The sequence below is a fragment of the Streptomyces sp. NPDC019890 genome (genome assembly GCF_044903445.1).
In the GTDB taxonomy this organism is placed as follows: domain Bacteria; phylum Actinomycetota; class Actinomycetes; order Streptomycetales; family Streptomycetaceae; genus Streptomyces.
Genome location: NZ_JBJDQK010000015.1, coordinates 89,542 through 139,405 on the forward strand (window position 1 = coordinate 89,542; position 49,864 = coordinate 139,405).

General features: G+C 70.8%; 38 protein-coding genes, 1 tRNA gene and 1 pseudogene. 9 read left to right on the forward strand and 31 right to left on the reverse strand.

Annotated features, from left to right (window positions below):
- Positions 1-113 precede the first annotated feature (113 nt).
- Entirely contained in the window at positions 114-764 is a 651-nt protein-coding gene (locus tag ACI2LP_RS30525; RefSeq protein WP_404727761.1) for a lipoprotein, read from the reverse strand.
- Positions 765-897: 133 nt separating this feature from the next.
- Positions 898-1,806, reverse strand: a complete 909-nt coding sequence (locus tag ACI2LP_RS30530) for an NADP-dependent oxidoreductase (RefSeq protein ID WP_404727762.1) — start codon at positions 1,804-1,806, stop codon at positions 898-900.
- Between the two features lie 126 nt (positions 1,807-1,932).
- Between ACI2LP_RS30530 and ACI2LP_RS30535 the strand changes: the two genes are divergently transcribed.
- Both ACI2LP_RS30535 and ACI2LP_RS30540 read left to right on the forward strand, forming a co-directional pair.
- Positions 1,933-3,201: a LuxR C-terminal-related transcriptional regulator gene (locus tag ACI2LP_RS30535; RefSeq protein ID WP_404727763.1), complete on the forward strand. Its 1,269-nt coding sequence runs from the start codon at positions 1,933-1,935 to the stop codon at positions 3,199-3,201.
- A gap of 46 nt (positions 3,202-3,247) precedes the next feature.
- Positions 3,248-4,945 carry a bifunctional 3'-5' exonuclease/DNA polymerase gene (locus ACI2LP_RS30540; RefSeq protein ID WP_404727764.1) on the forward strand — a complete coding sequence of 566 codons (1,698 nt, stop codon included), beginning with the start codon at positions 3,248-3,250 and terminating at the stop codon, positions 4,943-4,945.
- A 1-nt stretch (position 4,946) separates the two neighbouring features.
- On the opposite strand, the gene ACI2LP_RS30545 is transcribed toward ACI2LP_RS30540, so the two are convergent.
- From ACI2LP_RS30545 to tsaA, 5 genes and pseudogenes are all read right to left on the reverse strand, one after another.
- The gene (locus tag ACI2LP_RS30545) at positions 4,947-6,416 is read right to left on the reverse strand and encodes a hypothetical protein (protein ID WP_404727765.1); all 1,470 of its coding nucleotides are present in this window, start codon (positions 6,414-6,416) and stop codon (positions 4,947-4,949) included.
- Positions 6,417-6,771: 355 nt separating this feature from the next.
- A pseudogene (locus tag ACI2LP_RS30550) lies at positions 6,772-6,867 on the reverse strand (SigE family RNA polymerase sigma factor); the annotation flags it as partial.
- Between the two features lie 103 nt (positions 6,868-6,970).
- Positions 6,971-9,853, reverse strand: coding sequence for a BTAD domain-containing putative transcriptional regulator (locus ACI2LP_RS30555; protein ID WP_404727766.1), 2,883 nt, complete (start codon positions 9,851-9,853; stop codon positions 6,971-6,973).
- 178 nt (positions 9,854-10,031) lie between these two features.
- A complete protein-coding gene (locus ACI2LP_RS30560; RefSeq protein WP_404727767.1) occupies positions 10,032-10,490 on the reverse strand; it encodes a pyridoxamine 5'-phosphate oxidase family protein in 459 nt (152 codons plus the stop codon).
- Positions 10,490-10,906 (reverse strand): tRNA (N6-threonylcarbamoyladenosine(37)-N6)-methyltransferase TrmO, encoded by a 417-nt coding sequence (tsaA, locus tag ACI2LP_RS30565; protein ID WP_404727768.1) that lies wholly within the window; start codon positions 10,904-10,906, stop codon positions 10,490-10,492. Before tsaA ends, ACI2LP_RS30560 begins: the two co-directional genes overlap by 1 nt.
- A gap of 153 nt (positions 10,907-11,059) precedes the next feature.
- On the opposite strand from tsaA, the gene ACI2LP_RS30570 reads away from it, so the two are divergent.
- Positions 11,060-11,932, forward strand: a complete 873-nt coding sequence (locus ACI2LP_RS30570; RefSeq protein WP_404727769.1) for a sigma-70 family RNA polymerase sigma factor — start codon at positions 11,060-11,062, stop codon at positions 11,930-11,932.
- Positions 11,933-11,993: 61 nt separating this feature from the next.
- On the opposite strand, the gene ACI2LP_RS30575 is transcribed toward ACI2LP_RS30570, so the two are convergent.
- The 4 genes from ACI2LP_RS30575 to ACI2LP_RS30590 form a co-directional block, all read right to left on the reverse strand.
- Positions 11,994-12,338: a VOC family protein gene (locus ACI2LP_RS30575; RefSeq protein WP_404727770.1), complete on the reverse strand. Its 345-nt coding sequence runs from the start codon at positions 12,336-12,338 to the stop codon at positions 11,994-11,996.
- A gap of 122 nt (positions 12,339-12,460) precedes the next feature.
- A complete protein-coding gene (locus ACI2LP_RS30580; protein ID WP_404727771.1) occupies positions 12,461-14,302 on the reverse strand; it encodes a GMC family oxidoreductase N-terminal domain-containing protein in 1,842 nt (613 codons plus the stop codon).
- The gene (locus ACI2LP_RS30585; RefSeq protein ID WP_404727772.1) at positions 14,299-15,657 is read right to left on the reverse strand and encodes a hypothetical protein; all 1,359 of its coding nucleotides are present in this window, start codon (positions 15,655-15,657) and stop codon (positions 14,299-14,301) included. The genes ACI2LP_RS30580 and ACI2LP_RS30585 overlap by 4 nt, the downstream gene beginning before the upstream one ends.
- A 29-nt stretch (positions 15,658-15,686) precedes the next feature.
- Positions 15,687-16,373, reverse strand: a complete 687-nt coding sequence (locus ACI2LP_RS30590; RefSeq protein ID WP_404727773.1) for a FadR/GntR family transcriptional regulator — start codon at positions 16,371-16,373, stop codon at positions 15,687-15,689.
- Between the two features lie 343 nt (positions 16,374-16,716).
- Here ACI2LP_RS30590 and ACI2LP_RS30595 point away from each other — a divergent pair, with 343 nt between their 5' ends.
- Both ACI2LP_RS30595 and ACI2LP_RS30600 read left to right on the forward strand, forming a co-directional pair.
- The gene (locus ACI2LP_RS30595) at positions 16,717-17,469 is read left to right on the forward strand and encodes a hypothetical protein (RefSeq protein ID WP_404727774.1); all 753 of its coding nucleotides are present in this window, start codon (positions 16,717-16,719) and stop codon (positions 17,467-17,469) included.
- Positions 17,466-17,930 (forward strand): hypothetical protein, encoded by a 465-nt coding sequence (locus ACI2LP_RS30600; protein ID WP_404727775.1) that lies wholly within the window; start codon positions 17,466-17,468, stop codon positions 17,928-17,930. Before ACI2LP_RS30595 ends, ACI2LP_RS30600 begins: the two co-directional genes overlap by 4 nt.
- A 296-nt stretch (positions 17,931-18,226) precedes the next feature.
- On the opposite strand, the gene ACI2LP_RS30605 is transcribed toward ACI2LP_RS30600, so the two are convergent.
- From ACI2LP_RS30605 to ACI2LP_RS30655, 11 genes are all read right to left on the reverse strand, one after another.
- A tRNA-Thr gene (locus tag ACI2LP_RS30605) sits at positions 18,227-18,303 on the reverse strand.
- Positions 18,304-18,415: 112 nt separating this feature from the next.
- On the reverse strand, positions 18,416-19,963 hold the full coding sequence (locus ACI2LP_RS30610) for an alpha/beta hydrolase (RefSeq protein WP_404727776.1): 1,548 nt from the start codon (positions 19,961-19,963) through the stop codon (positions 18,416-18,418).
- A 108-nt stretch (positions 19,964-20,071) separates the two neighbouring features.
- Positions 20,072-21,277, reverse strand: a complete 1,206-nt coding sequence (locus tag ACI2LP_RS30615) for a DNA polymerase III subunit delta' (RefSeq protein ID WP_404727777.1) — start codon at positions 21,275-21,277, stop codon at positions 20,072-20,074.
- 137 nt (positions 21,278-21,414) lie between these two features.
- A complete protein-coding gene (gene tmk / locus ACI2LP_RS30620; RefSeq protein WP_404727778.1) occupies positions 21,415-24,534 on the reverse strand; it encodes a dTMP kinase in 3,120 nt (1,039 codons plus the stop codon).
- Between the two features lie 133 nt (positions 24,535-24,667).
- Positions 24,668-27,493 carry a type I DNA topoisomerase gene (topA, locus tag ACI2LP_RS30625; protein WP_404727779.1) on the reverse strand — a complete coding sequence of 942 codons (2,826 nt, stop codon included), beginning with the start codon at positions 27,491-27,493 and terminating at the stop codon, positions 24,668-24,670.
- 223 nt (positions 27,494-27,716) lie between these two features.
- Positions 27,717-27,914 (reverse strand): hypothetical protein, encoded by a 198-nt coding sequence (locus ACI2LP_RS30630; RefSeq protein WP_404727780.1) that lies wholly within the window; start codon positions 27,912-27,914, stop codon positions 27,717-27,719.
- Between the two features lie 305 nt (positions 27,915-28,219).
- Positions 28,220-29,737 carry a methyltransferase gene (locus tag ACI2LP_RS30635; RefSeq protein ID WP_404727781.1) on the reverse strand — a complete coding sequence of 506 codons (1,518 nt, stop codon included), beginning with the start codon at positions 29,735-29,737 and terminating at the stop codon, positions 28,220-28,222.
- A gap of 133 nt (positions 29,738-29,870) precedes the next feature.
- Positions 29,871-30,548: a small secreted protein gene (locus ACI2LP_RS30640; protein ID WP_404727782.1), complete on the reverse strand. Its 678-nt coding sequence runs from the start codon at positions 30,546-30,548 to the stop codon at positions 29,871-29,873.
- Positions 30,549-30,735: 187 nt separating this feature from the next.
- Positions 30,736-33,141, reverse strand: coding sequence for a sodium-translocating pyrophosphatase (locus ACI2LP_RS30645; protein WP_404727783.1), 2,406 nt, complete (start codon positions 33,139-33,141; stop codon positions 30,736-30,738).
- A gap of 283 nt (positions 33,142-33,424) precedes the next feature.
- On the reverse strand, positions 33,425-33,871 hold the full coding sequence (locus ACI2LP_RS30650; protein ID WP_404727784.1) for an ATP-binding protein: 447 nt from the start codon (positions 33,869-33,871) through the stop codon (positions 33,425-33,427).
- 91 nt (positions 33,872-33,962) lie between these two features.
- Positions 33,963-34,316, reverse strand: coding sequence for an STAS domain-containing protein (locus tag ACI2LP_RS30655; protein WP_215097290.1), 354 nt, complete (start codon positions 34,314-34,316; stop codon positions 33,963-33,965).
- Between the two features lie 78 nt (positions 34,317-34,394).
- On the opposite strand from ACI2LP_RS30655, the gene ACI2LP_RS30660 reads away from it, so the two are divergent.
- The gene (locus ACI2LP_RS30660) at positions 34,395-36,941 is read left to right on the forward strand and encodes a DEAD/DEAH box helicase (RefSeq protein ID WP_404727785.1); all 2,547 of its coding nucleotides are present in this window, start codon (positions 34,395-34,397) and stop codon (positions 36,939-36,941) included.
- A 42-nt stretch (positions 36,942-36,983) separates the two neighbouring features.
- Here ACI2LP_RS30660 and ACI2LP_RS30665 read toward each other — a convergent pair whose 3' ends face one another.
- From ACI2LP_RS30665 to ssd, 7 genes are all read right to left on the reverse strand, one after another.
- Entirely contained in the window at positions 36,984-37,409 is a 426-nt protein-coding gene (locus ACI2LP_RS30665; protein WP_404727786.1) for an Rv3654c family TadE-like protein, read from the reverse strand.
- A complete protein-coding gene (locus tag ACI2LP_RS30670) occupies positions 37,406-37,786 on the reverse strand; it encodes a TadE family type IV pilus minor pilin (RefSeq protein ID WP_404727787.1) in 381 nt (126 codons plus the stop codon). The genes ACI2LP_RS30665 and ACI2LP_RS30670 overlap by 4 nt, the downstream gene beginning before the upstream one ends.
- A gap of 37 nt (positions 37,787-37,823) precedes the next feature.
- Positions 37,824-38,009, reverse strand: a complete 186-nt coding sequence (locus ACI2LP_RS30675; RefSeq protein ID WP_404727800.1) for a DUF4244 domain-containing protein — start codon at positions 38,007-38,009, stop codon at positions 37,824-37,826.
- A gap of 67 nt (positions 38,010-38,076) precedes the next feature.
- A complete protein-coding gene (locus ACI2LP_RS30680; protein WP_404727788.1) occupies positions 38,077-38,847 on the reverse strand; it encodes a type II secretion system F family protein in 771 nt (256 codons plus the stop codon).
- Entirely contained in the window at positions 38,844-39,692 is an 849-nt protein-coding gene (locus ACI2LP_RS30685; RefSeq protein ID WP_404727789.1) for a type II secretion system F family protein, read from the reverse strand. Before ACI2LP_RS30685 ends, ACI2LP_RS30680 begins: the two co-directional genes overlap by 4 nt.
- Positions 39,692-40,840, reverse strand: coding sequence for a TadA family conjugal transfer-associated ATPase (locus ACI2LP_RS30690; protein ID WP_404727790.1), 1,149 nt, complete (start codon positions 40,838-40,840; stop codon positions 39,692-39,694). The genes ACI2LP_RS30685 and ACI2LP_RS30690 overlap by 1 nt, the downstream gene beginning before the upstream one ends.
- Positions 40,837-41,937 (reverse strand): septum site-determining protein Ssd, encoded by a 1,101-nt coding sequence (gene ssd, locus ACI2LP_RS30695; RefSeq protein ID WP_404727791.1) that lies wholly within the window; start codon positions 41,935-41,937, stop codon positions 40,837-40,839. The genes ACI2LP_RS30690 and ssd overlap by 4 nt, the downstream gene beginning before the upstream one ends.
- Positions 41,938-42,416: 479 nt before the next feature.
- Here ssd and ACI2LP_RS30700 point away from each other — a divergent pair, with 479 nt between their 5' ends.
- Entirely contained in the window at positions 42,417-43,292 is an 876-nt protein-coding gene (locus ACI2LP_RS30700) for an HAD family hydrolase (protein ID WP_404727792.1), read from the forward strand.
- Between the two features lie 357 nt (positions 43,293-43,649).
- Here ACI2LP_RS30700 and ACI2LP_RS30705 read toward each other — a convergent pair whose 3' ends face one another.
- A complete protein-coding gene (locus ACI2LP_RS30705) occupies positions 43,650-44,480 on the reverse strand; it encodes an oxidoreductase (protein ID WP_404727793.1) in 831 nt (276 codons plus the stop codon).
- A gap of 102 nt (positions 44,481-44,582) precedes the next feature.
- On the opposite strand from ACI2LP_RS30705, the gene ACI2LP_RS30710 reads away from it, so the two are divergent.
- Positions 44,583-45,578, forward strand: a complete 996-nt coding sequence (locus tag ACI2LP_RS30710) for an ATP-binding protein (protein WP_404727794.1) — start codon at positions 44,583-44,585, stop codon at positions 45,576-45,578.
- Here ACI2LP_RS30710 and ACI2LP_RS30715 read toward each other — a convergent pair.
- Positions 45,556-46,824, reverse strand: coding sequence for a hypothetical protein (locus ACI2LP_RS30715; RefSeq protein WP_404727795.1), 1,269 nt, complete (start codon positions 46,822-46,824; stop codon positions 45,556-45,558). The genes ACI2LP_RS30710 and ACI2LP_RS30715 overlap by 23 nt on opposite strands.
- 302 nt (positions 46,825-47,126) lie before the next feature.
- On the opposite strand from ACI2LP_RS30715, the gene ACI2LP_RS30720 reads away from it, so the two are divergent.
- Positions 47,127-49,568, forward strand: a complete 2,442-nt coding sequence (locus tag ACI2LP_RS30720; RefSeq protein ID WP_404727796.1) for a bifunctional SulP family inorganic anion transporter/carbonic anhydrase — start codon at positions 47,127-47,129, stop codon at positions 49,566-49,568.
- Positions 49,569-49,864 lie beyond the last annotated feature (296 nt).

Consider the following 49,864-nt stretch of genomic DNA (forward strand, 5'->3'; position numbering starts at 1 on the left):
CGGGGGGGCGGGGGGGGGGGGTGTGTCCCCCCCCCCCCCCCCCCCCGCGGGGGGTGGGGGGGCCCCCCCCCCCCCCGGGGGGGGGGGGCCCCCCCCACGACGCGCCCCCTGCGTCACACGTTGCGGACGCTCTTCTTCGCCAGTTCGTACGCCGGGAGCATCGCCTCGTGCTCCTCGGAGTCCAGTCCGCCCAGATGCACGACGACCACGCTCTTTCCCGTGGTGAAGGCGAGCGCCCGCTCCTTCTTGGGCTCGTCCAGGAACTCGTTGGTGTTGAGGTAGTTCACCTCGGCCGCCGCGTACTCGCCCGCCTTCGTCTGTGAGTACACGACCTTGGACCGGCTCTCCGCCTCCTCGGCGACAAAGGCTTCGAGCGCCTTGCGCGGGTCGTCGGCACCGGCGTCCCCGGTCCAGACGCGGATGAAGCCGATGTGCCCGGCGGGCTTCGCGTCGATCTCGCAGACGAGCGTCACGGGGCCCTGCTTGGTCAGCCCGAAGGTGGGGTCGTCCTTGACCGCCTTCGGATTCCAGTCGGCGGCGAGGTCGAACGAGACGGGCAGGGCGCACGGCGAGCCCGCGCCCCCGACCGTGCCGCCCTTGGCCGCGGCCGGCGTCTCGGTCTTCGCCGTGCCCTTCGCCCCGTCTTCCGTCCCGTCTTTCGCCGTGCCCTTCGCGGCGCCCGCCGACCGGTCCGGCTTCGGCTCCGACGAGCAACCGCTCAGCACCCCCATCAGCAGCGTCGCGGAGACCAGTCCCGCGCCCACAACGCGTCTTTGACCTCGACCTTGACCTCGTACCACGATTCCCCACCCCTGGTTCAGCTCGAACAACTCGCTCGATCCTAGAGAGGCCGACCGACAGGGAGATCGTGGGACCGGTGGTCGCGAAGGACACCCGCTACGGGGTGACCACCAGCTTCCCCCGCACATGGCCCGTCTCGCTCAGCGCCTGCGCCTTCGCCGCCTCGGCCAGCGGGAAGACCTCCACCACCGGAATCCGTAGCCGGCCGTCGGCCGCCAGTCGGGCATGGTCCGCGAGCGCGATCTCGGGCCGCTCCGTGCCGCCCCCCGAGAACGCCACCCCGTGCGCCTGCGCCTCCGGGTCCGCGATGGTGACGATCCGCTCGGTCGTTCCCCCGCGCAGTTCGATGGAGAGCGGCAGCACACCCTTGCCCGCCGCGTCGAACACGGCGTCCACACCCTGGGGAGCCACCGCGCGCACCCGCTCGGCAAGACCGTCTCCGTACGCCACCGGGGTCGCGCCCAGCTCCCGCAGATAGTCGTGACCGGCCGGAGAGGCCGTGCCGACGACCGTCACGCCCGCCGCCACCGCGAGCTGGGTGGCGGCCGCGCCGACCGCGCCCGCGGCACCGTGCAGCAGCAGGGTCTCGCCCGCCTGCACCCCGAGCAGGTCGAGCACCCGCTGGGCGGTCTCGGTCGCGACGGGCAGGGCCGCCGCCTCCGCCCAGTCGAGCCCGGCAGGCTTGGGGGCGAACGACTCGGCCAGGGCGTACTGGGCGTACGCCCCGGTGACGGTCCACCCCAGGACCTCGTCGCCGACGGCCGCGCCGGTCACACCCTCGCCGACCTCGTCGACGATCCCGGCGAACTCCAGACCCGGAGTCGCGGGCAGCGACGTCGGGAAGACCTCCTGCATCCAGCCGTAACGGATCTTGTAGTCAGCCGGGTTGACGCCCGCGGCCCTGACCCTCACCCGCACCTGTCCCGGTCCGGGGTGCGGCTCCGCGGCCTCGGTGAGGCGCAGCACCTCGGGTCCGCCGAACTCTTCGAAGACGATCGCTTCCATGTCTGGCTCCTTCCGCCGGGTTCAACCTTCGATCCCCGGCGAGCCATACCCGGCCCGCCTTTCGGACGGTTCGACCTGGCCGAAGGGACAGCCGCCCGCGCCGCCCGCGGTCGTACGCTGGCCGTCATGGAACTCACCGGATCCACGCCCGCCGGGCCCGTCCTGGCCGCCGCATACGAGGTGATCCGGCAGCCGCTGGGCGAAATCCTGCCCCGGTTGTCCGCGACCCTGCACGGGCTCGTCCCGCATCTGGCCGCGGCCGAGCTGTCCACGCACTGCGCGCACTCACCGTTCAAAACGCACGGCGACAGCGGTTCACCGGCCGGCCGGATCACCGCCGCCGACCTGCATCCGCTGGTCGCGTCGGTGCCCGCCGGACAGCCCTGGCAGGGCACGGTGCAGCTCGGCGGGACGGAGTACCCGGTACTCGCGGTGGCCAGCGACGCGACCGCGCGAGGGGCCCTGCTCGTGCTCGTACGGAGTGCGGACAGCGTCATCGCCGCAGCCGACACCGCCGTCGTACAGGCCATGTGGGACCTGGTGACCAGCCACTTCGACCGGCTCGCCACCGAAGCGGTGCCGGGCGCGCTGGCCCAGTCGCGGGCCTCGGCCGGCGAACGGGCCAGGGTGATCGCCGAGCTGACCGAGACTCATGCGACCGCGCTGTCGGGGCTGCTCGGAGTGTTGCGCAGCCGGGGTCTCGACGACAGCGCCGCCCGCGCCGCCGCCGTCGACCTCTCCGTCACCGCACTGGTGGAGCTGCGGACCGAACGGGAACGGGACCAGGCGGTCGCCGAGGAGCCCGCCGGTCAGGCCTTCGCCCGGCTCGCGGACTCGCTGCGGCCGATGCTGCGCTACAGCCCGGTCCGTCTCGAGCTGGGTGCGCCGGACACCGCCCGGCCGCTGGCCGCCGATGTGGCGCACGCGGCGCGCGCGGTCGCACGGGCCCTGCTGCTGACCGTCCTCGAACAGGACCGGCTCGGCCGGATCCATGTCGGATGGCATCTGACCGAGACCGAGCTGCGGGTGACGGTACGGGACGACGGCCCCGGCGAGCTCACCTCGTGCGCGCTCGGCGCGCACCGGGTCGGGGAGCGGCTCGACGCGCTGGGCGGGCGGCTGGACGTGGACGCGGTGCCGGGCTGGGGCACGACGATCACGGCGACGTTCCCGCTGGGGACGCCCCAGCCCATGCCGACCGATCCGCTCGGCTCGCTGGGGGCGCGTGAGCTGGAGGTGCTGACGCGTCTGGCCCGCGGACACCGCAACCGCGTGATCGCGCAGGAGCTGCACATCAGCGAGTCGACGGTGAAGTTCCATGTCGCGAACATCCTGGCCAAGCTGGGGGTAGCGTCCCGGGGCGAGGCATCGGCGCTGTTCCACGCCGTGGCGTAGCTGTCGGACCCGGCGGTTGTCAGTGGCGGCTGCCACACTCGAACCCATGGGCGAACGATGGGCTCTGGCGGCTGCGGAGGGCGACGGGGCGCGGCTCGTCCCCCTCGGCTCCGACGGGCTGCCCGCCGGGCCTATCCAGGAGGAGCCCGATCTGGTCGGGGCCGTCCGCTCCCGGCCGGACGTGGGCCGGTGGGTCTGGCGCTCCACCGCCGAGATCTATCCACGCCTGCTGGCGGCCGGCGTGCGCGTCGAGCGGTGTTACGACATCGAGGACGCGGAGCTGTTGCTGCTCGGCCACGAAGGACGCCTCGGGGAGCCCCGGTCGGCGGCGGCTGCCTGGGCCAGGCTGCGGAACAGCCCCGTACCGCCCGATCCGCCGCAGCGCGGGGCCGAACCGGGCTCGCAGTCCTCGCTCTTCGAGCCGCAGCCCGTGCCCGTACCGCTCGAGGCCCTGCTCGATGTCTACGCCGATCAGCAGCGAAGACACGACGCCGCCGAGCACCCCGGGCGGATGCGGCTGCTGACGGCCGCGGAGTCGGCGGGGATGCTGGTGGCCTCGGAGATGAACCGCGCGGGGCTGCCGTGGCGCGCGGACGTCCACCGCCAAGTGCTGCACGAGCTGCTGGGCGAGCGGTACGCGGGTGGGGGCGAGCCGCGCCGTCTCGCGGAGCTGGCGGACGAAGTGTCGGAGGCGTTCGGACGCCGGGTGCGCCCCGATCTGCCCGCGGACGTGGTGAAGGCGTTCGCCCAGGCCGGTATCAAGGTGAAGTCGACCCGCCGCTGGGAGCTGGAGGAGATCGACCACCCGGCGGTGAAGCCCCTGATCCAGTACAAGAAGCTGTACCGGATCTGGACGGCGCACGGCTGGAGCTGGCTCCAGGACTGGGTCCGGGACGGGCGCTTTTGGCCCGAGTATCTGCCCGGCGGCACGGTCTCGGGCCGCTGGACGACCAACGGCGGCGGGGCACTTCAGATACCGAAGGTGATCCGCCGCGCGGTGGTCGCGGACGAGGGCTGGCGTCTGGTGGTCGCCGACGCCGACCAGATGGAGCCGCGGGTGCTGGCCGCGATCTCGCGCGACCGGGGCCTGATGGAGGTCGCGGGCCACGAGGGCGATCTGTACAAGGCCCTGTCGGACCGGGCCTTCTCCGGCGACCGCGACCACGCCAAGGTCGCGCTGCTGGGCGCGATCTACGGCCAGACGTCGGGCGACGGCCTGAAGAACCTGGCGATGCTGCGGCGCAGATTCCCGCTAGCCGTCTCGTACGTGGACGAGGCGGCGCGGGCGGGCGAGGAAGGCCGTCTGGTACGCACCTGGCTGGGCCGCACCAGCCCGCGAGCGGCGGGGTCGGGCGAGGACGACGAGGCGGGCATCCCGCAGGAGGAACTCCCGCCCCAGGGAGAACTTCCGCCCCAGGAAGGCGGGTTCACGCCCGGCTACGCGTCGTCCAACGCCCGGGCGCGGGGCCGTTTCACCCGTAACTTCGTGGTGCAGGGCAGCGCGGCGGACTGGGCGCTGCTGCTTCTGGCCGCGCTGCGGCAGGCGACGGCGGGCATGCGCGCGGAGCTGGTCTTCTTCCAGCACGACGAGGTGATCGTGCACTGCCCGGCCGAGGAGGCGGACGAGGTCGCGCGGGCGATCCGCGCGGCCGGGGAGCTGGCCGGGCGGATCGCCTTCGGGGAGACTCCGGTGCGGTTTCCGTTCACGACGGCGGTTGTTGAGTGCTACGCCGACGCGAAGTGAGTCAGCCGGTGGGAAGCGTCTCCTCGGCCATCCTGAGGAAGACCGCGTTGTCCCACTCGGGGTCCAGCGCGATGGCCTTGAGCATGGGCACATTGACCGGAGGGCTGGTGCGCGTGGCGTCGGCGTCCGGTGCGGGTGCGTTGTAGGCGGTGACGGTCACCTCGCGGCCACCCGGCTGACTGGCCGTGACGATCCAGCGGATCACGCCCTTGCCGCCGCCCTTCACCTGCTCCTGCCGGATACTGAGACGCGGTTCCGTGCCTGTGTTCACCTTCTTCGCGTCGAGGCGGACCTGGATGATTCCGGGGCCCAGGCCATCGTGGTTGACGGTGATCTGCGACCAGCACCCGCTGCCGCACGCCTTGACGCGCCCTTCCTTCATCGCCCGGTGGGTTCCATTGAGGTTGTCCAGATGCCTGCGGGATTCCTCGTTGGGCAGGGTGGAGCCGCCGGTCTTCTCGTCGGGCGCTGCGGGCAATTCGTCGAGGGCGGGCTGCCACTTCGGGGACGACACCAGGGCCTGCAACTGCCCAACGGTGAGAGGCGGTGTGTCCCGGGTGGCCTCGGCGCCCTCCCGGGTCGTGGTGTTCCATGCGGAGACCTCGACCATGTGCCCCTGCGGGGAGAGATGGGTGGCGGTCCAGAATTTCAGATGGTTGCCGAGTCTTTCGTATTCCTCCTTGTACACCCTCACCTTGGAGCCGTCGGCCGTCTTGGTGGCGGTGCAGTAGGACACCGGGCGGCACGAGATGCGCTGCCGCGTGGTGAAGCCATGGGGGTCGACGCGGTACAGCTCGGCGGAGAGGAACGCCCTGCCCTTGCCGTCGTCATACACGAAGGATGCCCTCGGGCCGAGCTGATCGGCCGTGCCCCGGCCCTGCTCCTGGCTGAACGTGCCCTTTGGAAGAAGCCCCTTGAACGTGCCGAGCAGCTCGCCGCCCGAGATCCTTCCGGTGGGAGTGACGAAGGATGGATCGAGCGGGGGCTCGCCCTCGAGCGGATCGGGCAGCGGGAACTTCTTCAGCTCGTTGCGCCACTCGTTCGCGTTGAGCCGGTACAGGTCGTAGTTGAGGACCGGCACCTTGCGGGTGCCTGTGGCCAGCTTGGGATCGGGGGTGTTCCAGACGGTGGCCTCGACGAAGAAGCCTTCGGGCGTGATGATCTGCCACCGATCGGACTTGGTCTCGGTCGTGGTGTAGGGGGCCGCGTGACTCGCCACGCTCAGCATCCGACCGCCGTCCGACAGCGTGTCGGCGTGGCACTTCTGGTCCGCGGGCTCGCAGCCCGCCGCGCCCGCCCGCAGGTCCGCCCTGCCCATCCGGAACTCGACAAGACCCGCCCCCTTGCCGTCGTCGTACACGAACGACACATGCGCGTACTCCCCCGCCTTCCGCGGCAGCACCCGCTCCTGGCTGAACGTCCCCGTCGGGACCAGCTTCTTCCAGATCTCGAAGACCCGGCCGCTGTCCACCGAGGGTGCCTCCTTGGCGACCTCGGTACCGCGGAGTCGTCGAGCAGTCCGCCCGCGTAGGCACCCGAACCCATCAGCGCCAGGGCCACCACGGTCGCCGTGACCGCGAGGACGCGTCTGCGACGGACCGTCCGGCGGCCGCGTTCCAGGCCCGACGTGAGCAGAGTCTGCTGGTCGCTGTCGAAGGTGTTGCCGATACGGCGCAGCGCCTCGCCGAGTTCGTCCTCGAAAGACATGGGGAACCACCAGTTCTGGGTAAGTCCGGGGGATTGCTCGGGTCGGATCGGGTCGGATCGGGTCACGGCGCGACGAACTCGGCCAGGCTCGTGCCCAGCACGGCCCGCAGTTTCGCCTGGGTGTCGCCGCTGGTGAGCAGGCATGCGGAGCGAAAGAGATGGCCTGTGCGACCGGCTGCGAATTCCATGAACTCGTCCGCGCGGGACTGTCTCATGCCCTCCCCGTTCATCACCGTTGTGTCGAGCGGGGTCTCTCACCCCTTCGTCTCATCGACGCGGTGGCACCGAGGGAATGTTTCACAGGAAACGCTCAGGCGGTCAGCGAGCGGCCAGCAGTTCCCGCAGCTCGCCCAGCGTCGACTCGTACGCCCCGTCGAACGCCTCCAGCGTCGCGACCGCCAGCCGCCACTGCTCACGCGCCTCGTCCTCGCGCCCCTCGGACTGGAGAAGCAGACCGCGCTGGTGCCGTGCCAGCCCCACCATGTAGGCGTCGGTGCGCGACTCGGCGCGTTCCAGCAGGAGGGCGCACTCGCGGGCGGCCTCCCCGGTGCGGCCGAGGCCCCGCAGTGCGCGGACCCGGCCGACGCGGGTCTGGGACTGGCCGTGCCAGTGGCCGTCGTCGCCGAGGATGCGCAGGCTCTCGTCGAAGTGCGCGGCGGCCGAGGCCGGTTCGCCGAGGGTGAGGTAGGCGTAGCCGATATTGCAGTGAGCGGTCTCCTGGAGCATGTCGCTCGCGAGACGCACCCCGGCTTCGAGGCTGCGCTCGTGGTACGCGATGGCCGCACGGGCGTCACTGTGCTCGTGCAGATTGCCCAGATGGCTCAGCACGATCGCCTCGGCGTGCGCGTCGCCGAGCCTGCGGGCGAGCTCCAGGCTGGATTCCAGTGCCTCGGCGGCCTCCTTGTGGCGGCCCAGGCTCTCCAGCAGCATGCCGCGGTTGCCGAGGCCGCGCTGCAGACGGCGTTCGTTGCCGAGCGCGCGCCAGACGGCGATCGCCTCCTCGTTCAGCGGCAGGGCCCGTTCGGGCCTGCCGGTGAGGAAGTTCATCCCGGCCAGGTCGCTCAGGGCGTGCGCCTCGGTCTCGGGGTCGCCGGAGGCACGGGCGGCGTCCAGGGCGACGCGGTTGAGGGCAGCCAGCTCCTGGGGCCTGCCGCGGTGCTGGAGATAGGTGAAGCAGGACCGTACGAGCAGCAGCACCGTCCTGGAGGCGGCGGCGTACCGCTCGGTGAGCGCGACCAGATTGACCAGTTCGAGATCGCCCCAGGCCAGGGCCGCTTCGGGGGTGTCGAAGGGGGCCGCCTCACCAATCGGCTCAGGCAGCCGGAGCTCCGCCTCGGGGCCGCGCGGGAGGAGGGCCACGCCCGTCTGGCGGGCGGCCTCGGCGTACCAGCGCAGGACGCGGTCGGCCGCCCGCTGCCGGCCGTCGTCCCGTTCGGCGAGTTCGCGGGCGAAGTCCCGTACGAGGTCGTGCGGGACGAAGCGTCCGTACGAGACCTCTTCGAGCAGCGCCACATCGACGAGCCGGTCGAGGGCTCCCGCGGCACGCCGCTCGTCGCTGTCCATCAGCCGGGCGACGGCGGGCGCGCCGTACTCGGGCAGGTCCACCGCGCCGAGGCGGCGCAGCGCGAGCGCCGCGTCCGCGTCGAGGCCGTCGTACGCGACGGCGAGTGAGCCGCGCACGCTCAGGTCGTCGTACTCGAGGTGGTCGAGCCGGCCGGCCTCGGCGTCGAGGAGACCGGCGAGTACGTGAGGGGTGAGGGCACGGCGGGCGGCGAGGCGGGCGGCGACGACGCGCAGCGCGAGGGGCAGCCGGCCGCGGCGTTCGACCAGCCGCTCCAGGCCCTCGTCGAGGCCGCGGCCCGAGACCGCCCGCAGCAGCATCCCGCTGTCCTCGGCGGACAGTGGCGCGAGCGGGAAGCGGGCCGCGCCGTCGAGCGCGGTCAGCGGGGAACGGCTGGTGACGACGACCGCGCAGCCGGGCCCGGCGGGCAGCAGCGGTCGCACCTGCGCGGCGGAGGCCGCGTCGTCGAGCAGGAGAAGAGTCCGGGTCGGCGCGAGGGTGGACCGGAGCAGGGCGGATGCCGCGTCCATGTGGTCGGGCACCTGACGGGGGTCGACGCCGAGGTCGCGCAGCAGCCCGGAGAGCGCCTGGCCCGGTTCGAGCGGGGTCACGCCGGGGGTGGCACCGTGCAGGTTGAAGTACAGCTGCCCGTCGGGGAACTGATCGCGCAGCGCGTGGGCGACATGCACCGCGAGCGCGGACTTGCCGACTCCGGCCATGCCGGAGACCACGGCGGGACCCTCGCCCGGGCTGGTCAGCGCCTTGCAGAGGTCGGCGACGAGCGCGTCGCGCCCGGTGAAGTGAGCGGGTGCGGGCGGCAGTTGGGCGGGGCGCGGCGGCCGGGACTCGACTCCGGCGGCGGGAGTACGGAGCACCTCCTGGTGGGCCTCCTGCACGGCCGGGCCCGGGTCGACGCCCAACTCCTCCACGAGCGTGGCGCGCAGCGACCGGTACGCGGCGAGCGCCTCGGCCTGCCGGCCCGTACGGTGCAGGACCAGCATCAGCTGCCGGTGGAATGCCTCACGCAGGGGGAACTCCGCGATCAGTGCGGCCAGTTCGGGCCCGAGCCCGTCATGGCGGCCGAGCTCGAGATCGGCGTCGTACCGCCACTCCAGCATCAGCAGCCGTGACTCCCGCAGCCGCTGGGCGAGGGCGGGCGGGCCCTCGTCGGGGTCGTAGAGCCCGGCCAGCGGGGCGCCGCGCCACAGCGCGAGCCCGGCACGGGCGGCCTCGGCGACGGCCTCCCAGTCCCCGCGGCCGTGCGCGGCCCGGGCGGTGCGCACCTGCTCCTCGAAGACCTCGGTGTCCAGCTCGCCCGGCTCGACCCGCAGCAGATAGCCGGGCGGCACGGCCCGCAGCCGGTCGTTCTCGGCAAGCAGCCGGCGCAGCCGGGTCACATGGTTGTGCAGGGAGGCGTGGGCGGAGGCGGGCGGTTCGTCACCCCAGAGGGCGGCCTTGAGCTCGTCGACGGGAACGACGCGATTGGCACGCAGCAGCAGCGCGGTGAGCAGGGCACGGGCCTTGGCGCTGCGCAGGGGGCGCAGCTCACCGGCGGAGCCGTGCACGGCCGGGGGGCCGAGCAGCCCGAACCGCATCCGCGTCCCTCCCCACCAGTCACAGGCGCCTTCCCAGGGCGTCATTGAGCCAAGCGTTGGCCACATGTTAGCGATCTGTTGGGGGTGACTGTTTGGATCGGTGCATCGGATCCGGCCCTGGTGGTGCTCGGCGTGGCCAGCCACACTCGGGGGAGTGTCGCCGCCGCGGCCGGGTCCGCAGCAAGCCGTATGCCGCCCGACCGGTTCGCCGACCAGGGATCCGTCAGTCGACCAGCCAGCGCCCCTCCCGCATCAGCTCACGGCCGTCCAGCTCATTGGCCTCGCGCCAGGCCTGGACCCGTCGCGGACGGATCCGGAAGTAGAGGTACGGGCCGACGAGTTGGCGCGGGTCGAAGCCGGTCCTGGCCGCGAAGGCGTCGCCGACGCCCTCCCCGAGCCCGTCGGCCGTCAGCGTGTCGGCCTCCCCCTCCACGAGGACGACATCGCGGGTCTCTCCGATGCCGAGGCGGACCCGTCCGGTGGCCCGCAGATTCCGGCCGGTCGGACTGGACGCCGGTGTCGCCACCAGCAGGGTCTCGCCGTCCCACAGGAAGGACAGCGGCACCATGTACGGCGTACCGCTTTCCGCGTCGGCCGTGGCGACCCATGCGTCGGTGTCCTTCTCCAGCCGGTCCAGCGTGTCCTGCTTGCGCTCTTTCGGGGTGCGGGGCAGCGGGGCCATCACCGTTCAACTCCTTCGTCGAGTACGGGCTTCACATCGAGCACAGGCGTGCCGTCCAGCGCCTCCAGGTTCTGCACGCACACCCTCATGCCCTCGATGGACAGGATTCGCACCCTGTGCAGCCCGATCGGATTCGGGCGGGCGGGGGAACGCGTGGAGAACACACCCGTCTCCGGCCGTGCCGCGACGCCGCGCGGGTGCACCACCAGGACGTCGCGGCTCGCGCGGTCGAGCCAGGTGAGCACCATGACCTCGGATCCCGCCGCCAGGTCGCGCAGCCCTTCGCGCACGCCCGGCTCGAACACCAGCCAGGCGTCCGGCGCCCCCTCGTCACCCTGCTTCGGCGCCTTGTCGAGGTCCACCAACGGTGACTCGACCCGGCCGATCGGCCGCAGCACATACTCAATGCCGGTCATCGGTCCTCCTTTCGCGCCATGATTGCCCATCGCGTGTCACGTCGGCTCGGTCTCGTGGGTCACTCCTATGACACATCGCAACAGAGGAATGTGACCGCAGGAATGTGACCCCAGGACCGTGGCCTGAGGAACATGACCGGAGGAATGCGCCCGATGGACGAGAACGAGTTTCTGGCGGAGCGCTTCGAGAAGCACCGTGCCCGGCTGCGGGCCGTGGCGTACCGGATGCTCGGCTCGACCGGCGAGGCCGAGGACGCGGTTCAGGAGGCGTGGCTGCGCCTGAGCCGGTCCGACACCGGCGACGTGGAGAACCTCGGCGGCTGGCTCACGACCGTCGTCGCGCGGGTGTCCCTGAACATGCTGCGCTCGCGCGAGACGCGGCGCGAGGACCCCTGGGACGCCGAGGGGCCCGAACCGGCCGTCGGCCACCAGGACACCGCCGACCCCGAACATCAGGCGGTGCTCGCCGACTCGGTCGGCCTGGCCCTGCTGGTGGTCCTCGACACCCTCACCCCCGCCGAACGGCTCGCCTTCGTACTGCACGACATGTTCGCCGTGCCCTTCGAGGAGATCGCACCGATCGTGGAGCGCTCCACGGCCGCGACCCGGCAGCTCGCGAGCCGCGCCCGCCGCCGGGTGCAGGGCGCGCCGGCCGCTCCCGAGATCGATGTCTCGCGGCAGCGGGAGGTCGTCGGGGCCTTCCTCGCCGCCTCCCGCGGCGGCGAATTCGAGGCCCTTCTCGCGCTCCTCGACCCGGACGTCGTTCTGCGGGCCGACAGCGCGGCCGTTCTGTCGGGCGCGGCCGGGGCCCGCGGCGCGGCGGCCGTGGCCCACACCTTCGCGGGCCGTGCCAAGGCGGCGCAGCCCGCCCTCATCAACGGCTCCGCCGGTCTGGTCTGGGCCCCGGGCGGACAGCCCCGCGTCGTCTTCGGCTTCACGATCAGGCAGGGCCGGATCGCCGCCATCGACATCCTGGCCGACCCGGAACAGCTGGCGCTGCTCGACCTGGAGATCCTGGGCGACTGACCCCAGGAACCGGCGCGCGGGGCACCGCCGAGCGCCCGCGTGCCGGTCCCCGCCCTTGGCCTCAGGCGGCCTGGAGAAGCCCGATGATGTTGCCGTCCGCGTCCTTCACCACGGCGGTCAGCTTGCCGCCACCGACGTCCTGGACCTCCTGCTGTTCCTCGGCCCCGGCGTCGATGAGGGCCTTCACGCTCGCCCTGATGTCGTCGACGTGCCAGTAGCCGACCGGGCCCGTCATCCCCTTGCTGTGGCCGTGGGGGTCCAGACCGACATCCTGGCCCCCGACCCGGTAGCCGACGTAATAGGCCTCGTCCATGATCGGCTCCACCCCGAGGAGTTCGGCGAACAGGGCCTTGGCCTTCGCGAGGTCCCTGACGGGGTAGATGACGGTCTTGATGCCTTCGTTCATGGTGTACTCCTCATGCTGTTCGTGGGCCATCACAGGTATGACCCGCGCCGGCGCGAGTGTGTGACAGGGGCCGAGGAGAAACAGGAAACCCCAGGTCAGGGCAGCTACGCGAGGATCGCCGACTACCGCTCCCGTACGAGGTGAGCTTCGGCGACCGCCAGTGCCGCGGCCATGATGCTGAGCTGCGGATTGACCTCGGGGCAGCCGGGCAGCACCGAGCCGTCGGCGACCAGCACCCCGCGCACGCCACGAAGCCGCCCGGCGGCGTCGGCCGGGAAGCGCTGCGGATCGGCGCCCGCGGCGACCGTACCGGTGGGGTGGTACGCGGACAGATGCAGCTGCCGTGACGTCACACGCCGGAGCGTGTCGTCAAGCTCGGCCAGCGTGCGGGCGCGGGGCGCGAGAGGAATTCCGGTGAGGACCTCCTCCGCACCCGCGGCGAAGAGGAGCTGCCCCATGGCACGTACGGATCGCATCAGCCGGTCCGCGTCGCGCCGGTCCAGGTCGTAGCGGAGCAGGGTCCGTTCGCGGCCCAGCACACGGCCGGACGGGCGATCGGCGATCATGGCTCCGAGCGTGGCGAGCCGGTCGGCGTTCTCCAGCTCGCGCCGCAACTCGCCGCCCAGGCCGGGCAGTACGAAGGAACCCATCCCGGGCGGCGTCGCGGTGGCCTCGATCAGTACGCCCCCGTCGTGCAGCTCCTCCACGCCCACGCTCTGCAGGACTCCCTCCCAGGCGGTGACGGGCTCTGCAAATCGCCCGGCGACGCTGGTCGCGGGGTGGACGCTGAGGTTCCGGCCGAGCCGTGAATGCCCGCCCAGGCCGGAGCGTCGCAGCAGGGGCGGCGACTGCAGGGCACCCGCGGCCACGACGACCAGCGGAGCCAGAATCTCGAACTCGCCTCCGCCCCCGCGCCGTACGCGTACACCGGCCGCCCGCGGGCCGCCGGGACAGTCGCCGTCCACGAGGATCCGCCGGACCTGTGCACCGGTGACGATGCGGGCACCCGCGGCGCAGGCATCGGGCAGTACGGACAGCTGCACACTCTGTTTGGCGCCGGTGGGGCAGCCGACCACGCACTGACAGGAGCCCTTGCAGCCGGGCGCGTTGCGGCGCAGCGGCGCGGCCCGCCAACCGAGGCGTTCGGCCCCCGCGAGCGCGAGGCGGCCGTTGTTCCCGAGGACGTCGAGCGGCTGGGGCGCCACGCGCAGCGTGCGCTCGACCTCGTCGAGGTACGGCCCGAAGCGCTCGGCGAGTTGGAACCCGAAGTCGCCCGTCCAGCGGCGGAGCACATGGTCCGGAGTGCGGTAGCAGGTACCTGAGTTGACGACCGTGGTACCGCCGACGGCGCGCCCCACGGGAAGCAGCAGGGGCGGGGAGCCCACGGCGACGGTGGCTCCGCCGTCCCGGTAGAGCTCGGCGAACCGGTCGAGTGGGGTGCGCCTCCCGAACGAGGCCGTCGAGTGATGCTGCCCTTCCTCCAGTACGACGACGTCGAGCCCGGCGCGGGCGAGCGTCCGGGCGGCCATGGCCCCGCCGGCGCCGGACCCGATGACGACGGCGTCGGCGGTGGAGCGGGCGGCCCACGCATCCCCGGGTGTGCAATCGAGCGAGGGATCCTCCCGTGTCAACCGGGGTGCCTGCACGTCTCCTTGGAGCATCCGCTCGGTTCCTGCCGCCAGCAGCACAGGCACCTTGAGCACGTCGAGGAGCGGCAGCAGCGCGGGGCGCCCGCCGAGGGAGCCGAGCACCGCCTCCCGCTCGGTGCCGGTGAGGGCGGCGAGCCTGCGGCCGGTGCGCACCATGGCGTACGCGTCGAGGACTCCGGCCGCCGCCCGTACGCCGACCCGTGCGGGCAGCGGCATCGAGTCGAGGACGGACTCCACCCTCCTCGGCACGCGCGCGGGCCAGTCGGCGGTGCCGTCATCGGCGATGAGCGCGGCGACGAGCCCATCGAGACTCATCGGGTGCCCACCTCCGCGTGCGCCGTGCCGGACAGGGTCCACTCGGCCTCCGTACGCCACCCGCCCCACCACCACCGCTCCAACAGGACATGCGCGTCGGCGCTTTCGCTGTTGCGGCAGATCGCGCGGGAGCCGTCGGGGTCGGTGTAGTCGAGCGCCAGTGTCCGCTCCTCGGGCTGGGTGACCTCGACGCGGATACGCCGCAGGCCCGCGCGCCCGGTCACCGTCCAGGTGGACAGCCCTACGGCGGTACGGAACCGCGCGATCCCGGCCCAGCCGACGGCCGTACGCTCGGCCCGCCGCGGCCAGGTGCGGCCGCCCCGTCGCAGTCGCAGAAAGACCAGCGGCGGCAGCCGTCGCAGCCCCGGCCGCATGGAGACGGCGGCCACGATCTCCAGCACGTCCCCCTTGCCGAGATCGGCGTGCAGCCAGGCCCAGCGGCGGGCGTTGCCGTGCCCGTAGATGCGCGCGGAGGCACCGGGCGCGGCGTCTAGTGTCAGGCTCATGTCACCATAGGAGAACGTCCCGTCGTACGACGCACGCGCGGCGGGAAGGACCTGCGCGGCGGGCAGCAGGGGCCGCCGCCAGGACCAGCGGGGGAAGGTGAACAGCGGCGCGTCCTGGTTCTTTTCGGCGAGGTCCCAGCGAAGCGCCCCGGCCGCCCCGGTCAACCGCCCGGACGCGACGGAAACCCCGTCCGCCGTGAAGCCGTGATCGTTCCGGGTCCACTTGGCGGGCCCGAAGCGGGCGTGCACCACCGGCCCGTCCTTGGGAAACACGGCGGCCCAGCCGTGCACGTACGGCTGGGCCCCGTCGGCGGGCGCGGTGAGCTCATGGTGCAGCCACAGCCCGGTCCCGGTCGCCGGATCGGTCGCGGTGGTGTACCAGACCTCGGTCCGACCGGGCGCGCCGTTCCAGCGGGGCGCCATCATCCGAGCCGCCACCTCGCGCCGCGGAAAGCGGAAACTGGCGAGGAACGGCGCGAGCCCGGTCGCCAGGGGGAAGCGCAGCGTGCCCGTACCGACCCGGACGCTGTCCTCGTACAGCGTGAAAGGCAGCACGGTCATCGACCTCACCGGCCTGCGCGGCGACACGGACTTCCAGCCGTCGAGGGTGAGCCGACGGCCGTCCGCGGTGAAGGAAATCCGGTAGCGGATACGCCGTCTGGCGATCGGCGATATCTCCAACTCGCCGTCGGCGCCCGGATCGTCACACTGTCCGGCGATGCGGACCCGCCCGGATGCCCGCGCCTCGGTGGTGCCGAGGCCCCGCAGGAGCCGGTCCGCGGCAACACACAGGTCGAGCCGCATGCGGCGGGTACGTCCCTCACCGTCGAGCTGGACGTGACCGAGCATGGTCTCCCTGAAGTCGGTCCCCCGCCCCCTCACGCGAGCCCCTCCAGCATGATCCGCTCGGTAGCGGTCAGATACGCCTCGGCGGCCCGCCGCGCGCCATCCTCGTCACACGCGGCGACAGCCTCGACGACGGGCTCCAGCCGGTCATGCGCCACACCGGGGTCGAGGAATGGCCCCACGAGCGCGGCCCGCACCGGCAGATACGCGTTGAAGAGGGTGTTGGTCAGCAGCGCATAGACCCGGTTCCCGGTGGCCCGCGCCAACGCCCGGTGCACCTCGATGTCGGCCAGCTGCACCCCGTCCCCGCCCTCGGCAAGCCGCACGGCCTCCAACAGCCCGCGCAACTCGACCCGCTGCTGCTCGGTCGCCCGCGCGGCGGCCCGCACGGCGATCAACGCACCGACACTGCGCCGCACTTCGAATATCTCCCCGATCCAGTCCGGGCTGTGCCGCACCAGCATGGGCAACAAGTCGGCGCCACCGAGCCGCGCGTAGTCCCGCACCCGGGTCCCCACCCCGTGCTTGGTCTCCAGCAACCCCGCCTGCACCAGCCGCCCGAAGGCGTGCTTGAGCGTGGTGCGGGTGACGCCGTACCCGTCGGCGAGCTGCCGCTCGGGCGGCAGATAACTCCCGGCGGGATGGCGCCCCGCGAGGATGTCCTCGCGCAGCCGGCCCTCGAGGACATCGACGATGGTTTCGCGGGGCAGTGCCTCCATGCCATCCCTCCCATTGGCTCAGTGGATGAGCCACTCAACCAACACAAGCGAGGGAAGTCAACGGGGCTGGTTGCCCTTCAGCCGATGGTCACTGACCTGCCCAGTCGCCGTCGGCGCCGGCCTTGCCCATCTGCAGGCAAGCGCTTGAAGTCTTGCAAAGCGATCACGCCCACCCGGGCCGCAGAGCCGGTGAACTCATAAACAGTGATCAACTGTCAGGGTAAATCCAGCTAGATCAAATTGAGTTGCCCATGCGATCCGGCGGTACGGCTGACACCGATCCCTACCGCGTGCCACAATGACGAGCATTGCCCAGTAAGGGGCGATAAGTGCCACGGGGGCGGTGACCGAGATGCTTCTGCCTGCGTTATTTGTAGAGCAAATCGAGAGTGGCAACACCAGGTTTGCTCGATCCAGCGCACTGAAGGAATCAAACTGGTTCCGAAAGAGGTACGCGACAAAAAACGAACGCGGCCTGAAGGGCGATCGTCGCATTATTGCTACGCAATTTTACTGGCATGAAACGACGGCGCAGGGAAGATTTCAAGACGAATTGCTCACGTCGGCAGTTCTGCGATCACAGCAGGTGACTGAATTCCCCACCGCAGGCCACGCGCGCTTTCTGGTCGTTCTGGATCTGATCACGGACGATGATTTCACCCTCCGACCCCTGGATCGCATACATTCGATTTCCAACAAGAATATTATTCGCCAAGTCCAGCGGGAGAGTGAGGCGCGATTCATCATTGCCGTTACTTCGGCATTCTTTGACAACCTCCCGGAAGCGTCCGTATGGAAAAGAGCCCACCTCTACAGACGGACGGAGTCAAATGATCTATACGTTCTGTTCTACAGTACGCTTCAAGCTTTTGGTGGTGGGGTCAGGGAGGCGGCGTCGACTGATCGGCCCACAGGAGACGACGAGTTGGGCGCTGTTTCGGGGCTTCTGAGTTATGCAGATCAGCCTGAATTTGCGGACGCTGCGTCGCACCTGGCAGGGGGGCTGGATAAGCTCTTTCAGCGCTTAGGACATCCTCCTGACTCGACCTCGGGCTTTCTTTCTGTGGGGCCGCACAATGGGGGAACGCAGCTATGAGTGAACAGCGTCGGCTGGCATCAGGCCTCGAAATTGCCGTGGAGTGGTCGAAGCTCCCTCCCGAGGTACTTGAAGCCGCCCTCAAGGCTCTGGAGCCGGAGCTTGCCCGGGAGCATGAACGAATCATGATGGATAAGCATCTGGCTGCCGCCGAAGCGACGAGCGTTCGCGCCCACAGGCTTTACTTACTCGGGCTTGTCGCTGGATTCATGTTGATTTCAGGAATGCTAACCGGGGCCGTATCAGTTGGAATACAAGGATATCCATGGCTGGCTGCGCTGTTGGCCGGTCCCAGCATGCTTTCATTGGGCGGCCTCTTTGTTCTGCGCAAGATTGACTCTGGGGCGATGAGGGCCGTACAACGGTCGCAGATAGCATCCCTCAATGCGGCTAACATGCAATCGCAGGCCAACCCTCCACAATCTTTGGGCCCGGCTGGACCTGGCGGAATGGTGCCGTAGCAACGACAGCAGCCCCGACCGACGTCACCGTAGGGCCAAGACGAGGCCGAAGTGTGCCGCAGGGTGCGGGAGTTGGAGACGCTCGAGTCGCGGAGCGCGCCCCGCGGCTGGACGTAAGCCGACCGTGGACCAGTGGATGGAGAACGTACCTCACCGCCATCGCGGTGCTGAAGCTCAGGCCTCGGTCGCTGGACATCACTGAGACCACAGACAGCCGAGCGGCACGTGCGCGGCGTCATCGTCGGGTCCGCTGAACGAAAAAGCCCGGCTCAGACAGGGTCTGAGCCGGGCTTCAGTGGAGCCGCCTTCGGGATTCGAACCCGAGACCTACGCATTACGAGTGCGTTGCTCTGGCCAACTGAGCTAAGGCGGCAAGCTGCGGATATACCCGTCCTCGCGAAGACACGTTCGCATCAGCAGCGGCGCCAAGTCTACAGGGTTGTTTTGGGTGCCCCGAACCACCTCCCGGTGGCCCGCTGACGCCGTCAGCGGCAGCGCTTGTTCTCCGGCGGAACCGTGCCGTCCAGCAGGTAGGTGTTGATCGCCGTGTCGATGCAGTCGCTACCGCGCCCGTACGCCGTGTGACCGTCGCCCTCGTACGTGAGCAGGGATCCCGAGGAGAGCTGCCCGGCCAGCCCCTGCGCCCACTTGTAGGGGGTGGCCGGGTCCCGGGTGGTGCCGACGACCACGATCGGGGCCGCGCCCTTGGCCTCGATGCGGTGCGGCTTGCCGGTCGCGGGGGTCGGCCAGTACGCGCAGTTCAGCGAGGCCCAGGCGAAGCCCCTGCCGAAGACCGGGGAGGCCTTCTCGAACTCGGGGAGCGCGGACTGCACCGCCTCGGGGGCGGTGAAGGCGGGCGGCAGGTCGAGGCAGTTCACGGCGGCGTTGGCATACATCAGGTTCGCGTACGAGCCGTCTTCCTCGCGTTCGTAGTAGCTGTCGGCGAGCGCGAGGAGAGCCGCGCCGTTGCCGGCCATGGCGCTCGCGAGAGCCTCGCGCAGCTGGGGCCAGGTGCTCTCGTCGTACATCGCGGCGATCACTCCGATGGTCGCCAGTGACTCGCCGAGCCTGCGGCTCTCGCCGGTCGGGACCGGCTTGGCGTCGAGCGCGGCGAAGAAGGCCTTGAGGCGGGCCGAGGCATCCGCGGCGGAGGTGGTGCCGAGCGGGCAGCCCTTCCTCTTGACGCAGTCGGCGGCGAAGGACTGGAACGCGACCTCGAAGCCCGCGGTCTGGTCGCGGTTCATCGCGCGGGCCGGCAGCGACGGGTCCATCGCGCCGTCGAGGACGAGGCGGCCGGTGCGGTCGGGGAAGAGTTCGGCGTACGTCGCGCCCAGGAAGGTGCCGTACGAAGCCCCTACGTACGACAGCTTCTCGTCGCCCAGCACGGCGCGCAGGATGTCCATGTCGCGGGCCGCCTCGACGGTGGAGACATGCGGCAGGATCTTGCCCGAACGCTCCTTGCAACCCGCCGCGAAGTCGTTCAGCGATGTGGCGAGGCGGGTCGTCTCGGCGGCGTCGTCAGGGGTCTGGTCGACCTGCGTGTACGTGTCCATCTCCTTGCCCGTGAGGCACTCGACGGGCTCGCTGCGGGCGACGCCGCGGGGGTCGACGGCGACCATGTCGTAGCGGGCGCGTACGGGGGCGGGGTAGCCGATGCCCGCGTACCCCTGGAGATAGCCGACGGCCGAGCCGCCGGGGCCGCCCGGGTTGACGAGCAGCGAGCCGAGGCGCTTGCCGGGGCCGGTGGCCTTCTTGCGGGCGACGGCCAGTTTGATGGACTCCCCGCTGGGCTTGGCGTAGTCCAGCGGCGCCTTCATGGTGGCGCAGTCGAAACCTGTGACGCCGCAGGGCCGCCACTTCAACTGCTGCGTGTAGTACGGCTTGAGCGCGGCGTTGGGTGCGGACCCGCCGTCCGGGGTGGAGGCGTTCGCGGAGGCGCTCGGCGAAGAACTCCCGCCCGTGCAGCCTGAGATCAGCAGGCCGACCGTGGTCAGCGCGAGGGCGGAGATACGCAGCAGTCGCCTGGTGTCCATCCTTGGAGCCTAGTCGGCCGGTGGGCGACGGCACCGTACCGCGCTCATTCGGGTGAGCCGGTCAACCCCCTCAGCGGGCCGTCAGGCACCCGGGAGGCCCCGCCGCCGTCAGCCCGCACGGAGCGCCACCGTCATCGCCTCCACCGCCAGCAACGGCGCCACATTGCTGTCCAGGGCCTGGCGGCAGGCGACAACTGCCTCTATCCGCCGCAGAGTGCCCTCGGGGGTCGAGGCGCGGGCGATCCGGTCCAGCGCATCCCGTACGTCGCCATTGGCGAGCGCGATCTCCGAGCCCATCTGGAGGGCCAGCACATCGCGGTAGAAGCCGGTCAGATCGGTGAGCGCGAGATCCAGGCTGTCCCGCTGCGTACGCGTCTTGCGGCGCTTCTGCCTGTCCTCCAGCTCCTTCATCGCCCCGGCGGTCCCGCGCGGCATCCGCCCGCCCGCGGAGGCGCCGAGAGCCACCTTGAGGTCCTCGGTCTCCTTGACGTCGATCTCCTCGGCGACCTGGTTGGCGTCCTCGGCCGCGGCGTCGATCAGCTCCTGGGAGGCCTTCAGGCAGCCGCCGATGTCCTCGACGCGCAGCGGCAGCCTGAGCACGGTGGCGCGCCGGGCCTGGGCCCGCTCGTCGGTCGCCAGCCGGCGGGCCCGGCCGATGTGCCCCTGCGTGGCGCGGGCGGCGGCCATCGCGACGTCGGGCTCGATGCCGTCCCGCCGGATCAGTACGTCGGCGACGGCGTCGACCGGGGGCGTACGCAGGGTCAGGTGGCGGCAGCGGGAGCGGATGGTGGGCAGCACGTCCTCCAGCGACGGTGCGCAGAGCAGCCATACCGTGCGGGCGGCGGGCTCCTCGACGGCCTTCAGCAAGACATTGCCCGCGCCCTCCGTGAGGCGGTCGGCGTCCTCCAGGATGATCACCTGCCAGCGGCCGCCGGCCGGGGACAGCTGGGCCCGGCGGACGAGGTCGCGGGTCTCCTTGACGCCGATGGAGAGCAGGTCGGTGCGGACGACCTCGATGTCGGCGTGCGTACCGACGAGGGTGGTGTGACAGCCGTCGCAGAACCCGCAGCCCGGCTCACCGCCGAGTGCCCGGTCGGGGCTGGTGCACTGCAACGCGGCCCCGAACGCCCGCGCGGCGGTGGACCGCCCGGAGCCGGGGGGCCCGGTGAACAGCCAGGCGTGCGTCATCTTCGAGGCGTCGGCCGACCGCTCACCGCGAGCCTCGGCGGTGACGCGGGCATCGGCGTCCCGGGCGGCGGCGGAGAGCTGCGCCTGGACGCGGTCCTGGCCGACGAGGTCGTCCCAGACGGTCATGCGCCGTCACCGCCTTTCGTGCTGGATGTCCCGTGCTGAAGTCTCCCCTTGCAGGGATCTCCCATTGTGGGGGACGGGTCTGACAGTGACGGCCGAGCGGGCGGGTCGCTTGCCCTCAGGCCGTCACCACCCGGGCGTCAGCGCCTGCCCCTGCCCTCGTCGTCGTCCTCGTGCGGGCCCAGCAATTCGTCCGCCAGGGTGGGCAGGTCGTCCAGCGGGGTCTCCTCGGCCCAGTCCGAGCGGCGGCGCGAGCGGCCCGACTGCGGGTCGACCTGCGGGAGTTCGCGGGTGCGGTCGTTCGAGGCTCCGCCCGCGGCCGGACGTCCACTCCCGTCGCGGAAGATGCCCGGCGGGACCCGGCCGGCCGGATCCCCGTCCTCCCGTACCGGCGGAAGCACCGTCGTCTCGTCCGCGTCCCGCACCGGCGGAAGCACCGTCGTCTCGTCCGCGTCCCGCACCGGCGGAAGCACCGTCGTCTCGTCCGCACCGTCCGGGACCTTCGGCAGCACGGCCGTCTCGTCGGCCGCCGCAGGCGTCGGCTTCCGCACCTCCTGGGTCACCTCGTCCGGCTTCACCACCGGAGTCGGCACCGTCACATCCGTGGTCGAGGCCACAGCAGCAGAGGCAGAGGCAGAAGCAGCCGCGGAAGCCTCGGCCTGCCGCCGCGCCTCCTCCGCCCTCATCAGCGCCTCTTCCGCCTTGCGCTGCTTCTCGAGACGCCGTTCCTCCGCCTCCGCCCGCAGTCGGGCCTCCTCCTCCGCCTGCTTGCGCCGCCGTTCCTCTTCCTCCCGGCGCGTCTTCTCCTCCGCGAGCCGCCGCGCCCGCTCCTCCTCGGCGAGCCGCCGGGCCTCCTCGGCCCTGCGCCTGGCCTCCTCCGCCTGCCGTTCGGCCTCGCGCTGCCGCGCCTCCTCCAGCTCGCGGCGCTTGCGCTCCTCCTCCTCGGCGCGGAGCTTCGCGAGCTGTTCCTGCCGCTCGCGCTCGAGTCGCTCTTCCTCCGCCTTGCGTGCGGCCTCTTCCTCGGCCCTGCGCCTGGCCTCCGCCTCGGCCGCCTTGCGCGCCTCCTCCTGCGCCTTCACCTCGGCGGCGGACAGCGGCAGCAACTGGTCGAGCCGGTGGCGTACGACGGTGGTGACCGACTCGGGGTCCTGGACCGCGTCCACCACCAGATAGCGGCCGGGATCGGCCGCGGCCAGCGTCAGGAACCCGGCACGCACCCGCTGGTGGAACTCCGCCGGCTCCGACTCAAGACGGTCCGGCGCCTCCGTGAACCGCTCCCGCGCCGCCTCCGGCGAGACGTCGAGCAGTACCGTCAGATGCGGTACGAGACCGTCCGTCGCCCAGCGGTTGATCCGGGCGATCTCGGTGGGCGAAAGATCGCGACCCGCGCCCTGGTAGGCGACCGACGAGTCGATGTAGCGGTCGGAGATGACGATCGCGCCGCGCTCCAGCGCCGGCCGTACGACCGAATCGACGTGCTCGGCGCGGTCGGCGGCGTACAGCAGCGCCTCCGCGCGGTTCGAGAGCCCCGCCGACGACACGTCCAGCAGGATCGACCGCAGCCGCTTCCCGATCGGCGTCGCACCCGGCTCGCGCGTGACGACGACCTCGTGGCCCTTCGCCCGGATCCACTCCGCCAGTGCCTCGACCTGGGTGGACTTACCGGCCCCGTCGCCGCCCTCTATGGCGATGAAGAATCCGGTCGCGGCCGGAGCCTGGGCCGGGTCCGCACCGCCGCGCAGCGCGTCACCCAGATCGCGGCGCAGCGGCACGCCCGCCCGGTCGTCCGTCTTCGCCAGAACGATCGCAGCGACGGGCAGCAGCAGCGCCCCGACCAGCATCAGCGTGAAGGCCGCTCCGCCGTGCGCGAAGACGAAGTCACCGCTCGCGAGGCGGTGCGGCCCGATCATCGAGGCGAGCAGCGGCGCCGCGAGCGCACCGAGGCCGATGGCGACCCGGACGACCGCCTGGAGGTGTTCGGTGATCCGGGGCCGCCGGAAGTCCTCCGACTCCTGGTCGATGAGCGCGTGCCCGGTGCTCGCGGCGACGCCGGCCGCAAGACCCGCGAGCAGCGCGATGAACAGCACGCTCGCCGTGTCCGGAACCAGCCCCATGGCAAGCAGCGCGATCCCGGTGACCGCGAGCGCGAGGGCCAGCAGGCGCCGGCGGGAGAGCGTGGGCAGTACGGACGCGCCACCGCGGATGCCGAGGCCCGTGCCGCCGGTCAGCGCGAGCACGAGCAGCGCAAAGGCGGCGGGCCCGCCACCGAGGTCGAAGGCGTGCAGTACGGAGACGGCAACGGCCGAGGAGATCGCACCCGCGACCGCGGCGCAGCCGAGGACGAACAGCGGTATGGCGCCCGTACGCCCCTTGTCCAGACCGTTGCCGGTGGAGGGGCGGCGCAGCCCTTCGAGCGGCGAACGCGGCCGCGGGGTCTGCGAGCCGGGCAGCTCCACGAAGTACAGCGTCGAGATGGACGCGGCGAAGAGACCGGCCGCGACATAGGAACCGAGCGCCGCCTGGTGCAGCGAGAACCAGTCGATGCCCGAGCCGAGGAGGTTGCCGATGAGCGTGGCAAGCAGCAGCGCCGCAGCCCCCGCCGGGATGACGGCGAAGCTTGTACGCAGCCAGAGCCGGCGCAGCGCGTCGAGGTGGTCCGGCAGCGGACGCACCGCCGCGCCCTCCGGCGGCGGGGCGGGCAGCAGCGCGGGGGCCGCGCCGTCCCTCGCGACCGTCCAGAAACGCTCGGCGACGCCCGTGACGAAGACGGTGCTCAGCAGGATCGCGGGCGCGTTGTCAGGGGTCCAGTCGATCCACAGCGGTGCGACCACGAGGAGCGCAAGACGCAGCCCGTCCGCGCCGATCATGGTCCAGCGCCGGTCGAGCGGGCCCTTGGGCGAGGTGAGGGTGGTGAGTGGGCCGAGCAGTACGGCACCGAAGAGCAGCGTGGAGAGCACGCGCGCGCCGAGCACCGCGGCAACGGCGACGGCGGCGCCGCGGTAGCCGCCGCCGAACGTGCCCTGCAGGACCGCCGCCTGAAGCGTCAGCAGCAGCAGCACGAAAATCGCGAGGGAGTCCCCGACACCGCCCACCACCTGGGCGTTCCAGAGGCGCCTCAGCGGCGGGAAGCGCAACAGGGCGCGTAGCGCGCGCTCGCGTGAGTCCGCGGCAAGTGCCTCGGATGCGTCGGAGTCTGAGGCAGTCTCTGAGACGGTGCTCACGACCGCCTGCTGCTCGGCTGGCTGCTCGGCTCGCGTCATCCGCCCAGCCTATCCGGAGCGCCGCGCTCCCCGGAGGCCTGTCCGAACATACGGGCGCTTTGCGCGGAGGGTGCGAAAGCTCCCCCGCACAGAGCGCCCGTACGGAATCCGACCACTCGTCCTGCCGCTGGTCCTACTCGTCGTCCGCCGGAGCCGTCGAGGCCTTCGCCGACGCGGCCGTCTTCTTCGCCGCGGCCGCCGTTGTCTTCTTCGCGACGGTCTTCTTGGCCACCGTCTTCTTGGCTGCGGTCTTCTTCGCAGGCGCCTTCTTGGCCGGGGCCTTCTTCGCCGTCTTCTTCTTGGCGGGCCCCTTGGCGCGCTTCTCGGCGAGCAGCTCGTAGCCGCGCTCCGGCGTGATGTCCTCGACACTGTCGCCCGTGCGCAGCGTCGCGTTCGTCTCGCCGTCGGTGACGTACGGACCGAAGCGCCCGTCCTTGACCACCACAGGACGCTCGCTGACCGGGTCGGTACCCAGCTCCTTCAGCGGCGGCTTGGCGGCGGCCCGCCCGCGCTGCTTCGGCTGCGCGTAGATCGCGAGAGCCTCTTCCAGCGTGATGTTGAAGAGCTGGTCCTCGGTCTCCAGCGAGCGCGAGTCCGTGCCCTTCTTCAGATACGGGCCGTACCGGCCGTTCTGCGCGGTGATCTCGACGCCTTCGGCGTCCTTGCCCACCACACGCGGCAGGGACATCAGCTTCAGCGCGTCCTCGAGCGTGACCGTGTCCAGCGACATCGACTTGAAGAGCGAGGCCGTCCGCGGCTTGACCGCGTTCTTGCCGGTCTTCGGGGTTCCCTCGGGCAGCACCTCGGTCACATACGGGCCGTACCGGCCGTCCCGCGCGATGATCTGGTGCCCGGTGACCGGGTCCGCACCCAGCTCGAAGTCGCCGCTCGGCTTGGCCAGCAGCTCCTCCGCGTACTCCACGGTGAGCTCGTCCGGAGCGAGGTCGTCCGGGACGTCCGCGCGCTGGTGGCCCTCCGCGTCCTTCTCGCCGCGCTCGATGTACGGGCCGTACCGGCCGACGCGCAGCACGATCCCCTCGCCGACCGGGAAGCTGGAGATCTCCCGGGCGTCGATCGCGCCGAGGTCCGTCACCAGCTCCTTGAGGCCACCGAGGTGGTCCCCGTCGCCGTTGCCCGCGCCGGACGCGGCGCCCGAGTCGTCGCCCTCGCCGAAGTAGAAGCGCTTCAGCCACGGCACGGCCTGCGCCTCGCCCCGCGCGATGCGGTCGAGGTCGTCCTCCATCCTCGCGGTGAAGTCGTAGTCGACGAGTCGGCCGAAGTGCTTCTCCAGCAGGTTGACCACGGCAAAGCTCAGGAAGGAGGGCACGAGCGCCGTCCCCTTCTTGAAGACATAGCCGCGGTCGAGGATGGTGCCGATGATCGACGCGTAGGTCGACGGGCGGCCGATCTCGCGCTCTTCCAGCTCCTTGACCAGCGAGGCCTCGGTGTAGCGGGCCGGCGGCTTGGTCGCGTGGCCGTCGACCGAGATCTCCTCGGCGGACAGGGCGTCGCCCTCGGCGACCTGCGGAAGACGGCGCTCGCGGTCGTCGAGCTCGGCGTTCGGGTCGTCGGCACCCTCCACGTACGCCTTCATGAAGCCGTGGAAGGTGATCGTCTTGCCGGACGCGGAGAACTCGGCGTCGCGGCCGTCGCTCGCCCGGCCGCCGATCTTCACGGTCACCGAGTTTCCGACCGCGTCCTTCATCTGGGACGCGACGGTCCGCTTCCAGATCAGCTCGTAGAGCTTGAACTGGTCGCCGGTCAGACCCGTCTCGGCGGGCGTGCGGAAACGGTCGCCCGAGGGGCGAATCGCCTCGTGCGCCTCCTGCGCGTTCTTGACCTTCCCGGCGTACGTGCGCGGCTTGTCCGGCAGGTAGTTGGCGCCGTACAGCTGCGTGACCTGCGCCCGGGCGGCCTGGATCGCGGTGTCGGAGAGCGTCGTGGAGTCCGTACGCATGTAGGTGATGAAGCCGTTCTCGTACAGCTTCTGCGCCACCTGCATGGTGGCCTTGGCCCCGAAGCCCAGCTTGCGGGAGGCCTCCTGCTGCAGCGTGGTCGTACGGAAAGGTGCGTACGGAGAGCGACGGTACGGCTTCGACTCGACCGAGCGGACCGCGAACGAGGCGTTTTCGAGTGCGGCGGCGAGCGCGCGGGCGTTCGCCTCGTCCAGGTGCAGGACCTGGCCGGACTTCAGCCGGCCGTCCGAGCCGAAGTCGCGGCCCTGGGCGACGCGCTGTCCGTCGACCGTGTTCAGGCGGGCCGTGAAGAGGGAGGGGTCGGACGCGTCACCGGCGCGGCCGGTGGAGAACGTGCCGGTCAGGTCCCAGTACTCGGCGGAGCGGAAGGCGATGCGCTCGCGCTCACGCTCGACGACGAGCCGGGTCGCGACGGACTGCACACGGCCGGCGGACAACCGCGGCATGACCTTCTTCCACAGGACCGGCGAGACCTCGTAGCCGTAGAGGCGGTCGAGGATACGGCGGGTTTCCTGGGCGTCGACCATGCGCTTGTTGAGCTCGCGCGGGTTGGCGACGGCGTCGCGGATCGCTTCCTTGGTGATCTCGTGGAAGACCATCCGGTGGACCGGGACCTTGGGCTTCAGCACCTCGAGGAGGTGCCAGGCGATGGCCTCGCCCTCGCGGTCCTCATCGGTGGCGAGGAAGAGCTCGTCGGACTGGGCGAGCTGCTCCTTGAGCTTCCTGACCTGGGCCTTCTTGTCGGCGTTGACGACATAGATCGGCTGGAAGTCATTCTCGACGTCGACACCGAGGCGGCGCACCTCGCCGGTGTACTTCTCGGGCACCTCGGCGGCGCCGTTCGGGAGGTCGCGGATGTGCCCGACGCTTGCCTCGACGACATAGCCGGGGCCGAGGTAGCCCTTGATCGTCTTCGCCTTGGCAGGCGACTCGACGATCACGAGTCGGCGGCCGCCCTGTGCGGTCTCGCTGGTCGGGGACAACTTCGCTCTTCTCTCCGGTCGACGCTCGGTGCGCGCCCACGGCGGTGCGGCACTGGGTGCGGCACTGCTGTGACGCTGCTGTCGCTGCGGAGTGTGACGGTACAACCCGCCCCCGTGTCAAACGGCAAAAGCCCGCAACGGCCACTCGAACGGTAACCCGACTCCGGCCATTCCTGCCGCCCGGACCGGCACGAAGACGCCTCGGAGCCCAGATGCCCCCAGATCAGACGCGGCCGAAACACCAGAGGCCGAGGGCGAAGGAGACGGCACCGAAGAGTGTCGCGAGGGCGACGGCCGTGGCGGGACTCACTCCGTGCGCGACCGGTGCGCGGTGCCGAAGGCGCATTCCCGTCCACAGCAGCAGCCCGGCCCCGAACAGCGTGAACGCCGTCCCGGCGAAGATCGCTGGCCCGCTCTCCATGCCCGTACCCGGTCCTTCCCTGATGCCGAGGTGCCCGCAGGCCGAGGCTGGCACCTCCGGGCGTCATGGATGCGAATTCCGGGTGAACGCCGGACGGGTTCACCCGCCCGGTGGCGGTACCGGGTGAACCGGACCGGACCGGAGGCCGCCGCTCCCCTTCTTGCTGCGACTTTTCCGGGGCTCGTTGTGGATGTTGGCCGGTTTCACCTCATGGGGCATCGGCTCGAACTACGCCTCCACTTCACGCCGCCAACTCGGCGGCGGTCCGGGACGGTTCCGGTCCGCGGCACCGGCCTCGCATCGTCCTAGCCGACCGGAGCGGCGGGTTCCAGGAAGCCCTCCCCGATCAGCAGCCGCAGCGCCTGCGGCGTACGGTCGCGCAGGACCACCGGGTCCTCGTCGAGCAACTGGGCGATCGCGTCCAGAATCCGCCCCGCGCTCAGCGACCCGTCGCACACACCTGCGAAGCCCGCGCCGACCGTGTCCACCTTGGTGGCCCGGCGCATGCCGCGGTTCTGACGCAGCACCACATGCTCCGGGTCCTCCGCGCCGGGCAGCCCGACCTGCTCCTGCACGACCTCCGCCACAAGCGTGAAGTGCCCGGCAAGCAGGGCCGCGTCATCGTGCGCCCGCAGATAGTCCTGCCGGGCGAAGTGCGCCCGTACGCTCTCGCCGAGCGGCTGCTCGACGGGGTGCGGCCACTCCTCGACGACGATCGACGGGTCCTCGGAACCGGACTTCCTCAGCGTGATCCAGCCGAAGCCGACAGCCTTGGTCTTACGGGCCTCGAACTCATCCAGCCATGCGTCGTACCGCGCGGCGTACTGGGCGGGGTCGCCGCGGTGGTCACCGCTGTCGCGCAGCCACAGCTCGGCGTACTGCGTCACGTCCTGCACCTCGCGCTGCACGATCCAGGCGTCACAGCCGCGCGGCACCCAGGAGCGCAGCCGCTCCTGCCACTCCTCCCCCTCCACGTGCTGCCAATTGGCCAGGAACTGGGCGTATCCCCCGTCGTTCAGCCTGTCCCCCGCCTGCTGGACGAGCGAGCGGCACAGATCGTCGCCGCCCATCCCGCCGTCCCGGTAGGTCAGCCGGGCACCGGGAGAGATCACGAACGGCGGGTTCGACACGATCAGGTCGTACCTGTCCTTGCCGACCGGCTCGAAGAGCGAGCCCTCGCGCAGATCGGCCTCGGGCGCCCCCGAGAGCGCGAGCGTGAGCCGGGTGAAGTGCAGGGCGCGCGGGTTCAGATCGGTGGCCGTGACCCGGATGGCGTGCTGCGAGGCGTGCAGCGCCTGGAGGCCGGAGCCGGTGCCCAGGTCGAGCGCGGAGGCGACCGGCGTACGCACGGTGATGCCGGCGAGCGTGGTGGAGGCACCGCCCACGCCGAGGACGACCTCTTCGCCCTGGCCGCTCGCACCGCCCGCGCCACCGACCGCACAGCCGAGGTCGGAGACGATGAACCAGTCCTGGCCCTCGGGACCGCCGTACGGACGCACATCCACCGTGGCCCGTACGTCGTCGCCGTCCCGCACCACCCAGCCGTCGGCCAGGCACTCCTCGAGCGGCAGCGCGGCCCGTGCCCGCTCGTACGCAACGGGTCGCTGGAGCAGAAACAGCCGTACGAGCGTGTCGAGCACGCCGTCCGCGCGGGTGGCGCGCAGGGCGGGCACCGTCTCGCTGCGGGCGAGGGCGGCATAGGCGGGCGCGCCGAGCAGGTCGAGCAGTCCGTCGGCGGTGAAGGCGGCGGCAATGAGGGCTTCACGCAGCCGGGGCGAGTGGTCGGGCGAAGGAAGGCCTGGGGCAGGGCTGGTCGTACTCACCTGCCCATTGTGGCGGCCGCCACTGACAAACGCCGCACCGCCGACGGCAAACGCCGCGCCCTCGAAACGGCAAACGCCGCCCCGCCGATGCCCGCCGCTCGGCCTGCTTGCCGCTACTGCCCGCTACCGCCCGCTACTGCCCGCTGGACGAGGACGCGGAGGTCTTCGCCGAAGGCTTCCCGGACGGGTTCTGGGACGCCGATCCGGCCGGTTTCACCGGGGCGGACGGGGTCGCCGACGCGGACGAGCCGGCGCCGGGGCTGGAGACCTTCGCCGTCTGGCAGCCGGGCTGCTTCGCCATCGCCTTGCCCAGCGCGCCGGACTGCAGCTTCTTCAGCGCGTCCTGGTCCATCGTCTCGATCTTCTTCAGACCGTCGGCAACGCCCTGCAGCCCGTCCGCGAACTTCTGCTGGTCCTTGGCGTCGAGCCCGTCGACCTGCTTCTTCAGATTGAGGTAGGCCGTGGCGGTGGCGATGAGTTCCTTGACCGCGTCCTGCTGGAGCTTTTCGCCGTTGTCGACGGGCGGGGTACCGGCGGCGCTCACGGCGGCGGCGAGCGCCTTGTCCGCGTCGGCGATGTCCTGGAAGGCCTTCGAGTCGGCGCCCTGGATGTCGGCCGGCTTGCCGTCCGCCGCAGTCGAGATGATCGTCTGCTGGGCGTTTGCCCTCTTCTGGATCTGCGGCTGTGCCTGGTCGCAGACCTTCTTGGCCCAGGCATTCACCTTGCTGTCACCGTCGTCGCTGCTGCAGCCGGACAGCGCCAGTACCAGTACCGCACCGCCGGACAGTGCGGCCGCAAGCTTCTTGTTCACCGGATTGGTCCCTTCCAAGGCTCTCGGCCCCGGAACATACACGCCAAGTGGGCGACATCCGCATGTCGTGTGTCCCATTTATCAGCTATTAAAGCCATTTGCACCAAGGGAGACAAGGCTCACGACCACACGCCGACGGGCGGTCGGCACGTCAATACGCGCCGCCCGCCCGCCTGTTGAGCAGGTGTTACGAAACCACCGCTGGATCAGGGGACTTAGCGCTCCGCTCCGCATGGTTGTCTTCGTCACCCATGGCGATGCCGCGCCGCTTGGAGATGTACACGGCGCCGGTGATGACGAGGATGGCGAGGACCGCCACCAGCGCCCGCACTCCGGCACTCGAGTCGTCCCCGTAGCTGAACTGGATGACCGCGGGCGCGATCAGCAGCGCCACCAGGTTCATCACCTTCAGCAGCGGGTTGATGGCCGGGCCCGCGGTGTCCTTGAACGGGTCGCCGACGGTGTCGCCGATGACGGTCGCGGCGTGGGCCTCGCTGCCCTTGCCGCCGTGGTGGCCGTCCTCGACCAGCTTCTTGGCGTTGTCCCACGCACCACCGGAGTTGGCGAGGAAGACGGCCATCAGCGTGCCGGTGCCGATCGCGCCCGCGAGGAAGGAGCCGAGGGCTCCCACGCCGAGCGAGAAACCGACCGCGATCGGGGTCAGCACGGCGAGCAGACCCGGTGTGGCCAGCTCACGCAGCGCGTCCTTGGTGCAGATGTCGACGACGCGCCCGTACTCCGGCTTCTCGGTGTAGTCCATGATCCCGGGGTGCTCGCGGAACTGCCGCCGCACCTCGTAGACCACCGCACCCGCCGAGCGGGAAACCGCACTGATCGCCAGCCCGGAGAACAGGAAGACGACCGCGGCGCCGAGGATCAGGCCAACAAGGTTGTTGGGCTGCGAGATGTCCATCACGAGGTTCATCGGGGCGCCGTCGCCGACCTTCTCGCCGACGTCCCGGGCCGCGCCGGCGATGGCATCGCGGTACGAACCGAAGAGCGCCGAAGCTGCCAGTACGGCCGTTGCGATGGCGATTCCCTTGGTGATCGCCTTGGTGGTGTTGCCGACGGCGTCGAGGTCGGTGAGCACCTGCGCGCCCGCGCCCGTGACGTCGCCCGACATCTCGGCGATTCCCTGGGCGTTGTCGGAAACGGGTCCGAAGGTGTCCATGGCGACGATGACGCCGACCGTGGTGAGCAGACCGGTGCCGGCCAGCGCGACCGCGAAGAGGGCGAGCATGATCGACGTACCGCCGAGCAGGAACGCCCCGTACACAGCCAGGCCGATCAACAGCGCGGTGTAGACGGCGGATTCGAGGCCGATGGAGATGCCGGCCAGCACGACCGTCGCGGGCCCGGTCAGCGAGGACTTGCCGATGTCGCGTACGGGACGCCGGTTGGTCTCGGTGAAGTACCCGGTCAACTGCTGGATCAGGGCCGCGAGCACGATGCCGATGGCAACGGCGACGAGCGCCAGGACCCTCGGGTCTCCGCCGTGGAGACGGATCGCGGCCTCGGTGACGCCGTCCAACTTGGCGTACGAGGACGGCAGATAGATGAAGACCGCCGCGGCGACCAGGGCGAGCGAGATCAGTGCGGAGATGAAGAATCCGCGGTTGATGGCCGTCATTCCGCTGCGGTCGGCGCGCCGCGGGGCGACCGCGAAGATACCGATCATCGCGGTGACCACGCCGATCGCCGGGACGATCAGCGGGAAGGCGAGCCCGGCGTCGCCGAATGCCGCCTTGCCGAGAATGAGCGCCGCGACGAGCGTCACGGCGTACGACTCGAAGAGGTCGGCAGCCATGCCCGCACAGTCACCGACGTTGTCGCCGACGTTGTCGGCGATGGTCGCGGCGTTGCGCGGGTCGTCCTCGGGGATGCCCTGCTCGACCTTGCCGACGAGGTCGGCGCCGACGTCGGCGGCCTTGGTGAAGATGCCACCGCCGACACGCATGAACATCGCGATCAGCGCGGCGCCGAGGCCGAAGCCCTCGAGCACCTTGGGGGCGTCGGCCGCGTAGACGAGAACCACGCAGGAGGCACCGAGCAGGCCGAGGCCCACCGTGAACATGCCGACCACGCCTCCCGTCCGGAAAGCGATCTTCATGGCCTTGTGCGAGACGGCCGTCAGATCCTTTTCCGGCTCGCCCTCCGCCGGGGTTGCTTCACGCGCGGCGGCTGCCACGCGCACATTTGCTCGTACGGCAAGACGCATGCCGATGTATCCGGTGGCGGCCGAGAAAAGCGCACCCACCAGGAAGAACACCGACCGTCCGCCGCGCTGTGACCAGTCGTCCGCGGGAAGAAGCATCAGCAGGAAGAACACCACGACGGCGAAAACGCCAAGGGTGCGCAACTGCCGTGCCAGATAGGCATTCGCTCCCTCCTGCACCGCTGCCGCGATCTTCTTCATGGAATCGGTGCCCTCGCCCGCCGCGAGCACTTGGCGCACCAGCAGCTGCGCGACGATCAGCGCCGCCACCGCGACGGCGGCGATGACGATCACGATGAGCCGATTGTCGTCCGTGAGTACTGCGGCTGCGAGAGAAGTGGGGTGGTCGATCAGTTCTGGGTTGAAGAGCCCCGCCATTCGTCCTCCTTGACGCTCAGAGCTCAAGATGTGGACGGATTGTAGGTAGCGGAACCTGATCAAAACAGAGCGCGACAAACGGAATTGACCTTCACTTGCTACTCAGCAAATGATCGGGTTCCGAAACTCGCCCCGAAAGAGGTAATGGGGCAAAAGCATTGACGTTCGATAAATGATCTAGAGAAAAGGAAAGAGGCCCTGCTCAGCAGGGCCTCATCCAAGTGGGGCTGACTGGAGACGATCAACGGACCGGTGTCCCGTGCCCGTTGTCGATCACCAGAAATCAGGGCTCAACGGCGACGGGTGTCGTCGGCCAACTCATCCGGATCACGCCACCCTCCTCCGTGGAGCTGACCTCCACGTCGTCGACGAGGCCGCTGATGACCGCGAGGCCCATCTCGTCCTCGTCCTCGGACTCCACGTCCGGTTCCGTGCCGCCACGTCCGTCGGAGGCCGCAGAGGACCCTTCGGCGCCCGCTGCAGGGACCTCGTCCACGACCTCGATGGAGAAGGTCTTCTCCTCCTCGGTCAGCACGACCCTCACCGGGGCTGTGATGCCATGGCTGCGGTGCAGCCCGACCGCACGGCTGCACGCCTCCCCGACCGCGAGACGGACCTCGTCGAGCACTGCCTCGTCGACCCCGGCCCGGCGAGCCACGGCAGCGGCCACCAGACGGGCGGTCCTGACATGCTCAGGCTGAGCACTGAAGCGGAGTTCAACGGTGGCCATGCAATCCCCCTCAGACGTACGGGCGTGCATCTCAGGGGCCCGGGCTGGATGCCCGGTGCCCCTCACTTCTTCCGGCAGTCTCCGGCAACCGTCAGTCGGTGGCCGCGACAGCCTCCTCGACCGTGGTGTGGATGGGGAACACCTTGGTCAGACCTGTGATCCGGAAGATCTTGAGAATGCGCTCCTGGTTGCAGACCAGGCGCAGCGAACCTTCGTGCGCGCGCACGCGCTTCAGGCCGCCCACGAGGACGCCAAGGCCGGTGGAGTCGAGGAAGTCCACGCCCTCCATGTCGACAACCAGGTGGTAGTTGCCGTCGTTCACCAACTCGACCAACTGCTCGCGCAGCTTGGGCGCGGTATACACATCAATCTCGCCACCGACCTCGACGACCGTACGGTCGCCACCAGGGCCGGACACATTGCGAGTCGACAGGGACAGGTCCACGGATCCTCCAGCACCTTGCTATCGAGCGGCCGCCCTTCAGGTCTCCCCGACGGAGTCGGAGGACGGTCGCCAGCCGCGATGGCATTCAATCACTTACCAGCAGCCATGCACGACGCCTTGAGACCATTGTCCGCTACGCCAGTGACACACTCGGTGCCGATGGCCAAGACACACCGTCCCAGACGACCTACCGAGAACGGGGGCAACCGCCCCTCCCCCGGTACGGTCCTCGACCGGCTCACCGCAGGTGCGAGCCGGGCTACGCGCATCACCCATACGGAGCACTTGCCCCCGAGACCGGGTCGCCATGCAGTCTGGCCCGACCGCATCCGCCCGGAAGTGATCAACGCCATTCAGCGGGCGGGGATCGACCACCCCTGGGTCCACCAGGCGGCCGCCGCCGAGCACGCCCTGGACGGCGAGTCCGTCGTGATCGCCACCGGAACCGCGTCGGGCAAGTCCCTCGCCTATCTCGCGCCCGTACTCACCACCCTCCTCGACGGAGCCGAGGCCCCGAACGGTCGAGGCGCGACCGCCCTCTACCTCGCCCCGACCAAGGCACTCGCCGCCGATCAGTGCCGCGCCGTGAAAGAGCTCGCCGCGCCGCTCGGCAACCGCGTCCGCCCCGCGGTCTACGACGGCGACACGCCCGTCGAGGAACGCGAATGGGTCCGGCAGTACGCCACGTACGTCCTCACCAATCCGGACATGCTGCACCGCGGAATACTTCCCTCACACCCCCGCTGGTCCTCCTTCCTGCGCGCCCTGCGCTATGTCGTCATCGACGAGTGCCACACCTACCGGGGCGTCTTCGGCTCCCATGTCGCCCAGGTGCTGCGCCGCCTTCGCCGCCTGTGCGCCCGCTACGGTGCGAACCCCGTCTTCCTCCTCGCCTCCGCCACCGCCGCGGAACCCGCCCTGGCCGCCGGCCGGCTCACCGGCCTGCCCGTCCACGAGGTCGCCGACGACGCCTCGCCCCGCGGCGAGCTTGTCTTCGCCCTCTGGGAGCCACCGCTCACGGAGCTGCACGGCGAGAAGGGCGCCCCCGTTCGCCGCACCGCCACCGCAGAGGCAGCCGACCTCCTCACCGACCTGACCGTGCAGGGCGTCCGCAGCGTCGCCTTCGTACGCTCCCGGCGCGGCGCGGAACTCATCTCCGTGATCGCGAAGGAACGCCTGGCGGAGGTGGACCGGTCGCTGCCGGCCCGGGTCGCCGCCTACCGGGGCGGTTACCTCCCGGAGGAGCGCCGCGCCCTGGAGCGGGCGCTGCACTCCGGCGAGCTGCTCGGTCTGGCCGCCACCACCGCCCTGGAGCTCGGCGTGGACGTCTCGGGCCTCGATGCCGTCGTCATAGCCGGCTACCCCGGGACACGGGCGTCCCTGTGGCAGCAGGCGGGCCGCGCGGGCCGGTCAGGACAGGGAGCCCTGGCCGTCCTCGTCGCCCGTGACGACCCGCTGGACACCTTCCTCGTACACCATCCCGAGGCGCTGTTCCAGCAGCCCGTGGAGTCCACGGTCCTCGACCCGGACAACCCCTACGTCCTCGCCCCCCATCTGTGCGCTGCCGCGGCCGAAATTCCACTCACGGAGGCCGACCTGGAGCTCTTCGGCCCGGCGGCCGTCGAGCTGATGCCCCAGCTGGAGGCCGCCAAGCTGCTCCGGCGCCGGGCGTCCGGCTGGCACTGGACGCGCCGGGAGCGGGCGGCCGACCTCACCGACATCCGGGGCGAGGGCGGTCGCCCCGTCCAGGTCGTCGAGGCCGCGACCGGCCGGCTGCTGGGCACGGTCGACGAGTCGGCCGCCCACACCGCGGTCCACGACGGTGCCGTCCACCTCCACCAGGGCCGTACGTACCTGGTGCAGCATCTGGACCTGGAGGACTCCGTCGCCCTCGTCGAGGAGGCCAACCCGCCGTATTCGACCACCGCCCGCGACACCACCTCCATCTCCGTACTCGAAACCGACACCGAGATCCCGTGGGGCGACGGACGCCTCTGCTACGGCTCCGTCGAGGTCACCAACCAGGTCGTCTCCTTCCTGCGCCGCAAACTCATCACCGGTGAGGTGCTCGGCGAGACCAGACTCGATCTGCCGCCGCGCACCCTGCGCACCCGGGCCGTGTGGTGGACGGTCACCGAGGACCAGCTGGACGCCGCCCGGGTGGGCCCGGAGCAGCTGGGCGGCGCCCTGCACGCCGCCGAGCACGCGTCCATCGGGATGCTCCCGCTCTTCGCCACCTGCGACCGCTGGGACATCGGCGGGGTCTCCGTGCCGCTTCACCCGGACACGCTGCTGCCGACGGTCTTCGTGTACGACGGCCATCCGGGTGGCGCGGGCTTCGCCGAACGGGCCTTCCACACCGCTCGCGAGTGGCTCACCGCCACCCGTGAGGCGATCGCCTCCTGCGAGTGCGAGGCGGGCTGCCCGTCCTGCATCCAGTCGCCCAAATGCGGCAACGGCAACGACCCGCTGCACAAGCGCGGCGCCGTCCGTCTCCTCACGGAACTGCTGCGCGGAGCCCCGGGGGACCCGCCCGGGGAGGCTCCGGGGGATCCGAGCGAGCTTTCCGGAGAACCCGAGCGACCCGAGCGGGGTTCAGGGGCCCCGCGAGGCCCGTCCAGCTAGCTCCCCGGACGGGTGGGGGCCAGGAGGGGCCCGGGAGCCGGCCTACGGCGGCCCAGGGAGCCGAGGGGGACGAGGGGGGCCTGGGTGACCGGGAGCCCCGTCCACGAGCTGACCGTGGCGCACAGGGAGCCCCGGGGGCCCCGCCCGCGACCTGACCGTCGGGGCGTACGGGCCGAAGCGGGCCTGCGCCGTGACCTCGGCGATCTCTCCCCGCACCGCGCACCGCACCACCGCCGCGCCCTGTGCCCGGGCCACCTCGGCCGCCTTCGCGCAGGCGGTGGCCGTCCCCCGCAGGGCGTTGTCGGCTGCGGCCAGCACCGCCAGGTCGGCGGCGGAGCCGGCCCGGTGGCGGGCGACCACCGCCTGCCCCATGGCCAGGACGACGGCGAACACGGTACAGAACACGGTCACCGCCATGGCCACCCATACGGTCGCCGACCCACGGTCCCGCTCACGATCCCGGTTCATGGTTCCACCGCTTGGGTGCTGTGAGCGGCCGTGTCCGGCTGTCCCACGGTGTCCTCGGCGAGAGCCGCCGCCTCCGCGCTGAGCGTCAACGCCAGCGCGCCGGGTCCTGGGGCGTCCGCCTCGACGCGCACCCGCCACAGGTCCCCCGACCGCCCCAGCGTGACCCGGGCACCGCCAGGGGCCGCTGATCGGCCGGCGGCCAGGGCGGCAGCCTGTGGCTCGGATCTGGCCGCGGCCCGCGCCCCTGCCCTCGCCGCGTCCACGCACTGAATCTGGGCCGAGGCCGCCATCAGCGCCCAGACCAGGGCCATGGCGAAGACCACCAGGGCCGGCACCGCGACGGCCGCCTCCGCCGTCACGGCCCCCCGGTCACTCACAGCCTCACGCCCCTCCGCCCGTGCCTCCTCCGGTAGGTCAGAACTGCGCATTGAGCGCCTTCCCGATCACCGACTGGAGCGCCCCCGAGACGGCCCCGCTGGTGACGACCTTGTACAGAACCGCGGCGAAGGCGCACGCGGCGATCGTCCCCATCGCGTACTCGGACGTGGTCATCCCCGAGTCCCTGCGCATCAAGTCCCTGCGCGTCGAGCTCTTCCGCATCCAGCGCGCCAGTCCGCGCAGCCGTCCCCGTACTGAATTCCACATGCCAACCCCCAATAGATCTCGTTCAGTTGCCGTTCAGCAGTCCGTCGGCCAGGCCGATCACAACCGGGGCCACCCCGACCGCCAGGAAGGCGGGCAGGAAGCACAGCCCCACCGGAGCGGTGATCAGGACCTGCGCCTTGCGGCCCCGGGCATCTGCCGCACGCGCCCGGTCCGCCCGGAAGCGCTCCGCCAGCCGCGACACCGGCTCCGCAGCCGGCGCCCCCGTGGAGTCGGCCCGCTCCAGACAGCGGGCCAGCGCCGCCGCGCCCGGTATCCGCCCGAACCACCCCCAGGCCCGTGCCGGCTCACCTCCGAGCCGCAACTCGGCCGCCACCCGCGCAAGCCGCTCGCCGACCGGCCCGCCCAGCGAGTCCCCAACCGCCTCCGCCGCCTCCCGCGGACCGGCTCCGGCCGAGATGCAGGCCGCCAGAAGGTCGGCGGCGAGCGGGAGTTGACGGCCCGCGTGCCGGTCCACGGCTTCGGCGGCAGGCTTACGTCTTTGCTGCCAGCGCCGCACGCCATACGCCCCGCCGAGCCCGACCGCGCAGCCGATCAGACCTCCCACCAGGACGTAACCGGTGACCACAGCTCCCAGCGGCCCCGCCCAACTCCGCGCCCACACCCGGTACTCCGGCCGCCACCGCGGCCGTGCGCGCTGCATGGCCATGAGTGCCTCGATCCGCCTGCGCGCCTGGCGCTCCCGCTGTCGCGCCGCGACAGTGAAGACCAGGCAGGCCATCGCAGCCAGCACGAACACCACTGCCCCCAGCCTGTGGACGGCGTCCCCGGTCATGCCTCCGCCCCCTGCCCGACGATCCGCCCTGCCCAGCACAGACCCGCGGCCTCCAGCAGCCCGCCGATCACCAGACATGCCAGCCCGGCCGCGGTGTGAAACAGCACCTTCAGCGGTTCGGCGCCCAACGCCGAGCCCATCGCCAGGCCGGCCAGCGGAAGCAGCGCCAGCAGCCGGATCGTTGACCGCGCACCCTCCAACTGGGACCGCAGATCCTCCCGTTGATCCCGTTCCGCCCGCAGGGCCGCCTCCAGCCGGTCGAGCCCGGCGGCCAGGCCCGCCCCGCTGTCCACGGCCACCTGCCAGCAGGCCGAGACTCCGGCGAGCCCGTCCGCGCCCGGCTCCCGCGCCGCCTCCCGCAGCGCCTGGGGCACATCGCCCCCGAACCTCGCCGCGGCCAGCACCGCGGATTCCGCACCGCTCAGCGCTCCAGTGGATCTGGCGGCGAACAGCAGCGCCTGCCCGGGCTGCATCCCCGCCCGCAGCTCACCGGCGACCGCGCCGCACAAGGCGATCACCCCCTCGGCCCGCCGCTCCTGCTCCCGCTTGCCCTCCCGGGCCCTCAGCTGCCGCCTCACCAGCGGCACCGCAGCCACCCCCGTGATCAGCGGCAACATCGACTCCCCCAGTAGGGCGAGGACGAGGGCCACCGGCAGGCACAGCCACTCCCGCCGGAGCCTGACCACGGGCAGCATCCGCTCCCACGACCACCGCGGAGGGATCTGCATGGCGCCGCCGCCCGCAAGCAGCAGCTGCGCCCGCTTGACCCCCCGGTCCCGCCCGACCGTCAGCCATGCCGCGGCCCCCGCGCACACCGCGGCCGCGTACACCGGCTCTGCGGCCATCACAGAGCACCTCCGATCAGCGGCCGCAGCCGCTCCCAGCCCCGCTCGTGCGCAAAGGCCTCCGCGCCCCACCGCAGTGCGGGCACGGTCACCACCAGGCCCGCCGCGTCCCGCTCCAGCACATGCACCTCGGCGATCCGCCGCTGCCCGCCCCGGTCCCGGACGAGATGGATCACCACCGAGAGGGCGGCCGCCAACTGGCTGTGCAACGCCACCCGGTCGAGCCCCGCCGCCGTCCCGAGCGCCTCCAGACGCGCCGGCACATCCGCCGCCGCATTGGCGTGCACAGTCCCGCAGCCGCCCTCGTGACCGGTGTTCAAAGCGGCCAGGAGCTCAGTCACCTCGGCTCCTCGCACCTCCCCCACCACCAGCCGGTCGGGCCGCATTCGCAACGCCTGCCGCACCAGATCCCGCAGCGTTACCCGGCCGGCGCCCTCCTGATTCGCCGTACGCGACTCCAGGCGGACCACATGCCTGTGCTCGGGTCTGAGCTCCGCCGAATCCTCGGCCAGCACGATCCGCTCGCGCTCCCCCACAAGCCCCAGCAGGCTCGAGAGCAAGGTTGTCTTGCCTGATCCCGTGCCACCGCTGATGAGGAAGGACAGCCGCGCCTCGATCAGCGCCCGCAGTACGCGGTCGCCGCCCGGCGGCACCGTCCCCGCCGCGACGAGCTCCTCCACAGAGAACGCCCTGGGCCGCACCACTCGCAGCGACAGACAGGTCGACCCGACCGCGACCGGCGGGATCACGGCATGCATCCGCGTCCCGTCGGGCAGCCGGGCATCCACCCATGGCCGGGCGTCGTCCAGCCGCCGTTCCGCAACCGCCGCGAGTCGCTGCGCCAGCCTGCGCACCGACGCCGCGTCCGCGAAGGTGACCTCAGTGAGCTCGAGCCCTCGGCCCCGGTCCACCCACACCCGGTCGGGCGCGGACACCAGGACGTCCGTCACGGACGGATCTGCCAGCAGCGGCTCCAGCGGCCCCGTCCCCACGAGCTCGCAGCGCAACTTCTCGGTGCCGCCGAGCACTTCGGCGTCCCCAAGCAGCCGCCCCTGCGCCCGCAACGCGGCCGCCACCCTGGCCGGCGTGGGCTCGCCGCCGCTCTCCGCGAGCCGCTGTCGTACGGCATCCAGCAGTCCGGTGGTCATGAGACCCCGCCCCCGGCCAGCGCCCGCTCCCAGAAGGCGGTGCAGAACCTGGCCAGTGGCCCGCGCGCCCCGCCCGGCGGGGTGCCGCCGTCCTGTGCGATCAACAGCCCTGCTTCCGCCGGCAGTTCGCCGGCCAGCGGAAGTCCCAGGGCGTCCGCGACCCACTGCTCGTCCAGCCCCGCCGCGAACGGCCCGCGCACAACCACGCGCAGGTCCTGGAGCACCATGCCCACCGTCGAAGCCACCCGGTTCGCCGCGGCGACCGCCCGCAGCTCGCCAGGGACCACAAGCAGCCCCAGATCCAGCTGAGCCAGCGCCTCGGCCACGCCCTCGTCGACCCGGCGCGGCAGATCCACGACCACCACCCCGCCGCGTCTGCGTGCCGCGGCGAGCACCGACCGCATCGCCTCCGGCGGGATGACCACCGAGTCGCCGCGGTCCCAGCTGAGCAACCGCAACGCATGCAGCTCGGGCAGCGACTCCTCCAGCGCCCCACCCGCGACACGGCCCTTGGAAGCGGCGAAATCAGGCCATCGTCTGCCTTCCGCTTGCTCCCCGCCGAGCAGCACATCGAGCCCGCCGCCGAGCGGGTCGCCGTCGACGAGCATGGTGCGGCGACCGCCTCGGGCCGCTGTCACCGCCAGCGCGCAGGCCAGCGTCGATGCCCCCGCCCCGCCCCGGCCGCCGATCACCCCTACGGTCAGCGCCGACCGCCCGACCCCCTCGACCACATCGGCGATCCGATCGACGAGCCAGCCCTCCGCATCGGGCAGCCGCAGCACGCAGTCGGCTCCGATCTCCACCGCCCGGCGCCAGACATCCGGGTCGTCCTGGTCGCGCCCGACCAGCAGCACGCCGCGTCGGCGGGTGGCCCCGCGGCAGCGCGCGGCCGCATCGTCGCCGACAAGGACCAGCGGCGCGCCCTCCCAGCTCCCCCTCTGCTCCGGAACCGAGTGATGGACGTCCGGCTCGGCTCCCGCGGCGGCGCACAACCTCAGCAGATCGTCGAGCAGTTCCATGTCTTCGGTGACGATCAGCGGCCCGTCCCGACGCCCTTCGACGACCGGCGGCCGCTGCGATGTGATAGATCCAGCCACGATCTCCACCCCCTACTTACTTCGATCTCGCTTGGTTGTGAGATCTGCGATTCCCGCGGTCCGCGAACTACGCGGGTGGAATCACCGTGCAGGGCAACGGAAAATGGTGTGGATCTTGCTGAAAAACTGTGGACAACTCGCCAGTTGTGAATATCTCCGTAGCTCATACCGGTGACTCCCAGGAGCAGCCCTTCCGCTACGCTCAGTGACGAGGCAGAGTAATGGGAGGCCGCCCGCAGCACAGCCCGCACGAAGGGAGAACGATCACGATGGATCACCGCACAGAGGCGAAAAGGTGCCCGGACATGCGACGACCCCCGCCGGGGGGGAGAGCGGGGGTCGTCTCTCCGGCCGACTCGGGGGGGGAGGAGCCGGACCGGGTTAGCACGGTCGCGAACGATCCGTGACTTCCATGGTGTACCCGAGAGCCTTCTCAGGCAAACCCACACGCCCGAGCGTACGCCGAATGGCGGGCACCTATGCTCAGGCTCGTGGAAAACCACTCCTTGCCGCGCACAGCCGCCTTCTTTGACCTGGACAAGACGGTCATTGCGAAGTCTTCGACGCTGACCTTCAGCAAGTCCTTCTACCAAGGCGGGCTGATCAACCGGCGCGCCGTACTGCGGACCGCCTATGCCCAGTTCGTTTTTCTCGCGGGCGGTGCCGACCACGACCAGATGGAGCGGATGCGTGAGTACCTCTCATCGCTCTGCAAGGGCTGGAACGTCCAGCAGGTCAAGGAGATCGTCGCCGAGACGCTCCATGACCTGATCGACCCGATCATCTACGACGAGGCCGCATCCCTCATCGAGGAGCACCACACCGCCGGCCGTGACGTCGTCATCGTCTCCACCTCGGGCGCCGAGGTCGTCGAGCCCATCGGCGAGCTCCTGGGAGCGGACCGGGTGGTGGCCACCCGCATGGTGGTCGGCGAGGACGGCTGCTTCACGGGGGAGGTGGAGTACTACGCATACGGGCCGACCAAGGCGGAAGCGATCAAGGAGCTCGCTGCCTCCGAGGGGTACGACCTGGATCGCTGCTACGCCTACAGCGACTCCGCCACCGATGTCCCGATGCTCGCGTCCGTCGGACATCCGCACGCCGTGAATCCGGACCGCGCGCTGCGCCGTGAGGCGACCGCTCGCGATTGGCCGATTCTCGTCTTCAACCGGCCGGTCCGGCTGAAGCAGCGGCTGCCCGCGTTCTCGATGCCGCCCCGTCCGGCCCTCGTCGCGATGGCAGCCGTGGGCGCCGCAGCGGCCACGGCCGGGCTCGTCTGGTACGCCAGCCGCCGCCGCAGCGCCGCAGCTCAGGCCGCAGCGGCGGTCACGGGCAGCCATTTCGCCCGAATTTGAACCTAATTTGAACCTAAAAGTAAAGAAGTGCAGCCGGGCCTTCCGCTTGTCCTCTCTCAGGAGTAGAAAGGACTCAACGGCCCGCGAGACCAAGGACATCCGAAAGGATCACCTTTAACGCATGAAGGCCCCACGGACCGAAGCATGAAAATGGAGCACCCACGCGACGTCGACCCGTCGATTACGGGCCAGCCGCACCAGGTGACGGGCAGAGTTCCCGACCTGATGGGCAAATATTCGAGGACGCATGGTAACTCCGTGGACATGCCAGCGGCGGTACCAATTCCGGTACCGCCGCAACCCTGTTCAGGGAAAGTTCCGCCGGGAACGGTCAAGTAGCCCCGCGGCCGGGAACAGTCACGCAGCCCCGCGCTGAAGTGCCTCGCAGACCGCTGTCGACTCCCTCACGCCGAGTTCCACAGCGCGCCCGCAGTGGGCGATCCAGGCGGCCATGCCGTCCGGAGTCCCCGACAGATACCCGTCGAAGGCCGCCAGATACGCCGCCCGGCCCTGCTCCGCATGCCCGACCTCCGCCGGGCAGATCGACTTCGGGTCCAGCCCGCTGCCGATCAGGACAATGCGCTCGGCCGCCCGAGCGACGAGCCCGTTGTAGGAGCCGAAGGGGCGCAGCGCCAGCAGCTCGCCATGGACGACGGCCGCCACCACCAGGGCGGGTGCGGAGCTGCCCGCGATGATCAGCTCGGCGAGTCCGTCCAGCCGGCCGGTGACCTCGCTCGCGTCCGGCAGCGGGGCCTCGATCAGCGGCTCCTCGACCGCTTCGCCCGCCAGCCGCGGCCTGCCCACCGTTTCGTCGTCGGCGGCGCCGCTCGCGGCGACCAGATGCAGCCGGGCCAGCACCCGAAGCGGCGACTGCCGCCAGATGGAGAGGAGTTGACCGGCCTCGGCAGTCAGCCGCAGCGCCGCGCCGACCGTACGCGCCTCGGGCTCGACACCGAAGTCGGTGCGCCTGCGGACCTCCTCCAGCGCCCAGTCCGCGCCGGACAGTGCGGCGGACCCACGCGCTCCGCGCAGCGCCGCCTCGGAGGTGATCTCGTTGCTGCGGCGTCGCATGACCCGGTGGCCGTAGACCCGGTCGACCGCTTTGCGTACGGAGTCCACGGACTCGGCGACACCCGGAAGGGAGCCGAGAGTGGCCAGAGGGTCGACCGACGAGGCATTCGTACTCATAAGTAGCGAGGCTACGCGCCCACGGCGCGCGCCCCACCTTGGAGTGGTCTTCCTCACGCAACTTGAACACACCATGCGATTGATCCACTACCCTAGGTGAACATGAAGATCGCTTTCGTAGGGAAGGGCGGCAGCGGGAAGACCACGCTGTCCTCGCTCTTCATCCGCCACCTGGCCGCCAATGAAGCCCCCGTCGTCGCGGTGGACGCCGACATCAACCAGCATCTGGGGGCCGCGCTCGGTCTCGGCGAGGCGGAGGCCGCCGCGCTGCCCGCGATGGGCGCGCATCTGCCGCTGATCAAGGAATATCTGCGGGGCTCCAACCCTCGAATCGCCTCCGCCGAGACAATGATCAAGACGACACCGCCGGGCGAGGGCTCTCGGCTGCTGCGCGTCCTCGAGGACAACCCCGTCTATGAGGCCTGCGCCCGCACCGTCCGCCTCGACGACGGGGACATCCGGCTGATGGCCACCGGCCCGTTCACCGAATCCGACCTCGGGGTGTCCTGCTACCACTCGAAGGTCGGCGCGGTGGAGCTCTGCCTCAACCACCTTGTAGACGGCCCGGACGAGTATGTCGTCGTCGACATGACCGCCGGGTCGGACTCGTTCGCCTCCGGGATGTTCACCCGCTTCGACATGACGTTCCTGGTGGCCGAGCCGACCCGCAAGGGCGTGTCCGTGTACCGCCAGTACCAGGAGTACGCACGGGACTTCGGTGTCGCGCTGAAGGTCGTCGGAAACAAGGTGCAGGGACCGGACGACATCGACTTCCTGCGCGCGGAGGTGGGCGACGATCTGCTCGTCACCGTCGGCCACTCCGACTGGGTGCGGGCGATGGAGAAGGGCCGGCCGCTGCACTTCGAGCAGTTGGAGGCAGAGAACCGCATGTCGCTCCAGGCCCTGCAGAACGCCGCGGAGGACTCCTACGAGCACCGCGACTGGGAACGCTACACACGCCAGATGGTGCATTTCCATCTGAAGAACGCGGAGAGCTGGGGGAACGCGAAGACGGGCGCCGACCTTGCCGCGCAGGTCGACCCCGCCTTCGTGCTCGCGGAGCGGATGTCGGACGTCAGTGCTGCCCAGCCCGCCTGACGGCGGGTGAGGCGGCCGGAGCCGCCGGCTGGGCGGCGAGGAAGGCCGCCCAGCCGCCCTTCGGGGCCTGGCCGACCTCGAGCGTGCGCATCTTCGCCAGGACCTGCGGGTCCTGGGCGTCCAGCCAGTCGGCGAGCTGACGGAAGGACACGCACTTCACGTCGCGCTTCACACAGACCGTCGCGATCGTCTCCTCGATGGCGCGCATATATGTGCCGCCGTTCCAGGACTCGAAGTGGTTGCCGATGATCAGCGGGGCCCGGTTGCCCTTGTAGGCGCGGTCGAAGGCCTGCACCAGGCCGTTGCGCATCTGGTCGCCCCAGTACTCGCGCTGCGAGGGGTCGCCCTTGACCGTCCCGGACTGGTTGACCATGAAGTTGTAGTCCATGGACAGCGTCTCGAAGGAGCGGCCCGGCACCGGGACCAACTGCATCGACAGGTCCCACAGGCCCAGTTCCTTCTTGGGCCAGACCTGATCATTGATGCCGCTGGTGTCGTAGCGGAAGCCCAACTGGCTTGCGGCACGCAGGAAGTTGGGGCGACCTTCCAGGCAGGGGGTGCGGCCGCCGATGAGTTCCTTGTCGTAGTCGAAGGGCAGCGGCTGCTCGGACTCGAGGCCCGCGTTCGACTTCCAGTTCTTCACAAAGGACTTGGCCTGGCGGATCTCGCTCAACCACTCGGCCACGGACCACCGGCCGACCCCGCCGTCCTTGCCGCAGAAGTGGCCGTTGAAGTGGGTACCCACCTCGTTGCCCTCCTGCCAGGCGCCGCGCAGCTCACGCACGGTGTCCTTGATCCCCTGCGTGTCGTTGAAGCCGATGTCCGAGCGCCCGGCCGAGTGCTGGGGCGGGAGATAGAGGCCGGCCTTCGCCTCCGGGAGCAGATAGACGCCACTGAGGAAGTAGGTCATCGTCGCGTCGTACTTCTTGGCGACCTTGCGAAAGCGCGAAAAGAGCTTCTGGCTGTCCTCGCCGGCCCCGTCCCAGGAGAACACGACGAACTGCGGTGGCTGCTGACCGGGCTTCAGACGCTCCGGCTTGGGCAGGCCCGGCTGGACGCCGGTGAACGCGGTGGATCCGTCGCCGATGAGGCGTACCGCGCTCTTGGGGGCCGCGGCAGGCTTCTTCACTGCGGGGGCGCCCTTGTTGACGGTGGTCGAGCCGGTGGCACCGGAACAGCCGGCGAGTCCTGCGGTCAGCGCCGTGGCGACTGCGCCGACGGCGATCCTCCTCGTAGCGGCCTTCATCCGCCCACCCTCTTTCCTGTGCCTATACGCCAATAGGCCGGTATGCCTGTACGACGCATTGCCTACAGCGCCGACAAACTCGCATCGGGACGCCTAGGGGGAGGGGGTGACGAGCCGCATTCAAATCATTAATCACCAGAACGGGTGAAAAGCTGCCCCATTTGCCCGGAAAATCATGCCTCAGTCTTTACTCTGCATTACGATCCATTTACCGAGAGTTGAAGATCCCGCCGCTGCACGCCGTGACCCACGGCCGCGTCCCCACATTCCGCGACCGCGCTGCCCCGGAGGAGACGGGAAACATGTCCGCCTGCGTCCCCACTCGCACCGACGACCCATCTCGTAAAACCCCCAAGTCCCGGAAGTCCCGAAAGAACGGCAAGTCCCGCCAAGCCCCCACGAGCGGCGAGGCCGGCGCCTCCCGCAGGTTCCGTCCGTCCCTAGCGTTTCTCGCCGCGCGCTTCCAGCGTCCGCACAGCCCGCCACCGACCGGCGAAGGCGGCCCCCGCCGCTTCCGCATCGCGGGCGCCGATCTGACCGCCTCGATCGCCGTCTTCCTGATCGCGCTGCCGCTCTCCCTCGGCATCGCACTCGCCACCGGCGCACCACTCCAGGCCGGGCTGGTGGCCGCCGCCGTCGGCGGCATCGTCGGCGGCCGGTTCGGCGGTTCGCCGCTTCAGGTCAGCGGTCCCGCCGCCGGGCTGACCGTCGTCACCGCCGATCTGATCCAGCAGTACGGCTGGCGCACCACCTGCGCCATCACCGTCCTCGCCGGACTGGCCCAACTCGGCCTGTCCGCACTGCGGGTGGCGCGCTCGGCTCTCGCCGTCAGCCCCGCGATCGTGCACGGCATGCTGGCCGGCATCGGCGCCACGATCGCCCTGGCACAACTCCATATCGTGCTCGGCGGCACCCCGCAGAGCTCCGCCATCGACAACGTCCGTTCACTTCCCGCCCAGTTGGCCGATCTCCAACCGGCCGCGCTCATGGCCAGCGCGCTGACCATTGCCGTGCTGCTGCTGTGGCCGCGGATTCCCGGGCGCGCGGGGCGGATCGTACGAAGGCTCCCGGCCGCTCTCGCCGCCGTGGCGGGCGCGACCGTGTTCGCCGCGGTCGCCGGGCTGCGCCTGCCGCGCGTCGATCTGCCGTCGTGGAGCAACCACGCCCTGCCCGTGCTGCCCGACGGGCCGGTGCTCGGCATCCTCGCCGCCGTCCTCACCATCACCCTGGTGGGGAGCGTGGAGTCACTGCTGTCGGCGGTCGCCGTCGACAAACTGGTGGCTGCCCGCAAGGAGCCGGACGTCCGGCTTCCGCGCGCCCGGCTCGACCGGGAGCTGGCCGGGCAGGGGGCGGCGAATGTCGTGTCCGGTGCCCTCGGCGGGCTGCCCGTCACCGGGGTCGCCGTCCGCAGCGCCGCCAACGTGTCCGCGGGCGGGGTGAGCCGTCACGCCACGATGCTGCACGGCCTGTGGATCGCGATCGCGGCACTGCTGCTGGTGCCCGTGCTCGATCTGATCCCGTTGGGCGCCCTGGCCGCGCTGGTGATGGTCGTCGGCGTACAGATGGTCAACATCACCCACCTGCGGACCGTGAAGCGGAATCGCGAACTGCTGGTGTACGCGGTGACGCTGACCTCGGTCGTCGTCACCGGCGTGCTGGAGGGAGTGATGATCGGGATCGCGGTGGCGGTCGCGGTCGCTCTGCACCGGCTGACCAGGACCCGGATCACGGTGAACGAGCAGGAGGGGGTCCACCGGGTGCGGGCGCGCGGCCAGTTGACCTTCCTTGCGGTGCCGCGGCTGAGCCGGACGCTCGCTCAGGTGCCTCACGGGACGGACTGTGTCGTCGAGCTGGACGGATCGTTCATGGACCATGCCGCATACGAGGCGCTGCACGACTGGCAGGCCTCGCACCTCGCGCAGGGCGGAACGGTGGAGTTCACCGGCCGGGCCGGGAGCCGGATCAGCGAGCCCGCCTCGGAGGCGCACGGTTGCTGCCGCCCCTGGACTCCGTGGCGCAACCACCGTTGCGGCGAGCGCCCCCGGCGCACCACCGGGCATCAACTGGCCAGTGGGCTCAGCTCCTTCCAGCGCAATACGGCCCCGCTGGTACGGGACGAGCTGGCGCGGCTGGCGCGCGAGGGGCAGCGGCCCTCGCAGCTCTTCCTCACCTGTGCCGACTCCCGCCTGGTCACCAGCATGATCACGGCAAGCGGACCGGGCGATCTGTTCACCGTACGGAATGTGGGCAATCTGGTGCCCCTGCCCGGTGCGGAGAGCGGCGACGACTCGGTGGCGGCCGCGATCGAGTACGCCGTCGATGTGCTGGAGGTCGACTCCATCACCATCTGCGGGCACTCCGGCTGCGGCGCTATGCAGGCCCTGCTGAACGGTCCGTCGGGGGATGCGCAGACGCCCCTGCGGCGCTGGCTGCGACACGGACTGGCGAGCCTGGACCGAATGAGGAGCCCGCACCGCTCCTGGGCGAGGATCTCCGGGCGGCTGCCCACCGATGCGGTGGAGCAGCTGTGTCTGACCAATGTGATCCAGCAGTTGGAGCATCTGCGGGCCCATGAAGCGGTGGCCCGGCGGCTCGCCGAGGGCACGCTGGAGCTGCACGGCATGTACTTCCATGTCGGCGAGGCTCAGGCCTATCTGCTCGCGAGCAGTTGCGAGCATGAGATCGACGTGGTCTTCGACCGCGTCGCACCTGCTCCTTCGGCCCTGGAGAAGTCGCGCGCCTGAACCGGCAACCCGCCGCGCACGTGAGAACGTATGGCCCCTCCTTCCCACCGCCCGGGGAGGAGGGGCCACTCATGGAACCCAATAGGTCTAAACCAATTTCCGGAAGACTCTTGTCACCCGGCCGTCTGGCTGATGAGCTATGGCCTGGGACACATAGGCACATAGGACGCCCTGGGAAAGGGAGATGTCGTGAGCAACGAGAGCCTGGCCAACCTGCTCAAGGAAGAACGGCGGTTCGCACCGCCGGCCGAGCTGGCCGCGCACGCCAACGTGACGGCGGAGGCGTACGAGCAGGC

Coding starts and splice junctions, on each gene's coding strand:
- ACI2LP_RS30600 (WP_404727775.1), top strand. CDS start 17,466: ATGAGTGAACAGCGTCGGCTGGCATCAGGCCTCGAAATTGCCGTGGAG.
- ACI2LP_RS30660 (WP_404727785.1), top strand. CDS start 34,395: ATGGCATTCAATCACTTACCAGCAGCCATGCACGACGCCTTGAGACCA.
- ACI2LP_RS30650 (WP_404727784.1), bottom strand. CDS start 33,871: ATGGCCACCGTTGAACTCCGCTTCAGTGCTCAGCCTGAGCATGTCAGG.
- ACI2LP_RS30665 (WP_404727786.1), bottom strand. CDS start 37,409: ATGAACCGGGATCGTGAGCGGGACCGTGGGTCGGCGACCGTATGGGTG.
- ACI2LP_RS30575 (WP_404727770.1), bottom strand. CDS start 12,338: ATGAACGAAGGCATCAAGACCGTCATCTACCCCGTCAGGGACCTCGCG.
- ACI2LP_RS30590 (WP_404727773.1), bottom strand. CDS start 16,373: ATGGAGGCACTGCCCCGCGAAACCATCGTCGATGTCCTCGAGGGCCGG.
- ACI2LP_RS30720 (WP_404727796.1), top strand. CDS start 47,127: ATGTCCGCCTGCGTCCCCACTCGCACCGACGACCCATCTCGTAAAACC.
- ACI2LP_RS30535 (WP_404727763.1), top strand. CDS start 1,933: ATGGAACTCACCGGATCCACGCCCGCCGGGCCCGTCCTGGCCGCCGCA.
- ACI2LP_RS30615 (WP_404727777.1), bottom strand. CDS start 21,277: ATGACCGTCTGGGACGACCTCGTCGGCCAGGACCGCGTCCAGGCGCAG.
- ACI2LP_RS30585 (WP_404727772.1), bottom strand. CDS start 15,657: ATGCTCGGTCACGTCCAGCTCGACGGTGAGGGACGTACCCGCCGCATG.
- ACI2LP_RS30700 (WP_404727792.1), top strand. CDS start 42,417: ATGCTCAGGCTCGTGGAAAACCACTCCTTGCCGCGCACAGCCGCCTTC.
- ACI2LP_RS30570 (WP_404727769.1), top strand. CDS start 11,060: ATGGACGAGAACGAGTTTCTGGCGGAGCGCTTCGAGAAGCACCGTGCC.
- ACI2LP_RS30680 (WP_404727788.1), bottom strand. CDS start 38,847: ATGACCGGGGACGCCGTCCACAGGCTGGGGGCAGTGGTGTTCGTGCTG.
- ACI2LP_RS30555 (WP_404727766.1), bottom strand. CDS start 9,853: ATGACGCCCTGGGAAGGCGCCTGTGACTGGTGGGGAGGGACGCGGATG.
- ACI2LP_RS30690 (WP_404727790.1), bottom strand. CDS start 40,840: ATGACCACCGGACTGCTGGATGCCGTACGACAGCGGCTCGCGGAGAGC.
- ACI2LP_RS30610 (WP_404727776.1), bottom strand. CDS start 19,963: ATGGACACCAGGCGACTGCTGCGTATCTCCGCCCTCGCGCTGACCACG.
- tmk (WP_404727778.1), bottom strand. CDS start 24,534: ATGACGCGAGCCGAGCAGCCAGCCGAGCAGCAGGCGGTCGTGAGCACC.
- ACI2LP_RS30630 (WP_404727780.1), bottom strand. CDS start 27,914: ATGGAGAGCGGGCCAGCGATCTTCGCCGGGACGGCGTTCACGCTGTTC.
- ACI2LP_RS30705 (WP_404727793.1), bottom strand. CDS start 44,480: ATGAGTACGAATGCCTCGTCGGTCGACCCTCTGGCCACTCTCGGCTCC.
- ACI2LP_RS30685 (WP_404727789.1), bottom strand. CDS start 39,692: ATGGCCGCAGAGCCGGTGTACGCGGCCGCGGTGTGCGCGGGGGCCGCG.
- ACI2LP_RS30675 (WP_404727800.1), bottom strand. CDS start 38,009: ATGCGGAAGAGCTCGACGCGCAGGGACTTGATGCGCAGGGACTCGGGG.
- ACI2LP_RS30710 (WP_404727794.1), top strand. CDS start 44,583: ATGAAGATCGCTTTCGTAGGGAAGGGCGGCAGCGGGAAGACCACGCTG.
- tsaA (WP_404727768.1), bottom strand. CDS start 10,906: ATGACCGGCATTGAGTATGTGCTGCGGCCGATCGGCCGGGTCGAGTCA.
- ACI2LP_RS30645 (WP_404727783.1), bottom strand. CDS start 33,141: ATGGCGGGGCTCTTCAACCCAGAACTGATCGACCACCCCACTTCTCTC.
- ACI2LP_RS30715 (WP_404727795.1), bottom strand. CDS start 46,824: ATGAAGGCCGCTACGAGGAGGATCGCCGTCGGCGCAGTCGCCACGGCG.
- ACI2LP_RS30540 (WP_404727764.1), top strand. CDS start 3,248: ATGGGCGAACGATGGGCTCTGGCGGCTGCGGAGGGCGACGGGGCGCGG.
- ACI2LP_RS30530 (WP_404727762.1), bottom strand. CDS start 1,806: ATGGAAGCGATCGTCTTCGAAGAGTTCGGCGGACCCGAGGTGCTGCGC.
- ACI2LP_RS30560 (WP_404727767.1), bottom strand. CDS start 10,490: ATGGCCCCGCTGCCCCGCACCCCGAAAGAGCGCAAGCAGGACACGCTG.
- ACI2LP_RS30580 (WP_404727771.1), bottom strand. CDS start 14,302: ATGAGTCTCGATGGGCTCGTCGCCGCGCTCATCGCCGATGACGGCACC.